The sequence below is a fragment of the Blastococcus saxobsidens DD2 genome, assembly GCF_000284015.1.
In the GTDB taxonomy this organism is placed as follows: Bacteria; Actinomycetota; Actinomycetes; order Mycobacteriales; family Geodermatophilaceae; genus Blastococcus; species Blastococcus saxobsidens_A.
Genome location: NC_016943.1, coordinates 2684405 through 2741145, shown reverse-complemented (window position 1 = coordinate 2741145; position 56741 = coordinate 2684405). Strand labels below are relative to the sequence as shown.

Here is a 56741-nt window from a genome sequence, read left to right as displayed (position 1 = left end):
CCCTCGGCGTCGACCAGCTCACCGAGCAGCAGAGCGCGCCCGTCGCCCAGGCGGGGGGCGAACCCGCCGAACTGGTGACCGGCGTAGGCCTGCGCCACCGGGGTGGCGCCGTCGGGGACCCCGGTGCCGACCAGCAGCCGCAGCCCCTCGGGGGTGCGCAGCGCGGCCGGGTCGAGGCCGAGCCCGGTGGCCAGCGGCTCGTTGAGCGCGAGCAGCCGGGGCTCGGGCGCTTCCTCGGCCTGCCAGGGGAGCGCCATCTCGCCGAGTTCGCGGGCGAAGCGGTCGGAGAGGGACACGGTCGGCGGCGGTGCGACGCTCACCGGCTCGAGGGTACGTGGATTTCCGCGACGACCACGGGCGGCGGGTCCGGCGTGCGCCGGGGGTTCAGCGGGGGCGCCGGCGGACCATGCCCTCCTGCACCACGGTGGCGACCAGCCGGCCCGACCGGTCGAAGATCCGGCCCCGGCAGAGGGTGCGGCCGCCGCCGGCCCAGCTGCTCTCCTGGTCGTAGAAGAGCCACTGGTCCACCCGGGCCGGCTCGTGGAACCAGACGGCGTGGTCCAGGCTCGCCGCGGCCACGCCCGGCGCCCCGACCACCGTCGCGTGCGGTGCCAGCGCGGTGCTGAGCAGCAGCATGTCCGACGCGTAGGTCACCGCGCAGCTGTGTGCCAGCGGCTCGTCCGCCAGGGGCTCGCGGCTGCGCAACCAGAAGCGCTGGCGCGGGTGCGCGCGCTCGTCTCGCGCCGCGGCGACGCGTGGCAGTTCGCCGGCGAAGCGGAACTCGAAGCCGTGCCGCTCGGCGAGCCGGCTGAGCCACTGTCGTACCGGGCCGTCGGTCGCGTCCGCCGCCTCCTCCAGCGGCGGCAGGTCCTCGGGGGCCGGCGCGTCGAGCTCGGGCAGCTGGTGCCGCCATCCCTCCTCGGGCGCCTGGAACGACGCGGTGAGCGCGAACACGGCGGCCCCGTGCTGCTCGGCGACGACGGAGCGGAGCGTGTAGCTCCCGCCGTCCCGGACGGGCGTGACGCGGAAGTCGGTGGGCGCGGTGATGTCGCCCGGCCGCAGGAAGTGACCGTGGATGGAGTGCACCGCCCGCTCGGCCGGCACCGTGTGCCCGGCGGCCAGCAGGGCCTGGGCGGCGACCGCGCCGCCGAAGGCGTGCCCCGTGACGGTGCTGCGGGGACCGGCGCGGAAGACGCCCTCCTCGACCGGTGTCAGGCGCAGCAGACCGGTCAGCCCCGCGGGCGCCACGCCGGGCCGGCGCGGCGGTGCCGGCGGGTCGTCGCCGCGGTGCAGGTCCATGTCGCGCCTCTCCCGTCCGAGCCTCTTGACGTGTGAATTGAATCACCCTTCAATTCCGGCCATGGGCCGCACCGCCGGGGCTACCGCCGCCGGAACACGTGCGCGGTTGCTGCGGGCGGCCGCCGACGTCTTCGCCGGCCGCGGCTACGAGGGCACCCGCGTCTCCGACATCGCCGACGCGGCCGGTGTGAGCAACGGCGCGCTCTACGCCTACTTCACCTCGAAGGCCGAGCTCCTCGTCGGCGCGCTGCGGGCCCACGGCCGCCGGCAGCTCGCGGACCTGGTCGCCGCGGAACCGGCCCGGTCGATCCCCGACCTGCTGCTGGAGACCGGCCGGTCGCTGCGCGGGCGGCCGGAGGCCGACGCCTTCCTGGTGATCGAGGCGCTGGTCGCCGCCCGGAGGGACGAGGACGTCGCCGGACCGATGCGCGACTACGTGCGCGAGCGGGCCGGCTGGCTCGCCGCGCTCGTCGGCGAGGCGCAGTCCCGCGGCGAGCTCGACCCGGCCCTGCCGCGCCGGGCGGTGGCACACCTGTGCCTGTCCCTCGCCGTCGGTGCGGCGCTGGTCAGCCCCGACGTGCACGACGTCGACGACGACGAGTGGACGGACGTCCTGGTCCGGCTGGTCGCCGCCTTCACCCCCGCCCACACCGGAGAACAGATGGGAACCGACGCATGAGAGTGCAGATCGACGCGGGACTGTGCCAGGGGCACGGCCGCTGCTACGACCTCAGCCCCGACCTGTTCGGTGAGGACGAGGACGGCTACGGCACGGTGCCCGGCGACGGGCAGGTACCGCCCGGGCGCGAGGACGGTGCCCGGCTGGCCGCCGCCAACTGCCCCGAGTCGGCCGTCGCCGTTCTGGAAGAGGCCGTGCGATGACCGTCGACGACCGGTTCGCCGCCGACTACCGGGACCTGCGCCGGGATGTGCAGGAGGGCCGCAGCAACGAGGCCGTCACCGGGCCGGTCACCGACTGGACGACCGACTTCTCCCACCTTGAGCCGGAGTACGCCGACGGTGCGATCGGGGTCTGGGACGACCTGCGGCAGCGCTGCCCGATCGCGCACACCGACCGCTTCGGCGGGGCCTGGCTGCCCACCCGCTACGAGGACGTCGCCGCCATCGCCTACGACACCGACCGGTTCTCCTCGCGCGCGATCATCGTGACCAACTTCCGGCCGCCGGTGACCCTCGCGCCGGTCGGGGGTGCGCCGCCGATCTCGTCGGACCCGCCGTTCCACCACGACGCGCGCAAGCTCCTCCTGCCCGCGTTCACCAGGACGGCCGTGGCGAAGCAGGAGGAGTCCACCCGGGCGTTCTGCCATTCGCTGATCGACGCATTCGAGGGGCGGCCGGTGGTCGACGCCGCCGCCGAGTACGCCATGCACATCCCGATGCGGGTCATCGCGGACATGCTGGGCTTCCCACCTGAGGACGGGCCGCAGTTCCGGGTGTTCGTGGAGGACGCCCTGGAGTCGGCCAACCAGCCGCCCGAGGAACGGATCGAGCGCAGCGCCGCCCTGTTCGACTACCTGCTGGCGCAGATCCGCGACCACGTCGCCTCCCCGCGTGACGACCTGACCCAGCACCTGATCGACGCCGAGTTGTACGGCAGCAAGCTCGAGCCGATGCACGTCGCCGGCGCGATGGCCCTGCTGCTCATCGCCGGGATCGACACCACGTGGAGCGCCATCGGCGCCTCGCTGTGGCACCTGGCGAGCCACCCGGCGGACCGGGAGCGGTTGGTCGCCGAGCCGGAGCTGGTACCGACGGCGATGGAGGAGTTCCTGCGCGCCTACGCTCCGGTCACCATGGCCCGGCTGGTCAAGGAGGACATGCACTGGCAGGGGGTGGACATGAAGGCCGACGACTGGGTGCTGCTGCCCTTCCCGGCCGCGAACCGCGACCCCGAGCACGTCGACCGCGCCGACGAGGTGGTCATCGACCGGCAGGTGAACCGGCACGCGGCCTTCGGCCTGGGCATCCACCGCTGCGTCGGCTCGCACCTGGCGCGGATGGAGCTGCGCGTCGCGCTCGAGGTGTGGCTGGAGCGGGTGCCGGAGTTCTCGCTGGCCGACCCCGCGGGAGTCGTGTGGTCGGCGGGGCAGATTCGCGGGCCCCGTGCGCTGCCGCTGGCCATCGGCTGATGCGCGGCGACGCCGTCTCCTGACCGGGAGGCGGCGTCGTCAGGCGGTGTCCACGGGCCCGACTCCGCGCCTCGGTCCGCTCCTCGCTCGTCCCTCGCTGGAATGCTCCCTCGGCTGTCGTCAGGCGCTGATCGAGCTGCGGCGCTGCAGGCGCACCCGGCGCCGCTCCCGCTCCGACAGCCCGCCCCAGATGCCGAACCGCTCGTCACTGGCCAGGGCGTACTCCAGGCACTCGGCCCGCACCGGGCAGCCGGCGCAGACCCGCTTGGCGTCCCGGGTCGAGCCGCCCTTGTCCGGGAAGAACGCCTCCGGGTCGGTCTCGGCGCACAGCGCGTCCAGCCGCCACTCGTCGTCGGCGCCGGTGGCCGACCACTCCTGGCCGTCGAACGGCCGGCTCCACTCCTGCGCGGCGAACGGCTCGGGCGTCTCCATGGCGGCGGGGACGCCGGGGAGCAGGGTCAGGGACGGGCGGGAGAAGGAAGGCATGGGAAGCTCCTCGGAGGCGGGGTGCACGCCGGATGACGATCTGACAGGGCGCGCTTGCTGTCAGTGACGTTACGGGCACGCGGACCACCCGGCACGGGCACAAAAATCCGAAACGGCCGCGTCCGTTTGGAAAGTCCTGCCCTGGCGCAGCGCCCCGGTGGCGCCCGGACCGACGCAGCCGAGCCGTCAGCCGCGCCGGGCCCGGCCCCGCGGCCCGCCCTGGCGCCCACCGAGCGCCCGGCCGGCCGCGCGGCCCGCAGTACGCCGGCCCCCGGCGGCGGGACGGCGATCGCGGCTCCCACCGGGGCGTCCGGCGGGGCCGCCGCTGCAGGGCCGGCAGGTGGTGAACCACGGCGCGATCGCGTTTCCGCACGCCACGCACTTCCCCGACCGGCCGAGCGAGATCGCGTCGGGGAGCAGCTCGCTGATCATCTCCGCGCACTCCTCCTCGACCCACGCGGCGTCGTCGCTGGTCAGCCCGGCGACACCGGGGAACTGGCGAAGGAGCGTCTGAGCGTCGCGGGCGGCGGCGGCCGCCTGCTCGAACTCCTCGACGCCGCCGCCGCGCGGGACGTCGGGCAGCACGGTCTCCGGCTGTACCGGCAGCCCGGCCGCGTGGCGCAGCGCGGCCTGGGCGAGGACCAGCCACCGGGTGCGCCGCGGCGGGTTGTAGTCGATGGCCAGGTTGACCAGCCGCCAGACCGTGTCGAGGTCGCCGGCCGCGCCGAGCGGGCCGCGCAGCAGCGGCAGCAGCGCGTGGACGCGGACGATCAGGCTGGTGACGTCGTCCGGGGTCATCGCGTGGTCGCGGGTGGCGGCCCGGGCCCAGGCCATCCACCGGGTCAGCGCCTCGGGCAGGTCCACGGCCTCGAAGGCGCCGAGGTCGGCGAGCTCGGGCCGCAGCCGGGGGGCGCGCTTGGGGAGGTCGCTCATCGCGTCTCCGCGCGCCACGGCCGCGCCGGCGGTCAGTACGCCCTGGTCGGCCCGCAGCCCGGTCACCCCGGTCAGCACGCCCACCTGGCCGTGGCCGGTGAGGCCGTAGCGGCCCGCCCGCCCGGCGATCTGGGCGGTCTCCCAGCTGCGCAGCGGGCGGACCTTGGTGCCGTCGAACTTGGTGGTCTCGGCGAACAGCACCGTGGTGGCCGGCACGTTGATGCCGTGGCCGATCACGTCGGTGGTGACCAGCACCTCGACCTCGCCGCTGGTGAACCGCTCGATCACCTCGCGGCGAGTGGCCGGCGGCAGGGCCCCGTAGAGGACCCCGACCTTGCCCGGCCGGTGCTGGTCGAGCTCCGCGGCGGCGGCGTAGACGGTCTTGCGGGAGAAGGCGACCACGAGCGTCTGCGGGCGCACGTCGGCGGGCCGGACCGGTGCCCGGAGCACGTCGAGCCGGGACAGCCGCTTGTGGTTGACGACCGTCACGTGCTCGGCGTCGGACACCAGCGGCTTGAGCAGCAGGTAGGCCTCGGCCGCGGAGATCAGGTGCATCTCGCGGTACTCGCCGGTGAGCAGCAGCCGGGCCCAGTGGTGGCCGCGGTCGGGGTCGGCGATCCAGTGCGACTCGTCGAGGACGAGCAGCTCGCCGCGCAGCGGCGCCTTTTCGACCGTGCAGCAGACGATCGGCGCGTAGGGGTCGATCTCCTCCTCGCCGGTGGACAGGCCCACCGTGCCGGGCGGGAGCTGGGCCGACAGCTTGGCGTAGGCCTCGTGGGCGAGCTGGCGCAGCGGTGCGGCGTAGACCCCGGAGCCGGTGGCGGCCAGCGCCTGCAGCGACTCGTAGGTCTTGCCGGAGTTCGTCGGGCCGAGGTGGAACACGACCTCGGTGGGTCGCACCGTCCGCATGGGCAGCGCGGGTGCCGCCCCCTCCACCCAGCTCGCCTGGGCGAGCCGCTCCTGGCGGGCGGCGGCGCGGTCGGTGTCGAGCGCCGCGGACTGGCGGCCGGTGGAGCGTTCCCGGCGTCGCGACGTGGCGGCGGACCGGGCGGGGGTGTCAGGCAAGCGGAATCCTTCGGACGAGCAGCATGGGGGGTCGACGCCGCGCGGGCGGCGGACCGTTCCCCCAGCCAACACCGGGAGTAGTCGATCCATGCCCGCGGGGGGCCGGCCCGGCCGGGGAGGCCGGGCCGGCCGATGCGGGATCCGGCGTCAGGACGGGGCGCCGACCGGCTCCCGGTGCCGCCCGTGCGCGGGCGCCGCCTTCTCCAGCGCGGCGCCCTCGACGTCGAGCGCGGGCAGCCAGCTCAGCCAGCGCGGCAGCCACCACGCCTTGTCACCGAGCAGCGCGAGGGCGGCGGGCACCAGCACCATCCGGACGACGAACGCGTCGAAGACGATGCCGGTCGCCAAGGCGAAGGCGATCGACTTGATGGTCGCCTCACCCGCGGGCACGAAGCCGGCGAACACCGAGAACATGATCAGCGCGGCCGCGACGACGACCGGGGCGGCCTGCCGGAAGCCGGTGCGGATGGCGTCCATCGGGTTGGCGCCGGAGCTGTGCGCCTCGTGCATCCGCGACACCAGGAAGATCTGGTAGTCCATCGCCAGCCCGAACAGGATGCCGATCACCAGGATCGGCGTGAGGCTGATCAGCGGGCCGGTGGTGTCGAGGTTCACCGCGTCGGCCAGCCAGCCCCACTGGAAGACCGCGACGGTGGCCCCGAGCGACGCCCCGATGGTGAGGAGGAAGCCCAGCACGCCGACCAGCGGCACCAGCAGGGAGCGGAAGACGAGCACCAGCAGCACCAGTGCCAGACCGACGACGAGGGCGAGGTAGACCGGCAGCGCCTCGTCCAGGCTGCGGGCGACGTCGACGCTCACCGCGGTCTGGCCGGTCACCGACGCCTGGACCCCGGCCAGGTCGGCCAGCTGGGTCCGCAGGTCGGCGACCAGCTGCTCGGTTCCGGGGTCGGTCGGGCCGGACTGCGGGATGACGGTGAGCAGCGCGGCGCTGCCGTCGGCGTTCGGGACCGGCGGGGGAACCAGTTCGACGTCATCCAGCTCGGTGATCGACGTGCTCGCCGCGGCGGCCGCCCCGGCGGCGTCGTCGCCGTCGAACAGGATGGTGATCGGGCCGTTGAAGCCCGCGCCGAAGCCCTCGGCCAGCAGCTCCTGCGCCCGGGCCTGGGTGGAGTCCTCCCCGGGGGTCTGGACCAGCGTGGTCTGCATCGAGAAGAACGGGATCGAGATGACCCCCAGCGCCGCGATGGTGAGCAGCAGCGACAGCACGCGCTGGTGGGTGACGGTGCGCGCCCAGCCGGCCAGGAAGCCCCGGCCCCCGGTGGGCACGCCGTCGCCGACGGTCGCCGCCTTCGCCGCGTCGCGCTGCCGGCGGGGGAGTGCCCGGTGGCCGAGGTAGCTCAGCACGGCCGGGACCAGGGTGAGGGCGACCAGGACGGCGATGACGACGGTCAGTGCCGCGGCGACACCCATCTGGGTCAGAAACGGGATGCCGACGACGAACAGCCCGGCGAGCGCGATGACCACGGTCAGGCCCGCGGTGACCACCGCCGAACCCGCCGTGCCGACGGCCGTGGCGATCGCGGTGCCGACGTCGGACCCGGCGCGCAGCTCCTGCCGGTACCGGGTCACGATGAACAGCGCGTAGTCGATGCCGACGGCCAGGCCCAGCATCGCGGCCAGCGTCGGGGTGGTCGAGGACAGGTCGATGAAGCCGGTGGCGATCGTGACGCCCAGGACGCCGATGCCGACGCCGACGATCGCGGTGAGCAGGTTCATGCCGGCCACCGCGAGCGAGCCGTAGGTGACCGCCAGGACCACCAGCGCCACGACGACGCCGATCACCTCGGTCGGCCCGCCGACGTGCGGCGCCTGCTGGGTGGCCTCGCCGGAGGCCTCGACGGTGAACCCGGTGTCGCGGGCATCGTCCAGGGCCGCGAGCAGCGCGTCCTGCTGCTCGGGGGTCACCTCGCCGGGGGCGGCGGCGTAGGTGACCGTGCTGTAGGCGGTGTCCTGCTGCTGGTTGACCGACGGGGCGGCCGGGTCCAGCGGGTTGGTGGCGCTGACGACGCCGGGCAGCCCGCCCAGCTCGGCGACCAGCGCGGAGACCGCGCCGGCGTTCTCCGGCGTGGTCAGCGTCTCGCCGTCCGGTGCCGCCACGACCACCCGGGCGGTGGCGCCCTCGCCGCGCGCGCCGAACTCCTCGCCGATCCGCTCGAGCGCGGTGGTCGACTCCTGTCCGGGGATGGAGAAGCTGCTCGACGTCTCCCCGGCCAGGGTGGCCGCGCCGGCCCCTCCGCCGACGAGCAGGACCAGCCAGACGACGATCACCGGGAGGCGGTGCCGGTGCGCGAACGCGCCGAGTCGGGACAGCGCAACAGCCATGGGGGATCAGGCCTCCACCTGGTCGGGACGGGGAAGAGCAGCGCCGGCAGCGGAGTGGCCGAGCGCGTCGAAGCAGGTGGCGACGATGAAGGGACGCCAGGTGGTGGCGGCGTCCTGCTGGCCCGCGGCCAGGGTGAGGACGGCGAGAGCGCTGAGCGCGCCGACCACCCGGACGGCGCGCTCGGACACCGGATCACCGGCCGTGACACCGAAGGCCAGCAGCGCGGTCGCCGCGGCGGCGTCGACCTCCGGCGCCGGGTTGCCCTGCATCACCGGGGCGAGCAGGAGGGCCACGAGACCGGGGTGTGCCAGCGCGATGTCGACCAGCACGTCGAGCGCGTACCGGTCGCGCGCCGGTCCGAGCGGCAGGCCGGCGACCTGGTCGAGCACCCGCTGCCCGAGGCGGCCCGCCTGAGCGAGCACCGCCCCGTGCAGCGCCTCCTTGCTGGGGAAGTGGTGCAGCAACCCGGCCTTGGACAACCCGACCGCGTCGGCGACGTCCTGCAGGGAGGTCTTGGCGAAGCCTCGCCGGGCGAAGAGGGCGGCCGCGCGGTCGAGGATGCCCTCGTCCATCTGCTGCCGGAACGGTCGTGCCACGCGCCCAGGGTACGGGCGACCGACCGGATTGGTAGGTCTACCGACCGATGTGGTCGGTAACCTTCGTCACCCCGGTGCGGCTCAGGAGACGACGACCACCACGAGGGTGCGGGGACCGTGCACGCCCTCCACCCGCTGCAGCTCGATGTCAGGCGCCCAGCCGGCGGGCGGACTCGTTCCGCACGAAGCCGAGTTCGGCGATGGCGTCCAGGACGCGGGTGCGGGTGCCGGCCGTGACCGTCTCGGGGCGGTTGAGAACGTTGCTCACCGTGCCGACGGACACGCCGGCCCGGTGGGCGACGTCGCGGATGCCCGCGGTCAGCGGTCTTCCCGGCAGTGCTGGCGGCACCGGTGGTCCCGCGTCCGGGTCAGCGTGAGCCGCGTGGTGAAACGTGTCAAACAGCGCAGCCGGATGGCGCGCCCCCGGCTGGGAGGGCGGTGCGGACCGGCATCGGCTCCTCCGGCCGGGGGCGGACGCGCGTGCGATGACCGGGGCTCTCGTCCGGACGAGGAAGCAGCGCCCGGGCTGCTCGGCCTCACCGGTGGTCCTCCGGCGCGATGGCCGGCGCGCAGACAGCCGTGCCGGCGTCGGCACGGGGTACGCCGGGCAGATCATGTCCCATCCGGTCGCGTTTCGTGCGCAGGTACCGCACGTTGTGCGCCGTCTCGTTCACGGGAAGGGCGATCCGGTCGGTGATGACCAGCCCGTGGCCGTCCAGCCCGCCGTACTTGGCCGGGTTGTTGGTGATCAGGCGTAGCCGCCGCACCCCCAGGTCGGCCAGGATCTGGGCCCCGACCCCGTAGCTGCGGGAGTCCACCGGCAGTCCCTGCGCGATGTTGGCGTCGACCGTGTCCAGCCCGCGCTCCTGGAGGGCGTAGGCGCGGATCTTGTGCCCCAACCCGATACCGCGGCCCTCGTGACCCCGCAGGTACACCACGACACCGCAGCGCTCGGCGGCCACCGCCCGCAGGGCCTGCTCCAGCTGGGCCCCGCAGTCGCAGCGGAGCGAGCCGAGGATGTCGCCGGTGAGACACTCGCTGTGCACCCGCACCAGTACGCCGGAGCGGTCCGAGGCGGCCGAGGCGACGTCCCCCATCACCAGGGCCAGGTGCTCGGTCCCGTCCAGGACGCTTCGGTAGGCCACTGCCCGGAAGTCTCCGAACGCGGTGGGCATCGTCGACGTGGCCACCGGTTCCACGAGGCGCTCGGTGGCCCGGCGGTGACGGACGAGATCGGCGATGGCCAGCAGGGGCAGGTCGTGGGCGGCGGCGAAGCGACGCAGGTCCGGGCCGCGGCGCATGGACCCGTCGTCGGCCACGATCTCGCTGATCACGCCCGCGCCGGACAGCCCGGCTGCGGTGAGCAGGTCGACGGCGGCCTCGGTGTGACCCGCGCGGACCAGCACCCCGCCGTCCCGCGCACGCAGAGGAAAGACATGCCCGGGACGCCGCAGCCGTTCGGGAGCGGTCGAGGGGTCGGCCAGGGCGCGCATCGTTGCGGCGCGGGAGCCGGCCGAGACGCCCGTCCCGGTGCCTGCGAGGTCCACGCTGACGGTGAACGCGGTGCCGTGCTCGTCGGTGTTGTGGGCCACCATCGGCCCGAGCCGCAGGTCGTCGGCCCGGGAGGCGGGCAGGGGCGCACACACGATGCCGGTGCTGTGCCGGACGATGAACGCCATCTGCGCCTCGGTGACCAGCTCGGCCGCACCGACGAGGTCGCCCTCGTCCTCGCGGTCGGCATCGTCGACCACCACGACCAGCCGCCCCGCGGCCAGCGCGGCGACCGCGCGCTGGACCGACACGGCCGTGGTGCCGCGGCTCATCGGGTCACGCCTTCGAGGGCGAAGTGGGTGCCGAAGACGCGGCCGTGGTAGGTCAGCGGCGCATCGGCGACGGTCTCGGCGGCGACGACGTCACCCAGCACGATGACGTGGTCCCCACCGGGAACCAGACCGGCGACCGTGCAGCCGAGGAAGCCCGCCGCCCCAGCGATCCGTGGCACGCCGGCGTGCAGCTCCCAAGCGACGTCGGTGAACTTGTCCGCCCCCTTGCGCGCGCATTGCGTGGCGAGCTCCGACTGCCCGCTGCCGAGGACGTTGACCCCGAGCAGCCCGGTCCTGCGGACCAGTGCGAGCAGGTCGGAGCCCCGGTCGAGGGACACCAGGACCATGGGCGGGGCCATCGACAGCGACGCGAAAGCGCTGACCGTCGTCCCGTGCGGAACGCCGTCATCGAGCCCGGTGATCACCGAAACGGGGGTGCAGACGGCGGCCATGACCTCACGGAAGGCCGGGGCCACGGGGTGGTTCTCCTCAGTGCTCACGGTGGGCTCCTCGTATCCCGGACGGATCAGGGCGTGCAGGTTCCGGGCGGCGGACCGGTCGGCGCGCCGCGTGCGGTGGGGGGGCGGGAGGCCGCCGGGGGCTCCGGCGGCCTCCCCCCTGCTCAGGCCTGCCCGGCGTCGGCCGGTTGCTGGGCGGCCTTCTCCTGGGCGTACCTGTCGGTCGCGGCCTGGATCGCCGCGCCGTTCTTGGCGTCGAGCTCGCTGTGCTTGCTGCGCGCCCAGGCCTCGGCAGCCAGCAGTCGCTTCTGGGACGGCTGGAACACCGGCATGACGTGGCGGGCGAAGAGCTCGAAACTCCGCTGGGTCGCCTGCCAGTTCGCCCAGTCGTGCTGGAGCAGGATGTAACAGCCGAATCCGCCGTCGGACTGGTCGACCAGCCGCTGGATCTGCGCGATCGCGTCGTCGGGTGTGCCCACGATCCCCCAGCCGCTCTCGTCGATCCACGCCAGCCGCTCCTCGAAGGTGTCCCCGGGGATGCGGACCGGCGGCAGGGCCAGCGTCTTCTGCGTGTAATCGACGAAGGCGTCGAAGCCGTAGCGGATGTCCTCGACGGCCTGCTCCCGCGTCTCTGCGATGTGCATGGGGCCCATCAGTCGCCACCGGGAGCGGTCGGTGGTTCGCCCCGCGGCGGCGGCCTCGGCCTCGAGCACGTCCCAGTGCAGCGCCAGGGCGTCGAAGCCCATCTGCGTGGTCGCACCCACCGAGAGCATGCCAAGCCCGTACTTCCCCGCCAGCCGCGGGCCGGTGGGCGAGGCCGTGGCGGCCACCGCCATCTCGAAGCACGGGTCCTGGTACGGCGCCAGCTGGCAGCGGGCCTCGACCAGCTCGTACCGGTCGGTCTTTACCGACACCGGCTCGTCGGTGGTCAGCAGCCGGATCAGGACGTCGAGGTCTTGGGCCAGGGCCGGGCGCAGCTGGTCCGGCTCGAGCCCGATCATCGCGGCATCCGTGGGCAGCGACCCCGGACCGACACCGAGCATGAGCCGGCCGCGGGTCAGGTGGTCCACCAGGATCGCGCGGTCGGCGATCCACAGCGGGTTGTGGTATGGGATCGACACGACGCCCGTGCCGAGCTTGATGTCCCTGGTCAACGGGCCGACGTGGGCGATGAAGGTCAGCGGGTCGGCGATGATCTCCGTGGCGGCCGAGTGGTGCTCGCCGACCCAGACCTCGTCGTAGCCGAGCCGGTCGAGCAGCTGGATGGTCTCGACGTTGCGCTGCAGAGAGGTCGTCGGGTTCTGGGTGGGCGGGCTGTTGAAGGGCGGCATGAACAGGCCGAAACGCATCTTGGACACGCGAGGACTCCTCAGGGCATCGGTGGGTCATGGCACGCAGCTGTGGTCGGCTGCGGGATCGGGGGCTCTACGCGGTGAGCGGGCGGTAGCGCCGCAGTTTTTGGTAGAGGGTGCCGCGCGAGATGCCCAGCCGGACCGCGGCCGCGGACTTGTTGCCGCCACACTCGGCGAGGGTGGCGGCGATGGCGGCGGACTCCGCCTGCTCCAGCCGGGTGAGCCGGCGCGCGGTGGGACGCTGCTGCGGGGCGGTCGTGCTCGACAGGTCGATCGGCGCGGTGCTGCGCAGCGTCAGGACGGCACCGTCCCGGTCGTCGCCGACCGGGCAGACGTCGGCGACCAGGCCTCCGCCCAGGGCGACGACGGAGCCCCCCGCCCCGGCGGCCACGACGCGGGCCCACGTGTCGGCGTGGTCGAGTCCGAGCTCGGCTGCGGCGGCATCGGCCAGCAGAACTTCCTCGGTGACGGCGAGGACCGGCGCCGTCGTGCTCCGGCGGGCGTGCAGGAACGCCTGGAGCAGGCGGTGCTCGCGCGCGGTCGCGGCCGCTGACAACGCCGAACGCACCTCGTCGGCCAGCGACCGCGCGGCGACCTGCAGGAAGTGGTTGGCGTCGGCGGCCCGGCACGTCACGTTGACGGCTCCCACCGTGCGCCCGGTGATCGGGTGGGCCACGGCGGCGGCCACGCACGACCACCGCTGGAAGGACTCCACGAAGTGCTCGGGACCGTGCACCGTGACCAGCCGCCCGGTCTCCAGGGCGGCGCCGATCCCGCAGGTACCCACGCGCTGCTCGTCGAAGACCGAGGCGAACTGCATGCCCGACCGGTCGCACTCGTCGCTCAAGGCCCTGTCGGAGACCCACCTCCACACGACGTGACCGTTTGGGTCGGCCAGCGACAGGCAGGTCCGGCTCTCCGCGAGCAGGTCTGCCATGCCGAGCAGGATCGGTGCCGCCACGCGGACGAAGGGCGAGTCGTCGTCGGCGTCGCCGACAGGGGGGACGTCGAGCCGGGGGTCGACGCCGCTCCACCGGGACCGGCGCCACGACGTGAGCACCTCGTCGCGGACACCGACGGCGTCCTCGCCGCGCTGAAAGGCCTCCCAGGCGTCGACGGTGGACATGCGCCCCTCCCCGGCTCGAGCGGTCCGGCGTGCTGCCGTGCCGCCGAGTATGGCGCGGGTCACATGACGCTGGACTGTTCGATTTCTGCACAGTCCGCGGTCCGAAATTTGGGCGGTGCAGGCGGCGGATGACGGCCGGGCGGCTCGTGCACCCGCGGAGGCGTCCCTTTCCTGAGGCGCAGATTGCCCTCGCCACCCAGGTGAAACGTCTCATCACGGCTCCGCTAGACGTTTGGAACCCTGATGCGGCATTTCGTAGGGTGCGTCACGTTTGCTGCATGAATCGATTCAGACGCCGCCCGCCGGAGTGGAGCAGTCAGTGGACGACGACCTGCGGGCCCGCACGCTCGCCGCTGCTTGTCCTGGACCGTCTCGCCGTTGACCCGCGTCTGCACGCGCAGGCCGTCGCGCAGGTCACCGACCTCGGCCGCGGGAACCAGAGGCCCGGACCGGAGCTGTCGCCGTTCTTGCTGGCTGGTGAGCTTCTGCGCCCGGCGGGAGGTGAGGTCGTTGAACGTCGAGTAGCCGACGACGGTAGCCAGCACCTCGTTGGGGGAGGCGTCGACCAGCGTCGAGCCCAGGTAGCCACGACCTCGCCCTCCCAGTCCAGGCCGTCCTCGTCGGCGGGGACCAGCACCTCCGCGCCGCCCACGGTGAGCGAGGCCGTCCAGCGGGCGAACAGCGTGGGGTGCGGCGGGATCTCCTGGTCGCGGAAGGAGCCCTCGGCGACGTGCTCGAGGTAGTTCAGCCCGATGCAGATCACCCGCGCGCCGGGCACCACTGGCGGGACGAACTCCAACGTCCGCCGCCGGCACGGTCGGCCCGGCCGGCGGGCGGCCGAGGTGGCCGGCGGCGTCGGCCCAGAACTCCTCGAGGCCGGCGACGAGGGTGATCTGCGTGCCGCCCTCGGACAGCGACGCCACCTCGACCGCGCCGCCGTCCCGGCGGATGCCGACGATCCTCATGACTGGTGTCCTCCATGGAAGAACCGCGCGGGCGGCGGTGACGCCGGCGCACGCGCTCAGGTCTCGAACTGGATCCGCACGATCTCCTCGCTGATCGGGGCGAACAGCTCCCGCCGGACCCGGTTGTGCTCGGCCTCGGCGTCGTAGGCCCGGTAGGCGTCCGCGTCGGCGAAGTCGGCAGTGATCGAGAAGCTCCAGTTGCCGGGACGCAGGCCGGCGTCGATCCCGGCCCGCATGTCGAGGCAACCCGGCGGGTCGAGGGCGACGATCGCCGCCAGAGCTCCTTCGACCTGCTCCCGCGGAACTCCGGCGCGCACCCGGCCGACGACGACGTTGCGGATCACCGACCCACTCCAGCACAGCAGCCGAGACCGCGCCCGCCGGCCGCGGCCGGCGGGCAGGAGGATGCCGCGGCCCGGGGGCGGGGCTGCCGACGGCGAGTCACTGGCCGTGCTCGGGCGCGACCATCCCCCGACTGGGTTAGCGTGACCACCTGGCCGGGACGGCGCCCCGCTTCGCTGTGGTGGGCTCGAGGCCGCGGGGGCGTCGCCGTCCCCGGTCGGAACAGTCCGTGCCGCCGGCCGGCACCGTCGCCGGAACGAGGGTCATGACCGAGGCGCTGTGGGCATGCCTGCCCCGGCCGGAGCACGGACCGCCCGCACGGGCGGTCGTCGACGGCCGGCCCACCACGCTCGCCGAGCTCCGCTCGCTGCGGCTGCGCCTGCGCGCCTCCCTCGACGACGGCGGTCTGCCGCCGGGCGCCGCGGAGGACGACCTCGAACGGCTGCTCCTGGTGTTCGAGGAGCTGGTGAGCAACGGCCTGCGGCACGGTGGAGCGCCGGTGCAGGTGGTCGTCACCGACACCGGCACCGGCTGGCTGATCGAGGTCGGCGACGCCACCGGCGACGTCCCGCCGGTCCCGGCGGTCGGCCGGGACGCCGCGCTCGGGGGACTGGGGCTGTACCTGGTCGCGCAGATCGCCGGTGCGCACGGGTGGACGGCGGACGGGGACGGGCGCAAGGTCGTGTGGGCGCGGGCGGACTTCACCGGCGAGACCGGCTCCGCGGCGGCCCCCGTGGCGACGTCGCCGGCACCTGTGACAGCGGCGCCGGTCGGCGCCGCCGCACCGGTATCCCCGTCCGGCGCCGGCCCCCGGGTGACCCGCGGAGCCGGCACGGCACCGGACCGGCGCCGCCGATCCCGGAGCCTGCCACGGCGGCTGAGCGTCGCCGTCGCGGTCGTGGTGCTGTTGCTGACCTTGGGCCTGGCCTGGGTGACCTCGGCCGTCAACGCCAGCAACAACGAGCGGCTGCTCGAGCAGCAGATCGCCGAGATCGCCACCCTGCTGTCGGCGCAGGTAGCGGTCCTCCAGACCCAGATGGCCGACGCCGGGCAGGTCGCCGCCGCCACCGCCGGCGAACCCGGCCCGTTCACGCGCTTCGCGGCCGCAACGGTCTCTCCGCCGGAACTGTCCTTGTCGCTGTGGCGGGTCAGCGGGAACCAGGTCGAGCAGGTCGCCGTGCACGGCCCCGCTCCGTTGCTGGCGGGCGACGAGGCGACGTCCTTCTTCACCGGCCTGGAGCCGGCCGGTCAGCTGAGCGTCGCCGGGATCCTCGACGGGCCGGAGCCGCGGCTGGCCTACGCGCTGAGGCCGGGCAACACCGGGGGGCTGGTCGTCCACGCCGAGGTGCCGCTGAACCGCCGGGTGTCGGTGCCAGCGGGCGATGCGTACAGCGGTCTGGACCTCGCCGTGTTCCTGGGGCGGACGACGTCGCCGGAGCAGTTGGTGCAGACCACCGCACCGCTGCCGATCGAGGGAGACACGGCCACCCGGCGGGTGCCCTTCGGGGACGGCGAACTCACCGTCGTCGCGGCGTCGCGCTCCTCGCTCACCGGACCGCTGTCGGCGGCGCTGCCGTGGATCGTGCTCGGCGTCGGCGGGGCGCTCGCCGTCGGGGGCGGGACGATCGTGGAGATCCTGTCCCGGCGCCGGGCGGTCGCCGAACGGCTGGCCGCCGACAACGCGGAGCTCTACCGGCGCCAGCGGGGCATCGCCGGCACCCTGCAGCACGCGCTGCTGCCCGAGGTGCCCCGCGTGGAGGGTCTGGAGCTCGCGGCCCGCTACGTCGCCGGTGCCGACGAGCTGGAGGTCGGGGGCGACTGGTACGACGTGATCCCCGGCCCCGCAGGGCGGTGGGTCTTCGTCGTGGGGGACATCTCCGGCCAGGGGCTGCCGGCCGCGACCACCATGGCCTCCCTGCGGTTCGCGGTGCGCGCCTACGTGGCCCAGGGGGACGACATCGCGACGGTCATGCACAAGCTCGGCGGGCTCCTCGACGTCCACGTCGACCACCAGTTCGCCACGGTCCTGCTCGGGGAGCTCGACCCGGCCGAGGGCGTCGTCCGGATCGCCTCCGCCGGGCACTTCCCCCCGCTGCTGATCAGCGGTTCCCGAGCGGAGTACCTGGACTGCCGGGTCGGTCCGCCCGTCGGGGTGGCGACCGATGTGCCGGCGGTGACCGAGACGCGGGTCGCGGGCCCCGCGACGCTCCTCGCCTTCACCGACGGTGCGGTGGAACGCCGTGGGGAGGACGTCGACACCGGGCTGGAACGCCTGCGGACCGCTGCGGTGGCGGCGGTCGGGCGGCCGCTGCCCGCCGTCCTCGACCGGCTCATGCAGCTGCCGATCGACGACGGCGGGCGCGACGACACGGTCATCCTCGCCCTGCGGTGGGGAAGCTGACGGGCGGTCGCCGCGCCGCGGTCGTCAGGGCTTGACGGCGAGGACCGGCCGGTCGGCGGCCAGCAGGATGCGCTGCGCGCTGCTGCCCATCAGCAGCTTGCCGACGGGGGAGCGCTTCCGCAGCCCGATCACGATCACCGACGCGTCGACCTCGCGGGCCACCCGCAGCACCTCGTCGGCCGCGTCGCCCTCGTGCATGTTCTGCCGGACGTCGACCTCGACCCCGTCGGCCTTCGCGCGGGCGGTCACGCGCTCGATGGCCTCCTCGGGCGCGACGTCCATGTTGACCGGGGCGCCGCCGCGCGCCGAGTTGAGCACCACGAGCGGCTCGGCCCGTCGCTTGGCCTCCTGCAGTGCGGCGGTGAAGGCGGCCTCACCCTCGGACGTGGGGACGTAGCCGACCAGGACGGTCATACGGGCTCCTCGGTGTCGCTGCGGCCCCCGGCGGGGTGCCGGTGGGCGAGGGCGGTGCGGACCACGGGGACCACGACCCCCAGCAGGAAGACTACGAGCCGGGAGCCGGACGCGAGCGGTGTGCGCCGGCCGGGGACGAACTGCCTGGCCGCGGCGCCCGTGGCAGGCTCGGGGCCGTGACTCGGGTGGGGCTGGTGCTCGGCGGCGGCGGCGTCGTCGGGCAGGCGTACCACTCGGGCGTGCTGGCCGTCCTCCAGCACGACTTCGCCTTCGACGCGCGCACGGCGGACGTGATCGTCGGCACCTCGGCCGGCTCCATCACCGGCGCGCTGCTGCGGCTGGGCGTCTCCGCGGAGAACCTGGCCGCCTGGACGGTGAAGGCACCCCTGTCCGGGACCGAGGACGTGCTCCGCCAGATGGCGGAGGCTCCCGTGCCCGAGCTCGCGCCGTTCCGGCCGTGGGAGCTGGTGCGCCGCCCGCTGCGGCTGCCCGGACGTCACATGGTGCAGCGGGCGCTGACCCGGCCGCTGCAGTTCCGGCCGATGGCCGCCGGCATGGCCCTCATGGCGCCCGGGCGGCACGACATCGTCGAGCAGCTGGCGGCCCTCCGGGAGCTGGAGGGGCCGGGCTGGCCCGAACCGGATCTGTGGATCTGCGCCGTGCGCCGCCGGGACGGCCGCCGGGTCGTGTTCGGCCGTCCCGGTACGAAGGAGGCGCCGCTGCACCTGGCGATCGGGGCCTCGTGCGCGGTGCCGGGCTACTTCGCCCCGGTGCGCATCGGGCGGCACAGCTACCTCGACGGCGGTGTGCACTCGCCCACCAACGCCGCCGTCCTCCGCGGGCAGGGTCTGGACGTCGTCATCGTCATCGCGCCGATGAGCGGCCCCGCGGGCTGGCGGCCAGGGGTCCTGCCGGCGGCCCGGCGGTACTCCGACCGGCTCCTGCAGCGGGAGGTCCGGGCGCTCGAGGCGGAGGGGATCCGGACGGTCGTCTTCGCCCCCGGACCCGGCGAGCAGCAGGTCATGGGCACCGACATGATGTCGCGCAGCCGGCTGGACGAGGTGGTCCAGCAGTCGTTCCTGAGGGCGGGGGCCCACGCGGCCACGCCGGGGGCCGCGGAGCTGCTCCGGGCCGCGGCGGACCACGGCGCCTAGTCCGAGCGCGGCGAGCCGGCCGCTCAGCGGCGGAGCGGGTCCAGCGAGGGCAGCCGACGGAGCCAGAGGGACAGCAGCCCGCTGACGGCGAGCAGCGCACAGGCAAGAACCACGACACCGGGCCAGGCGGCCACCGTCCAGGCCCGGCCGGTGAGGCTGCCGAACGCCGACGCGCCCAGGTAGTACGCGAAGAGGTACAGCGACGCGGCCTGCCCGGCGGCTGCGCCACCGGCGTGCGCACGGGTGGGCACCCAGCCGCTCGCGACCCCGTGGACGGCGAAGAAGCCGCCGGTCATCACCGCCAGGCCCAGCACGACGACCGGCAGCGAGCCGGCCAGGGTGAGCAGGATCCCGGCGACGGTGATCAGGCAGCCGACCGGGACCACGGCACGCCGGGAGAAGCGGTCGGCCAGGCGCCCGGCGACCATCGACCCCAGGGTGCCGAGCGGATACACCAGGAAGACCAGCCCGGCGGCGCCCAGGCCCAGGTCGAGCGGCGGTGAGGTGAGCCGGAAACCGACGGCGTTGTAGACGCCGATGAAGGCACCGACCGAGCAGGCCCCGATGCCGTACAGCGCGAGCAGAGCCGGATCACCGAGTGCCCGCCGGGTCATGGTCACCAGGTGGCCCAGGCGCGCCGGTGCCGGCACGAAATGGCGCGAAGCCGGGAGCAGCAGACGGACGACGACCGCGCACACCAGGGCGATCGCGGCCACGGCGCCCAGCGCCCATCGCCACCCCGCCACCTCGGCGATCGGCGCGGTGACCAGCCGGCCGGTCATCCCGCCGAGCGCCGTGGCGCCGATGTAGACCCCGGCCGCCCGGGCGTGGGTCCCGGGGTGCAGCTCCTCGCGCAGATAGGCGGTGGCGACGGCGGGCAGCCCGGCCAGTGCCACGCCCTGGAGCAGGCGGAGGCCGAGGAGGACCTCCCACGTCGGCGCGACGGCGCACCCGATCCCCACCACCGCGGACGCCGCCAGGGAGAGGTGGATCAGCCGGGTCCGACCCACCACCTCCGACAGCGGGCCGGCCACCAGGAGGGCGACCCCCAGGCCGACCGTGTTGAGCGAGACCGTCAGCGTGCTCTCGGCGGCGGACACGGAGAACACCCGCGAGAACTCCGGCAGCAGCGCCTGGGTGCTGTAGATGAGGGCGAACGTCGCCAGCCCCGCGGCGAACAGCGCGACGCTGATCCACCGGTAGCCGGGCTCGCCGACGCGGTGGCCGGCGACGTCCGCCGGCCGGGTCGGTGGTGCTGGCCGCATTCCGTCCCCGTGCCCCTTCCTCGTCGACGCCGCCGCGCCAGCGCCTCCGGCGCCCCGCCGACCCGGCGTGGCCCGCGGGCATTGTCGCCCGTGGCCGACGGGGCCGACCGGCCGGCCGACCGTCAGCTGCGGAGCTGCTCCCGGACCACCCCGGTGACCATCCGGTGGTCGTCGAGCTGGGGGAGCCCGGACACCGCGACGACGCCGACCGGGCCGACGCCGCGCACGAGGAGCGGGAACGCGCCACCGTGGGCGGCGTACCGCTGCGGGTCCAGCCCGAACTCCGCCTCGAACGTGGTGTCCCGCTCGACGCTCGCCTGGCGCACGTACAGGGAGCTGTGCCCGAAGCGGTGGACCACCCGCGACTTGCGCTCGATCCAGCTCCAGTTGTCGGGGGTCGCGCCGGTCAGGGCGACGGAGAACAGCCGGTGCCCGTTGCGGGCGATCTCCACCGCGACCGGTGCGGCCTCCCGGCGGGCGGCGGCGACCAGCGCGGACCCGAGCTCCCACGCGTCCTCGTTGGTGAACGAGGAGAACTGCAGCTCCTCCTCGTCGGCGGCGAGCTGGGCGAGCGGCGGGAACGGTTCGGTCATCGGTCCTTCCTACTGCGTCGGCACCCGGCCCGCCTCGGCGAGCCGCGACACCCGCTCGACGTGCCGGCGGACGCCCCGTCCGTGACGTGAACGACGCCCTGATCGGCGCAGGTCGGCGCGGGGAGCCCTGGTGCGAAGGCAACCAAAGTGTTATCCCGGCATGAACCGCTGATGTCCTACTGTCGGCCGCATGCGCGGTTCGCCGGAGGACGCTGCGCCGCGGCCCCGGGCCGTGGGCACGGCGTCGGCCGCGTGCCCGGACGGCGATGCCACCACCCTGGTGGGCCCCCGCATCGCGGAGCTGCCGCCGGTCGGCCGCGACGGCACGCTGAGCACGCTGACGGAGCTCACCGAGCGCCTCGCCGCCGGGTGGAGCGGGGTCTGCGTGCTCACGGGGGAGCCGGGCGTCGGCAAGACGCGGGTGCTGCGCGAGCTGCTCGGCCGGGTCCGGGCGCAGGGGCACCACGTCCTCCACGGCCGGGCCCAGGAGTACGACAGCTCCATCGCCTACGCCGTCCTCAAGGATGCCCTGGCCTCGACGCCGCGGGCCGACGTCGGCGCGCGGGTGCGCGTCGAGCTCGACGGCCTCCTGGAGGCGATGGACCGGTCGGTGACCGCGCCGCAGGGCGACGAGGTCAGCCGGCGCCAGTCGCCGTACGTCATGACGACCCGGCTGCTGCGTTCGCTGACCGACGAGCGGCCCTGCGTCATCGCCGTGGACGACGCCCACCTCGCCGACGAGGAGAGCCTCGCGGCGCTCTGCCTGGCCGCACGCCACCTGCGCGACCGGCCCCTGCTGCTGGTGTTCGCCCTCCGCAGCGGCCAGCCGGTCCCGGGCACCGCCTTCGCGGCGACGGTCGGCCGGCTGGTGGAGGAGGGGGCCGGGCCGGTCGTCCACCTCGCGCCGCTGAGCGAGGAGGACACCCGGACGCTCATCTCCACGGCCCTCGACGGCTCGCCGGACCCACGCCTGGTCCAGCACGTGTTCGCGCAGAGCCGCGGCAACCCGCTCTTCGCGTGGGAGACCCTGCTGGCGCTCACCGCCCAGCGGGCCATCCGGAGCGCACACGGCCGGCTGTACCTGTCGGGTGAGCCCGGGCGCGGCCTGGTGTCCCGGCGCGGCGCGCTGCTGCACCGCATCTTCCAGCAGGACGAGGACGCCCGGCGCCTCGCGCGGGTCATGTCCGCGTTCGGCCGGGTGCACCTGGACCAGCTCTCGCTGATCGCCGAGCTGACCGGGCTGGACGAACCCAGGATCCAGCGGGCGTTCGACGCGCTGACCGAGTCGGCGGTGCTCTCCCGGGTCGGCTCGGGCGGCTTCGAGTTCGCGCACCCGCTCATGGCCGAGGTGCTCTACGACGACCTGGGGCCGGTGGAACGGCGCCGCGTGCACGCTGCCATCAGCGCGCACACGGTCACCCATCCCGACCCGCGGATCGGACTCCTGGAACGCGCGACGCACGCGGTCGAGGCGGCCAGCCCGGGCGATCCGGTCGCGATCGAGACGGCGATGGAGGCCGCCCGCGCCACCCGGGACACCGCGCCCCTGTCGGCGGCCCGCTGGCTGAACCGCGCGCTGGAGCTCGTCCCCCCGGGCTCGGCGCAGGCGTCGGAGATCCTCGCCCTGCAGACCCAGGCGTACTGGAAGGGCTCCCGCCCCGATCTCGCCATCGCCGCCGGTGTCCGGGCCGCGGAGCTGCTGCCGGCGCGCCGCCGCCGCACCTCCACGGCGCTCACCGTCGTCAACGCCGCGTACGCCACCGGCCGGCCGAGCCAGGCGCTCGAGCTCTCGGAGCGGCTGGTGCCCGGCGAGGACGCGCCCGCCGCGGTGGTCGCCCAGCGCAGCCTCCTGCTCACCTACCTCGGCCGCACCGAGGAGGCGGCCGAGCTGGCGCGACTGGCCTGGACCCGGCTGCGCTGCGGCGACCCGGAGGCCCGGGCGGTCACCTACAGCTCGTTGGCGTTCGTCGAGAACATGGTGGGCAGCCGGGTGCGCGCCGAGCAGGCGCTGGACGGGCTCTGGCACCTGGCGATCGACGACGCGGACGCGCTCCCGGTCGGGGCGCGGTTGAGCGCCCTGGAGTCCTGGACGTTCGTCAGCCGGCTGACCGACAGCACCGAGGAGACGCCGGCCGCCCGGGAGCTGATCGAGTCGCTGTCCACCCGGGCCGGCTGGCAGGACCTGGGCGGGCAGGCCGTCTCGGCCCTCGCGCGGGTGCAGTGGCTGCGCGGGGAGTGGGACGCCGCCCTGGACACCATCCACAGCGGGGTGATCGCGCTCGAGTTCGCCGGTCTGGCGACCAACCTCGCGTGGCTGCGGATGCACGAGGCCCGGATCCTGCTCGCCCAGGGACTCCCCGTCGCCGCCCAGGAGGTGGTGGACAGCATCCGGCTGGAGGAGCAGTCGGCCTATTGGTGCGCCCAGCGAGAGCTGATGCGGGCGCGCATCGACCTGGCCCGGGACCCCGGCGGCGACGGCGCGGAGCGGCTGGCCGAGTGCCTGCACTCCGGTGCCCGCACCGGCTGGCACGACGTGGTCGCCGAGAGCCTGAACGCGCTGGTCGACGCGGCCCTGGACCGGGACGATCCCGGCGCTCTGGCGTCCGCTGCCCCGCTGGTCCGGCGCCTGGCGCAGCGCGCGGAGTCGATCCCGGTCCGGCTGCTGCGCGCGGTCGACACCGCGGAAGCGCTGCTGGACCGCGACCCGGCGCGCGCGGTGGAGGCGCTCCGGCGCGGGCAGGACGCCGGCATCCCGCTGGCGACGGCGCGCGGGCACTTCCTCCTCGCCCTGCTGGACCACGACGCGCCCACCCACCTGGGCGCGGCGGCCGGCGGGTTCGAGGCCCTCGGCGCACGCGCGTGGGTGCAGCGGGCGCAGGCGCTGGCGCGCAGCCGGGGGATCCTGCTGGGGCGCGGCCGCCCCGTCCCCGCCGGCTCCACCCCGCGGCTCGCCGACATCGATCTCCAGCTGCTGCAGCTGGTGCGCGACGGGCTGAACAACCGGGAGATCGCCGAGGCGATGCACTACAGCCGCAAGACCGTCGAGGCCTACCTGTCCCGACTCTACCGCAAGACCGGATCGACCTCCCGGATCAGCCTCGTCCTCACCGCGGAGCGGGAGGGCTGGCTCGGCGCGACCGCGGGCAGCTCCAGGTCGTAGGGACCCTGGCGGGTGACCGTAGGGACCCACCCCCTCGTCTGTAATCCAGGTCACACCTAGCGTCACCTCCGTACCGACCCGGCCGCCACCGACGGCGGATGGGTCCACGGGTCATCGGAGGTCCGGCATGGTCCACGTCCTCGTGTCGCTCACCGCGGCAGATGCCGTCGATGGCTCCGCTCGTCAGGTGGAGGGCGTGCTCCGCTGCCTGCCCGAGACCGGTCAGGGCCCGGGCGAGGGTGCTCCCGGGCATCCCGCCGACGCCGGCCTGCCCTTCAGCGGGTGGCTGGAACTGCTCGGCCACCTGGAGCGGCTGATCGCGCCGGGCGCGCAGGTCGCCGACCCGATCGAGACCGGTGGGGGGAACCCGGTGCTGCCGTCCGCAGCTGCCGGCCCAGTGCCGGCGCCCGCACGTCCAGGAGAGAGCTGACATGCGCATTCCACGACGGACCGCCATCCCGGTGGTCGCTCATGACCGGTCCCGCCGCGCCTCGCGGTCGAACAGCAGGGAGAGCTACATGACCTCCATTCCCGGAGCGCGGCCGAACAGGTCCGCACGCCGCCTCGCCGTCGGGCTCACCGCCCTGGCGCTGGCGGCCACCGCGGCGTGCGGCGGCAGCGGTGGTGACGACGAGGAGGAAGCCGGCGGCGCCGCGACCCTCGCGACCGACAACCCGGAGCCCACGGGCGAGCCCCAGGAGGGCGGCAGCATCACGGTCGCCCTGGAGGGCGAGTCCAACGGCTGGCTGCCGGGCACCAGCGCGGCCGCAGCCCCGGGGTACAACGTCCTGTACTCCATCTACGACCCGCTGATCATGCAGACCGCCGAGGGCACCTACGAGCCGTACCTCGCCGAGTCCATCGAGCCGAACGAGGACTTCACGTCCTGGACCATGAAGCTGCGCGAGGGAGTCACCTTCCACGACGGCAGCCCGCTGACCGCCGAGGTGATCGCGCAGAACCTGGCGATCCTCAAGGAGCCGACGTCCAACGTCGCCGGCGCCCTGGCCGAGGTCACCGGCGCCACCGCCGTCGACCCGCTCACCGTGCGCTACGACCTGGCCGCGCCGAACGCCGCCTTCCCCGCCCTGCTGACCACCACGCCCGGCATGCCGTTCTCGATGGAGAACTACAACGCGCTCGGGAAGGACGGCGCCAACGCCGAGCCGGTCGGCACCGGACCCTTCGTCTTCGAGGAGTGGCGGCGCGACGACCAGCTGACCGTCACGGCCAACGAGTCGTACTGGGGCTCGGACCTGGGCCTCGGCCCCTACCTGGACGAGATCACCTTCCGTCCCATCCCGGACGAGGACAGCCGCCTGCAGAGCCTGCTCTCCGGTGACGTCGACGCCTTCCAGACGTTGCGGCAGAGCGTCATCCGCCAAGCGCAGGAGGAGGCCGCGGACGGCGGCATGGCCCTGCACACCTTCCTCGGCAACAACGCCGGCAACTCGATCTTCAACACCCTGGTGCCGCCGCTGGACGACCCACGGGTGCGGCAGGCGCTCACCCACGCCGTCGACCAGGAGCAGCTCATCGAGGTGCTCGGCGGCACCGGGATCAGCCCCCCGCAGACCCAGTTCTTCAGCGAGGAGAGCCCGTACTACTCCGAGGCCGTCGCCGAGGCGTACCCCGACTACGACCCGGAGAAGGCCGAGCAACTGCTGCAGGAGTACATCGACGACCCGCAGCGCTCGGACGGCTTGCCGGTCGGCTCGCCGATCGCGATCGAGTACAACTGCCAGCCCGACCCGAGCCTCGTCGAGCTGTCCCAGGCCTACCAGGCCTTCTGGAGCAACGTCGGGGTCGACGTCTCCCTGAACGCGGTCGACCAGGCCTCGCACATCCAGAACGCCATCGGGTCCCCGGCGACGGACCCGCCGTTCAAGGGCGACTTCACGGCCAACTGCTGGCGGTCGGGCAGCCAGAACGACCCGTACATCGTGCTGAGGAACGAGTTCGGCCCGGTGGCCAAGCAGCCGCTGAACTTCACCAACTACACCAGCGACGTGATCGACGAGCAGCTCCAGGTCCTCGCCACCACCCAGGACCTCGAGACCCGCAAGGAGGCGGTGGAGAAGATCGGCCTGGACCTCGCCGAGAACGTGCCGCAGCTGTGGACCGGTGCGACCGCCACGCTCATCGGCACCCGTCCGGAGCTGCAGAACGTGTCCGGCTGGGAGCTGCCCAGCGGTGCGGAAGGGATCGGGACCGGGCTCTTCACGGGCGGCACCGCCCTGTGGGGCCAGACCTGGCTCGCCGACGCCGAGTGAGCGACTGATCCGATGACGCCGACCCCGGGGCAGGAGGAGCGAGGACCGTGGCACGACTGATCGGCCAGAAACTGCTGACGCTGATACCCGTGCTGCTCGCGGTCTCGCTGCTGACCTACCTGCTGCTGAACCTCCTCCCCGGGGACCCGGCGCTGCTCGTGCTCGGCCCGCAGTCGGTGTCGGCGGAGTCCATCGCCGCCGTGCGGGCCGAGCTCGGGCTCGACCGCCCACTCCCGGTGCGCTACCTGGCGTGGCTGGGCGACGCGCTCACCGGCGACCTCGGGCAGTCCTACATCACCCGCCAGGAGGTGACCGGGGCCATCCTCGACCGGCTGCCGGTGACGCTGGAGCTGATGGTGGTGTCGCTGGTGCTGGCGCTGGCGCTGGCGATCCCGCTCGGGGTCTTCAGCGCCTACCGCGCCGGCAGCCGGTTCGACAAGGCGGTGACCGGCACGACGTTCGGCCTGCTGGCGCTGCCGAACTTCATCTTCGCCCTGCTGCTGATCTTCTTCCTGTCGGTCCGTTTCGACCTGTTCCCGGCCACCGGCTGGCAGCCGCTGTCCGAGGGACTGGGCGAGAACCTGACGTCGGCCTTCCTGCCGGCGCTGGCGCTGTCGGTGACCAACATCGCGGTGTTCACCCGGCTGCTGCGCACCGACATGATCACCACGTTGCAGGAGGACCACGTCACGCTGGCGAGGTCCAAGGGGTTGCCGACCTGGCGGATCCTGTTCCGCCACGCGCTGCGGCCCTCGTCGTTCTCGCTGCTCACCGTGGCCGGGCTGCAGGTCGGGACGCTGCTCAGCGCCACCGTGATCGTCGAGACGATCTTCGCCCTGCCGGGCGTGGGCCGGCTGCTCTTCGATGCCATCAACAGCCGCGACCTCCTGATGGTGCAGGGCGTCGTGCTGGTGCTGGCCGTGTCGTTCGTCCTGGTCAACTTCGTCGTCGACCTGCTCTACACGTTCCTCGATCCCCGCATCCGTTCAGGAGCCGCCCGTGTCCGCGCCTGACGACGCCGCCGTACCGGTGGCCCCTACCCGGACCGGCGCCCTCGTCGGCGCCGACGCCGAACGCGCCACGCCGTCCGGTACCGCTGCAGCGGAGCTCCAGGCCGGCACGCAGACCGGCGTCACCCCGCTGACGCCGGATCCACCCGCCGGACGCCGCAAGCGCGGCAAGGGAGTCGTGTACTGGTTCTGCCTGGGCTGGCTGGCCCTGGTGGTGTTGGCCGCGATCACCGCCAACTGGCTGCCGATCCCCGACCCGAACGCGATCGACATCATCAACAAGACGGCGCCGCCGCTCAGCGAGGGGCACCTGCTCGGCACCGACGGCCTGGGCCGCGACATCCTGTCGCGGCTGGCCTACGGGGCGCGGGTGTCGCTGGTGATCAGCGTGGCCGCCGTCGCCGTCGGGATCATCGTCGGCGGCACGCTGGGCATGGTCGTCGGCTACTTCCGCGGCCGCCTGGAGACCTCCGTGATGGCGGTCATCGACGTGATCCTGGCCTTCCCCGGCCTGGTGCTGCTGCTGGCGCTGGTCGCCTTCGTCGGGCAGAGCCTGCTGGCGATCACCGTGGTGATCGGCTTCCTCTCCATCCCGGTCTACACCCGGGTGGCCCGCGCGGCGACGCTCGCGGTGAGCCAGCGCGAGTACGTGCTGGCGGCCGGGCTCATGGGCGGGAAGACCACCCGGATCCTGTTCCGCGAGATCATGCCGAACGTCATCCTGCCGGTCGCCGCCTTCGGGCTCATCGCCCTCGGTGTGGTCATCGTCCTCGAGGGCTCGCTGGCCTTCCTCGGGCTGAGCGTCGAGGCCCCCGCCGCGACCTGGGGCTCGATGATCGCCGAGGGCAAGCGGCACCTCGACGACGCGATCCACATCGCGCTGATCCCCTCGGTCGTCATGTTCCTGACCGTCCTGTCGCTGAACCTGGTCGGCGACGTCCTGCGCAGCCGCTTCGACGTCCGGGAGGCCAACCTGTGAGCACCACCGCCGAGCTGCCGGTGCCGCCGGCCACGCCCGACCCCGTGGCGCCGCTGCTGGAGGTGCGGGACCTGCACACCTGGTTCGACACCCCCCGCGGCATGGTCCGCGCCGTCGACGGGGTCTCCTTCACCCTGCGGCGCGGCGCGAGCATCGGCATCGTCGGGGAGTCCGGCTCGGGGAAGACCGTGCTGTCCCGGTCGATCATGAACCTGCTCCCGAGGAAGGCAGCCGTGCCCGCCTCGGGGGAGGTCCTGTTCGAGGGCCGCGACCTGCGGCCGCTGTCGTCGAAGCAGATGCGGTCCTACTGGGGGCCGCAGATGGCGATGGTGTTCCAGGACCCGATGACCTCGCTCAACGGAGTGGTCAAGATCGGGCGGCAGATCACCGAGAGCCTGCGCCAACACCTGGACCTGAGCCGCCAGGACGCCGATGCCGAAGCCGTCCGGCTGCTCACCTCGGTCGGCATCCCCGCTCCCGAGCGGCGGCTCCGCGAGTACCCGCACCAGCTCTCCGGTGGCATGCGCCAGCGCGTGACGATCGCGATCGCGCTCGCCTGCGGTCCGAAGCTGCTCATGGCCGACGAGCCCACCACGGCGCTGGACGTGACCGTGCAGGCCCAGATCCTGGACCTGCTGGCCCGTCAGCAGGCCGAGCGGTCGATGGGCATGGTCCTGGTCACCCACGACCTCGGTGTGGTCGCCAACCGGACCGACGACATCGCCGTCATGTACGCCGGCCAGATCGTCGAGAAGGCCTCGACGAAGGCGCTGTTCCGCACCATGCGGCACCCGTACACCGAGGCGCTGATGCGCTGCATCCCGCGGGTGGAGAATCCCAGCCACACCCGGCTGGACGCCATCCCCGGCCGGCCACCGGACCTGGCCGCCCTGCCCTCGGGGTGCCGCTTCGCCCCGCGCTGCCGCTACGCGCAGCCCGAGTGCCTGACCGAGAACCCGCCGCTGTTCAGCGACGAGCCCGGCCACGAGTACCGCTGCTTCTTCCCGGTCGGCACCGCGGCCGGCGCGGAGGCGCTCGAGCGCAACGAACGTGCCGGTTCGACGGCGGCCGGCACGACCATGGACCTCCTGACGAAGGCGAGCGCCTAGATGGCGGGCAGTGGCACGGCGCACCTGCGGGACCGGGACGACATCGTCCTCACCGTCGAGGACCTGGTCGTGGAGTTCCCGCTCGGCCGCGGCCGGAAGGTGCACGCGGTGTCGGGCGTGAGCTTCGACCTGGCCGCGGGGGAGACCCTCGGCCTGGTCGGGGAGTCCGGCTGCGGCAAGTCGACCACCGGCAAGGCGATCATGCAGGTGCCGAGGCCGACCAGCGGGTCGGTGCGGCTGCGCGGCCGGGAGCTGACCGGCCTGCACGGCGACGACCTGCGGAAGACCCGCCCGCAGATGCAGATGATCTTCCAGGACCCGATCTCGTCGCTGAACCCCCGTCGGCGCGTCCGCGACATCGTGGGGGAGGGGCTCTCGATCTGGAACCGGGACCGCGACGGCGCGGCGCGCAGCCGGGTGGAGGAGCTGCTGTCGGCGGTCGGCCTGGACCCCGAGACCGCCGGCGGGCGGCGGGCGCACGAGTTCTCCGGAGGGCAGTGCCAGCGCATCTGCATCGCGCGCTCGCTGGTGCTCGACCCCGACGTGCTGATCTGCGACGAGCCGGTGTCGGCCCTCGACGTGTCGGTGCAGGCGCAGATCCTCAACCTGCTCGAGGACATGAAGGCCCGGTACGGGCTGACCATGCTGTTCATCGCGCACGACCTCGCCGTGGTGAAGAACATCAGCGACCGGGTCGCCGTCATGTACCTGGGCAAGGTGTGCGAGGTGGGCCCCGCCGAGTCGCTCTACGCCCGCCCCACGCATCCCTACACCAACGCGCTGCTGGCCGCGGTGCCCCGGCCCGACCCGGAGGCCGGCTCGACGTCGGTGCCGCTCGAGGGCGACGTCCCCTCGCCGGTCGACCCGCCGTCGGGCTGCCGATTCCGCACCCGGTGCCCCCGGGCGCAGGAGCGGTGCGCCCGCGAGGAGCCGCTGGTGCGGCCGGTGGGCGAGGACCACTTCGTCGCCTGCCACTTCCCCGTGCACGCCGCCGACGCCCCGGCCGACGCGGTGGCGGGGGTCGCGACGATGTCGTGACCGTCTCCGCACGGCCGGGGCCAGGACCGACGACGCAGGGAGCACCGATGAGCGACGCACCGACCATTCCCGGGGACCTGCGGCAGCGGGTCGCGGACTTCCTGGCCGCGCACCCGCCGGCCGCCGCCGATCGGCTGGAGTTCCTCCGGGCCCGGTACGACGCCGGGCTGGCGTGGGTGCACTTCCCACCCGGCCACGGTGGGCTCGGTCTGCCCCGGTCCCTCCAGTCGCAGGTGGAGGAGGAGTTCGCCCGGGCCGGCGCCCCCGACAACGACCCCCGGGCCAACGGGATCGGCCTGGGCATGGCGGCGCCGACGATCCTCGCGTTCGGCACGGAGGAGCAGAAGCGCCGCTTCCTCCGGCCGCTGTGGACGGGCGAGGAGCTGTGGTGCCAGCTGTTCAGCGAGCCGGGTGCCGGATCCGACCTCGCCGCCGTCAGCACCCGCGCCGTCCGGGAGGACGGTGAGTGGGTCGTCAACGGCCAGAAGGTGTGGACCTCCGGGGCGCACAAGGCCCGCTTCGCGATCCTGGTGGCCCGCACGAACCCGGACGTCGCCAAGCACGCCGGGCTGACCTACTTCCTCTGCGACATGACCGCCCCCGGCGTCGACGTGCGCCCGCTGCGCCAGATCACCGGCGAGGCGGAGTTCAACGAGGTCTTCCTCACCGACGTGCACCTCCCCGACGGCCACCGCCTCGGGGCGGAGGGCGAGGGCTGGCGGGTCGCCACCGCCACCCTCAACAGCGAGCGGGTCGCCATCGGGGGCGGCGCGCCCCGGGAGGGCGGGATGGTCGGCGTGCTGTCCCGCACCTGGCGGGAGCGCCCCGAGCTGCGCACCGCGGACGCCCACCAGCGGATGCTCCGACTGTGGGTGGAGGCCGAGGTCACCCGGCTCACCGGGAAGCGGCTGGCGCAGAAGCTGGCCGTGGGTCAGCCCGGGCCGGAGGGCGCGGGCATGAAGCTGGCGTTCGCCCGCGTCGCGCAGGAGGCCAGCGGGCTGGAGCTCGAACTGCTCGGGGAGGAGGGCCTGCGCTACTCGGACTGGACGATGGTGCGCCCCGAGCGGGTGGACTTCACCGGACGGGACGCCGGCTACCGCTACCTGCGGGCCAAGGGCAACTCCATCGAGGGCGGCACCTCCGAGATCCTGCGCAACGTCCTCGCCGAGCGGGTGCTCGGCCTGCCACCGGAGCTCCGGGTCGACAAGGACCTGCCCTGGAAGGACCTGCCCCGATGAGCGACCTGGACCTGCTGCCCACCGACGTCGAGGACGACCTGCGGGCCAGCGTCCGCGAGCTGCTCGCCGACCGGTGCCCGCCCTCGGCGGTGGTGCCGGTCTACGACGGCGACCGGTCGTCGGTCGCGCCGTTGTGGCGGGCACTGGCCGCCGACCTCGGCCTGGCCGGGCTGCTGGTCCCCGAGACGCGCGGGGGAGCCGGGGCGTCGGCCCGGGAGGCCGCCGTCGTCCTGGAGGAGCTCGGCCGGGCGGTGGCGCCGGTGCCGTTCCTGACCAGCAGCATCGTGGCCACCACGGTGCTCTCGGCCGCCGCGCCCGGAAGAGCCGGCGACGACCTCCTGGCCGCTCTGGCCGCCGGCGAGCGGACCGCGGCGCTGCTCGTGCCGCTGGGTACCGCCCTCGGCGGCGGCCTGCCCGGGTTCGCCGTCGACGGGACCGGGACGATGGCCGGGCAGGTGCGCGGGGTCGCCGGCGCCCTCGAGGCGGACGTCCTGCTCGTGCCCGTGACCGGCCCCGACGGGATCAGCGTGCACGCCGTGCCGGCCGGCGACGCGCGGATCGACCCGGTGATCTCCCTGGACATGAGCCGTCAGCTCGCCGACGTGGTCCTCGACGGACCGGCCGGCCGGGAGGTGCTCGGTGCGGAGGCGGGAGACGCCGCCGTCCGGCACGGGCTCGAGGTCGGTGCCGCGCTGCTGGCGTCGGAGCAGTTCGGGGTCGCGCAGTGGTGCCTGACCAGCACCGTCGCCTACCTCAAGGACCGCCGGCAGTTCGGTCGGGTGGTCGGGGGCTTCCAGGCGCTGAAGCACCGGCTGGCCGACCTCTTCGTCGCCGTGGAGCAGGCGGCCGCGGCGGCCCGCTACGCCGCGGTGACCGTCGCCGAGGACGATCCGGACCGCGCGGTGGCCAGCGCCGTGGCCCAGGCCTGGTGCGGCGAGGTCGCCGTGCGGGCGGCCGAGGAGGCCGTCCAGCTGCACGGCGGCATCGGGATGACCTGGGAGCACCCGGCGCACCTGTACCTCAAGCGGGCCAAGGCCGACCAGATCGCCTTCGGCACACCGGGCGCCCACCGGACCCGGCTGGCCGGCCTGCTGGACCTGCCCGCACCGGCCGCCCCGTGACGCCGGCCGCCCGCCCGGGAGGGAGGTCGTGACCAGCAGCACCGCGGTGTCGCTGACCCGCCGCGCCGAGGCGCGCCTGGAGCGGCTCGGCGACCACGACCAGCTGTGGTTCGAGGGCCGCTGGCACCGCGCCGAGGAGCTCGCCGCCCGGGCCCGCCGGACCGCCGGGGGGTTCGCCCGACTGGGCGTGCGCCCGGGGGACCGGGTGGTGCTGTTCATGGCCAACTGCCCGGAGGTGATGATCGTCTCGGCTGCCCTCTGGCGAGCCGGCGCCGTGGTCACCCCGGCCATGTTCCTGCTCAGCGACGACGAGCTCCGGCACGTCCTGCGCGACTCCGGCGCGGTGGCGGTGGTGACGACGCCCGAGTTCGCCGACACGGTGACCGGGGTGGCCGACGACCTGCCGGTGATCGTCGTCGGGGGCGGCGACGGGCGCACGCTCCCGCTCGAGGAGCTGGAGTCCGCCGCCGAGCTCGGCATCGTCCCGCGCGGTCCCGAGGACCTCGCCGTCCTGCTCTACACCGGCGGGACGACCGGGCGGAGCAAAGGGGTGGCCCTCTCCCACGGCGGCCTGGACGCCTCGGGCGCGGCGCTGGCCGCCGCCGCCCAGCCGGACGTCGTCGTCGGCCTGCTGTGCCTGCCGATGGCGCACGTCTACGGGCTGCTGATGTCCGTGGCCGGCTACCACATGCCGGAGATCCGGCGCAGCGTCGTCATGCGCTGGTTCGACCCGGCCGGGTTCCTCGCGCTGGTGGAGCAGCACCGCGTCCAGCAGACGGCGTTCGTCCCCTCGATGTTCCAGCGGCTCCTCGAGCAGCCGCTGGAACAGCACGACCTGTCCTCGCTGCTGCTGGTCAGCAGCGGAGGCGCCCCCCTGCCCCGGGAGGTGGCCCTGGAGTTCGAGCGGCGGGTGCCCTCGGCCGAGGTGCGGGAGGGCTACGGCTGTACCGAGACCAGCTCGCTGATCTCCGCACAGCCGGCCGGCGCGCGCCGGCTCGGGTCGGTGGGCAAGCCGGTCGCCGGCGCCGAGGTGGAGGTCGTGGACGAGGCGGGACGGCCGGTGCCGCCCGGCGCGCACGGGGAGATCCGGGTACGGGGACCGGTGCTGATGCAGGGCTACTGGCGGTCGCCGGAGGCCACGGCGGAGGCGGTCCGCGACGGCTGGTTCCACACCGGTGACGTCGGCACCTTCGACGAGGACGGCTACCTGTACGTCGTCGACCGGATCAAGGACGTGATCATCCGCAACGGGTTCAACGTGTACCCGCGGGACGTCGAGGACGCGCTCGTGGCCCATCCGGAGATCTCCGCGGCGGCCGTCGTCGGCCGTCCCGATCCGCGGGTGGGGGAGGAGGTCGTCGCCTACGTGACGGTCGTCCCCGGTGCCACTCTGCAGCCGGCCGACGTCGTCCAGCACGCGAGGCGGCACGTGAGCGCCGCCAAGTACCCGCGGGAGGTGCACGTGGTCGACGCCATCCCGCTGACCGCCGTCGCCAAGATCGATCGCAAGGCCCTGCGGGCGCGGCCCCGGTCCTGACGGCTCAGCGCGCGGGGCCGGCGCCCTCCGCCTCCAGGGCGGCGTTCCACTCCCGCTTGGTCGCCTGCCAGCGGTCCTCGGTGTCCCCGCGACGCCAGTAGCCGGAGACCGACGTCCACGCCGGGTCGAGCCTGCCCTCGGCCCGCAGGTGCCGGCGCAGCTCACGGACGGCGTGCGCCTCACCGTGCACGAAGACGTGCCCGGAGCCGGTCGGCAGGGCGAGGGCCCGGACGGCGCTGACCAGAGCGGTGCCGGGCTCGGCGTCCCCGCGGTGCAGCCAGCGCAGGTCGACGCCCGGCCCGACGGCGAGGTCGGTCTGCTCCTCGGCGGGACCGGCCACCTCGACGAGCACCACCGCCCGTGCGCCGAGCGGGAGGTGGTCGAGCGTGGCCGCGATCGCGGGCAGTGCGGACTCGTCACCGGCCAGCAGGTGCCAGTCGGCGTCCGGGCGGGGCGCGTAGCCGCCGCCGGGTCCCATGAACTGGATCCGGTCACCGGGCCGGGCCGCCGCCGCCCAGGGGCCGGCCACCCCTTCGTCGCCGTGGTGCACGAAGTCGACGGTCAGCTCGCCGGCTGCCGGGTCCCAGGCTCGCACGGTGTAGGTGCGGGTGACCGGCCACTGCTCCTGCGGCAGCTCGGCACGGATCTGCTCGACGTCGTAGGGCACCGAGTACGTCGCGCCGGCGGGCGGGAACAGCAGCTTGACGTAGGAGTCGGTGAACTCGCCGACCCGCAGACCGGTCAGCCCCTCGCCGCCGAGCACCACCCGGACCATGTGCGGCGTGATCCAGGCGGACCGGACCACCTCGCCGATCCGGGGGGTGCGCTTGCGGGGCGGTCGGCCGTCGCCGGTCGGTGCTGGCTGGCTCGTCACGACTGGCGACGGTACAGAGGTGATCTCCCGGCGCCCGGTTATGGTCCGGAGGTGGAGACGCTCGCTTCTGCTGCCGCCGGGGACCGATCGGCGCCCGAGCCGACGGTGCTCGACGTGCTGGCGCTGGAGGAGATCGACCGCGATCTCTACCGCAGCACCCTGCTGTTCGCCGACCCGTTCCCGCTGTACGGCGGCCAGGTCGCCGCCCAGGCGCTGTACGCCGCCGGCCGGACCGTCGGGGCCGACCGCCTGCCGCACTCCCTGCACGGCTACTTCCTGCGCAGCGGCGACGCCGCCCGGCCGACGATCTTCCGGGTCGACCGCGACCGGGACGGTGGGTCGTTCTCGGCGCGGCGGGTCGTCGCCATCCAGGGCGGCGAGGTCGTCTTCAGCATGTCGGCCTCCTTCCAGGTGCCCGGGCCCGGCCCGGACGTGCAGGTGCAGGAGACCCCCCGGGTGGACCCGCCCGGGGAACTGCCCCCGCTGGCGCTGCCGCGGCTGTTCTCCATGGAGAGCCGCCGTCCGTCGCAGCCGTACGAGGGGCGCTTCCCGAACCGGTTCTGGGCGCGGGCGACCGTGCCGCTGCCGGAGGAGGCGCTGGTGCACGCCTGCGTGCTCACCTACCTGTCCGACATCGGGACGGGGCTGTCCGCGCTGCCCGAGAACGACGCGAGCCCGGGCCCGACGCTGGATCACGCGCTGTGGTTCCACCGGCCGGCCCGGCTCGACGACTGGGTGCTCATGGACATGGTCCCGGGCACGGTCTCGGGCGGGCGAGGCTGGTACACCGGGTCGATCGCCACACCGAGCGGCGTCCTGGCGGCGAGCTTCACGCAGGAGACACTGTTCCGGCCGGGCCGGAACCCGTTCCGCCCGGGGCGCTGACAACGGCCGCGGTAGCGCGCGGCGCCCGGGTCGTCTAGACGTCATGACGTATGGTCGGTCGCGTCCCGGCCCACGACCGCGAGGAGCCAGCCGGTGCGCATCGGAGTCCTGACCGGAGGCGGCGACTGCCCCGGCCTCAACGCGGTCATCAGATCGGTGGTCCGCACTGCGGGCGTCCACTACGGCAGCGAGGTCATCGGCTTCCGCGACGGCTGGCGGGGGCTGCTGGAGAACCGGTCCACGCCCCTGGACGTCGCCGCCGTCGACGGACTGCTGACCCGCGGGGGGACGACGCTGGGCTCGGCCCGCGTCGCTCCGGAGAAGCTGCACGCCGGCATCGACGAGATGCGGGCGACCCTCGACCAGCACGGGATCGACGTGCTGATCCCGATCGGCGGGGAGGGCACCCTCACCGCGGCGCACGTGCTGTCCGAGGCCGGCGTCCCGGTGGTGGGCATCCCGAAGACCATCGACAACGACATCGACGGCACCGACCTGACCTTCGGGTTCGACACCGCGGTCAGCATCGCCACCGAGCTCATCGACCGGCTGCACACCACTGCGGAGTCCCACCAGCGGGTGCTGCTGGTGGAGGTGATGGGCCGGCACGCCGGGTGGATCGCGCTGCACGCCGGTCTCGCCGCCGGCGCGCACCTGACCCTGGTGCCCGAGGAGCCGTTCGACGTCGACGAGGTGGTCCGGCTGGTCTGCGAGCGGTTCGCGCGCGGCGACTCGCACGTCATCGGCGTCGTCGCCGAGGGCGCGATGCCGCTGCCGGGGACGATGGCGTTCCGGGAGGGCGGCATCGACGAGTTCGGCCACCGCCGGTTCTCCGGCGTGGCCCAGCAGCTGGGCGAGGAGCTGGAGCGGCGCACCGGCAAGGAGGTGCGGGCGACGGTGCTCGGGCACGTCCAGCGCGGCGGGACGCCGACCTCGTTCGACCGGGTCCTGGCCACCCGCTTCGGCCTGCACGCCACCACCGCCGCGCACGAGGGGCACCACGGCCAGATGGTCGCCCTGCGCGGCACGGAGATCGAGCTGGTCCCGCTGGCCCGCGCCGTCGCCCGGCTCAAGACCGTGACTCCCGCCCGGCTCGCGGAGACCCGCGCCTTCACCGGCTGAGCCGGCCGCGGGCGGGGCTGCTCAGGCGTCGAAGTCGACCCGGACGGTGTCGGACAGCGGCAGGCTCTGGCAGGTGAGCACGTACCCCGCCGCCAGCTCCTCGGCCTCCAGGGCGTAGTTCCGCCGCATCTCCACCCGGCCCTCGGTGACCCGCGCCCGGCAGGTGCCGCACACCCCGCCCTTGCAGGCGAAGGGCAGGTCGCCGCGGATCCGCTGCGCCGAGTCGAGCACCGGCACGTCGCGGGGGAGGGCCAGCGTCGTCGTGCGCCCGTCCAGGACGACCGTCACCTCGCTGCTGGGCCCCGAGACCACTTCCTGGTCCCCGCGCACCGGCTGCGGCGGGACGTCGTCGACGTAGAACAGTTCCTGGTGCACGCACTCCGTGGGAACGTGCAGCCCGGCGAGCAGCTCCCGGGCGTCGCCGACCATGCCGTGCGGTCCGCAGAGCCACCAGTGCCCGACGTGCTCGACGTCGACCAGGTTCTCGACCAGGGCGCGCAGCCGGGCGCCGTCGAGCCGCCCGCTGGTGATCTCCGCATCCCGGGGCTCCCGGGAGAGCACGTGCACCAGCTGGAACCGTGGCCCGTAGGCGTCCTTCAGGTCGGCCAGCTCGTCGGCGAACATGACCGTGTTGGCCCGCCGGTTGCCGTAGAAGACGGTGACGGTCGACCGTCCGTCGCGCAGCACGCTCGCGGCCAGCGACAGCGCCGGGGTGATCCCCGAGCCGGCGACGACGAAGACGTGGTCGGCGGGCACGGACAGGTCCGCGGTGAAGGTGCCCGACGGCGGCAGCACCTCGATCCGGTCCCCGGTCCGCACCTCGTGCACCAGGTAGGAGGAGAAGAAGCCGCCCGGCACCTCGCGGACCCCCACCCGCGGCGGGGCGCCGACCGGTGCGCAGATCGAGTACGAGCGGCGCTCGTCGCGGTCGCCGTCGACCCGGCGCAGGGTCAGGGCCTGCCCGGGGCGGAACGCGTAGTCCGCGGCCAGCTCCTCGGGGACGGCGAAGGTGATCGCCACCGCGTCGTCGGTCAGCCGCTCGACGCGGGCGACGGTCAAAGCGTGGAACTGCGGCCGTCTGCGCGCGCTCGGCGGGGCAGATGTCGATGCCACTCAGATCTCCTTGACGTGCTCGAACGGCTCCCGGCAGCTCCGGCACCGGCGCAGCGCCTTGCAGGCGGTCGCGCTGAACTCGCTCAGCTCCTCGGTGTCGGGCGAGCCGCACAGCGGGCAGGCGGCGGTGCGTCGGGACGGTCCCAGCTGCAGCGGCACCGGGCCGTCCGTGCGGGCCGGTGCGGCGCCCGGTGGGGCGATCCCGCCGGCGGCCAGCTTCCGGCGGCCCGCGTCGGAGATCCAATCCGTGGTCCAGGCGGGGGAGAGGACGGTCCGGACGTCCACGTCGGGGAAGCCAGCGGAGTGCAGGGCGTGCACCAGGTCGGCGCGCATCACGCCCATCGCGGGGCAGCCGCTGTAGGTCGGGGTGATCTCGACGACCACCGTGCCGTCGCCCTCGGTGCGCACGTCCCGCAGCACGCCGAGGTCGGCGAGCGTGACCAGGGGCAGCTCGGGGTCGGTCACCGCCTCGGCGACGGCGCGGGGGTCCGTCCGCCCGGCGGTCACCACGTGGCCGCCGGGTGCGCCCGGGCCAGGCCCTGCAGCGTGGCCAGCAGGTCGGGAAGCTCGGGGCCGTGCCGGCCGGCGCGGCCCTGCGGGGCTGCGTCCGCCGGCCAGGCCGGCACCGGCAGCGTGGCCCGGTCGAGCACCTCGCCGAGCACCGATCGCACCTCCGCGCGGACGTCCGCCGGGTCGACGGCGACACCGGCGGTGCTGAGCCGCTGCTCGACGTCGGTCGCGGTGAAGAGGTCGGCCAGCAGCGGCCACACGGCATCGACCCCGTCCCGCGCCCGGCGGTGGGACTCCGCCGTGCCGTCGCCCAGTCGGATCACCCAGCGGGCGGCGTGGTCCCGGTGGTAGGCGAGCTCGTTGACGCCCTTGGCGGCGATCGCGGCCAGGACCGGATCGCGGGACCCGCGGAGCCGGGCGAACACCGCCAGCCGCACCGTGGCGGCGACCAGGAGCCGGACCATCGTCTGCGCGAAGTCGCCGTTGGGCGCATCGACCAGGCCGGTGCTGCGGAACTCGTCGGGGTCGCGGAAGTAGGCCAGTGCGTCCTCGTCGGCGATGCTCGCGGTGGCGTGGTCGCGGCTGCGCCCCAGCACGCCGACCGAACCGGCGCGGGCGAGCAGCAGCCGGGCCTGACCGAGCAGGTCGAGCGCGACGTTGGCGACCGCGACCTCCTCCTCGAGCTCGGGGGAGGAGGTCACCCACTGCATCAGGCGCTGGGCCAGCACCAGGGCGTCGTCACCCAGCATCAGGCAGTACGCGCCGAGATCGGCCGGGTCGATGCCCTCGGGAACGGTGGTGTCCACCCCCGCCAGCGGCTCGTCGAACCCGGTACCGAACGCCCAGTGCCCGTCGCCGTCGTGGGCGGAGTCCAGCGCGTCGTAGACGGTCTCCTCGTGACCCATCGCAGGGTTCCTCTCCATGCTCCGCGTGATCAGCCGTCGGCTCCCTCTCGGGGCCCCTTCCCCGCGGACCGAGGGGGTGGGGGGAGAGGGGGTCCTCTCACATGTGGGGAACGCCCTCGGGGATCTCGTAGAACGTGGGGTGCCGGTAGACCTTGTCGCCGCTCGGCGCGAACATGGGGTCCTTCTCGTCCGGGCTGGAGGCGGTGATGTCGGCGGACTTGACCACCCAGATGCTCACGCCCTCGTTGCGGCGGGTGTAGACGTCGCGGGCGGCGTGCACGGCCATCTCGTCGTCCGGGGCGTGCAGCGAGCCGACGTGCACGTGGTTGAGCCCGCGCTTGCCGCGGACGAACACCTCGTACAGCGGCCAGTCCCGGCGGCTCAGCGCCGGCCTGGGCTCGACCGGTACCCCGGCCCCGGTGGGGACGGCGCCGTGGCCGCCTTCCGCCGTCACGTCGGTCATGCCGCCGCCTCCGCCTGCTTCTGCGCGTAGGAAGTGGCCGCCTCGACCACCCAGGCGTTGTCGTCGCGGGCGGCCCGCCGGCGGGCGATCCGCTCCGCGTTGGCCGGGCCGTCGCCGCTGATCACCCGTTTGAACTCGGCCCAGTCGATCCGGCCGAACCGGTAGTGCCCGGTCTCGGCGTCCCAGGCGATCTCCGGGTCGGGCAGCGTGACGCCCAGGAACGCGGCCTGCGGCACCGACATGTCCACGTAGCGCTGGCGCAACTCGTCGTTGCCGTGCCGCTTGATGCCCCAGGCCATGGACTGCGCGGAGTTGGGGCTGTCCTCGTCGGGCGGGCCGAACATCATCAGCGAGGGCCACCACCACCGGTCGACGGCGTCCTGCACCATCGCCCGCTGCTCGGGGGTGCCGCGCATCATCGTCATCAGCAGCTCGTAGCCCTGCCGCTGGTGGAAGGACTCCTCCTTGCAGATGCGGATCATCGCCCGGGCGTAGGGGCCGTAGGAGGAGCGGCACAGCGGCACCTGGTTGCAGATCGCCGCGCCGTCGACGAGCCAGCCGATGACCCCGACGTCGGCGTAGTTGAGCGTCGGGTAGTTGAAGATCGAGCTGTACTTCTGCCGGCCCTCGATCAGCTTGTCGGTCAGGTCGGCCCGATCCGCGCCGAGGGTCTCGGCCGCCGCATACAGGTACATGCCGTGCCCGGCCTCGTCCTGCACCTTGGCCAGCAGGATCGCCTTGCGGCGGAGGCTGGGTGCGGCCAGCAGCCAGTCACCCTCGGGTTGCATGCCGATGATCTCGGAGTGGGCGTGCTGGGCGATCTGGCGGATCAGCGTCTTCCGGTAGCCCCCGGGCATCCAGTCGCGCGGCTCGATCCGCTGGCCGGCCGCGATGGTGGCGTCGAACCGCTCCTGAAGGGCGGCGGGATCCGGGGGGCCGTCGGCACGGGGCCGTTCCAGGGCGGGTGCGGACATCGGGCTCCTCCAGTGGGCGGCATTTACCGACCGATCGGTCGGTAATAGTGTGACCCGTGACACGGAACCGCACAAGCGGTCCGGCCGACCGGTCCGGGCCGACGTCCGAGGGGACGGCCGATGATGACGACGACCGACAGCACGCGCCGGCTCGGGGCCGCACCCGACCCCGCCCTCCTCGATCCCGCCGAGCGGATGCCGGTCGACGAGCTCCGCGCCCGGCAGCTCGAACGGCTGCGGTGGACCCTGCGGCACGCCTACGACAACGTGCCGCACCACCGGCGGGCGTTCGACGCGGCCGGGGTGCACCCCGACGACTGCCGGGAGCTGCCCGACCTCGCCGCATTCCCCACGACCGGCAAGGCCGACCTCCGCGAGAACTACCCGTTCGGCATGTTCGCCGTTCCGCAGGACCAGGTCCGCCGCGTGCACGCCTCGTCCGGTACCACCGGCCGGCCCACGGTGGTCGGGTACACCGAGGGGGACCTGGACACCTGGGCGGCGCTGATGGCGCGCTCCATCCGGGCCGCGGGCGGCCGCGCCGGCGACCGGCTGCACAACGCCTACGGATACGGCCTGTTCACCGGCGGCCTCGGCGCCCACTACGGCGGGGAGAAGCTCGGCTGCACGGTCGTCCCCGTCTCCGGGGGCATGACCCCGCGCCAGGTCCAGCTGATCACCGACTTCGCGCCGCGGATCATCATGGTGACGCCGTCCTACCTGCTCACCGTGATCGACGAGTTCGAGCGGCAGGGGCTGGACCCACGGGCATCCGGCCTGGAGATCGGCATCCTCGGCGCGGAGCCCTGGACCGAGCAGATGCGCCGGGAGATCGAGGACCGCATGGACATCCATGCCGTCGACATCTACGGCCTGTCCGAGGTCATGGGGCCGGGGGTCTCCCAGGAGTGCGTGGAGACCAAGGACGGCCTGCACATCTGGGAGGACCACTTCTACCCGGAGGTCATCGACCCGGTCACCGGCGAGGTGCTGCCCGACGGGGAGCAGGGGGAGCTCGTGCTCACCTCGCTGACCAAGGAGGCGATGCCGGTCGTCCGCTACCGCACCCGCGACCTGACCCGGCTGCTGCCGGGCACCGCCCGCCCCGGCATGCGCCGGATGGAGAAGATCACCGGCCGCACCGACGACATGATCATCCTGCGCGGGGTGAACCTCTTCCCGACCCAGATCGAGGAGGTGGTGCTGCGCACCCCCGGTCTCTCGCCGCACTTCGCCCTGGAGCTGAGCACCCGTGGCCGGATGGACCACCTCACGGTCCGGGTGGAGGCGCGGCCCGACTGCCCGGCCCCGCGCCGTCCGGCCGCCGCCGCCGAGGTCGCGCAGGCGGTCAAGGACGGCGTCGGGACCAGCGTGGAGGTGGTCGTGGTCGATCCGGAGACGCTGGAGCGTTCGCTGGGCAAGCTCAAGCGGCTGACCGACCTGCGCGAGCGCGCATGACGCGTCCCGGGAACGCCGGTCCGGCCCGGCGGGGTCGTCCGGGCCACTCGCTGGACTCGCTGCTCGGGGTCGCCGTCGCGGTGTTCAACGAGCGCGGCTACGACGCCACGACCATGGAGGAGCTCGCCACCCGGGCCGGCGTCAGCAAGTCCGCGATCTACCACCACGTGCCGGGCAAGGGAGAGCTGCTGCGGCTGGCCCTCGACCGGGCCCTGGACGCGCTGTTCGCGGTCACCCGCGAACCGGGCGCCACCGGCGGGCCGGCGATCGAACGGCTGGAGCACGTCGTCCGCGGATCGGTCCGGGTGCTCACCCGGGAACTGCCGTTCGTGACCCTGCTGCTGCGGGTGCGCGGCAACTCGCCGGTCGAGCAGGAGGCGCTGGCGCGGCGGCGCGAGTTCGATCGGCTGGTCACCGGGCTGGTGCGCGCCGCGGAGGAGGAGGGCGACGTCCGGCCCGACGTCGATCCCGCCGTCACCAGCCGGTTGCTGTTCGGCGCGGTCAACTCCCTCACCGAGTGGTACCGCCCCGACGGCGGGCTCGACGCGACGGCCGTGGCCGACGCGCTGGTCGCCACCATGTTCGACGGGCTGCGCACCTCCGCGCGCCCCGGCCCGGCCGGCCGTACGAACCGCAGGGGACCGGTCAGCCGACCGGGACCTTGGCCGGCACTCGGATGAGGTTGTCGTAGCGGTCGGTCCGTGACTGCTTGTCGGCGTACATCCGCTCGTCGGCGCGCCGGACCAGGTCCTCCACCGAGCACGGACGCTCGGGGTCCCACGGCTCGGCGCCGATGGAGAAGCGGAGCTCGAAGGCGGCGCTCGATCCGGCGTTGAAGTCGTCGAGGGCCTCGTGCACCCGCCGGCGCGCCACCGCCGCGTCCGCGCCGTCGCCCAGCAGGACGACGAACTCGTCCCCGCCGAGACGGCCGAGGACGTCACCCGACCGGCACGCCGCCCGCAGGACGGCTGCGGCCGACGCGATGGCTCGGTCGCCCTCCTCGTGACCCAGGACGTCGTTGACCTGCTTGAGCCCGTCCAGGTCGAGAAAGACGGCGAGCCGCGTCTCACCGGCCCGGGCGGCGCGGGCGAGCTCCTGTTCCGCCAGCTCGAACCAGCCACGCCGGTTGTGGATCCTCGTGAGCTCGTCGGTCGAGGCGATGACGGCCATGGCCCGCTCGCGGCGGCGGCTCAGCACGACCAGCGCCGTACCGGTCGTCAGCAGCATGCCGAGCACGAGCAGCTCCGTGCGCAGGCTCGCGCGTTCCAGGTGGCCCTGGAAGGCGTCCCGCGTCTGCACGTTCAGGACCGTCCAGGTGGTGCCGTCGATGTCCTGCCAGGCGCTGACGTGGTCGGTCCCGCCGTCGTCGGTGTCCACGATGCCGTGGTCCCCGCCGGACCGAGCGGCCTGCAACGCCGCGGGATAGGGCAGCGATGTGCCGATCAGCGCAGGGTCCGGCGCGCCGACGACCAGCCCCTCCGCGTCGACGATCCAGCCCTCGCCCTCCCCGGCGGTGAAGAACTCCGTCGTGGTGCTGCGGGCCGACCAGAAGCAGACGAACAGGCCCGACGTGCCGTCGGACAGCGTCGCCGGCGCGCCCAGCGCGAGAGCCGGCTCGTCGTCGATGGTCACGATCCCGGAGATCGGGATCCGGCCGGCGCCCGGATCTGTGGCCGCCGTGACCAGCGGCCGGAACCCTGGATCGGTGGGCGAGGCGGACGCGCCGGTCGGGGAGTAGGAGGCGACGACCTGGCCGCGGGTGTTGAAGACCGCCGCGCCGAGTTCCATCGCGCCGGCCGACATCTCGACGATCCTCCGCACCCGCGCCGTGTCCCGGTCCGCCGCCGGTCCGTTCCCCGGTTCGGCGCTGAAGGGTGGGACGCCGTCCTCGTCCTGGAGCGCCAGGACAGCGGCCAGCTGGTGGAAGGCGTTCCGCACCGTCTGGGCGGTCAGCTGGCCGAGCACACGGGTCTGGTCGACCCGGTCCTCCCGGTGCTGGTCGATCGCGAGCGCCCCGGCGCTGTGCGTGGACACGAGGCCCAGCACGCCCATGACCCCGACCAGCAGGCCGGACAGCACCAGCGCGCCCGTGGTGCGTCCCTTCGTGGGCTTGCTCCCGGTACCTCTCGACACCGCATGCCTCCTCTGGCCGTTGCCATGGCATCGGTTCAGGCCGGAGAAGCTTGAGCGTTCCCGCTGGACTTTCTGCGGAATCCTTCCCTTGCCGGGGGCCCTCGTGACCGGTTCGCCGGCGCGGCGTCCGGTCAGCCGTCGAGCAGGTCCGGAGGCCGCTCGCCCGCGCGTCGGCGGCTGGCTCGGCACCGCACCGCCCACGTGGAGCCCAGCATGCGGCCCCTCGCGTGCTCACGGCGCGGCCGGGTGGGGCCGTCCCCGGAGGTTCGCCCGGAGCCCCGGTGGGCGGATGCGCCAGGGACCGGGAACTGGGTTACGGTCGCGAGCGTGCGGCTCCCGGACGGCCTCGTGGCCGTGGTCAAACACGACTGCCCCACGTGCGTCCTCGTCGAGCCGGTCCTGCGGCAGCTGGGTGCGGCCGTGTGGTGCCAGGACGACGCCGGGTGGTTCGACGGCGACGACACCGAGCTGGAGCTGTCCTACCGCCTGGGTGTCGAGACCGTTCCCACGCTCCTGCGCGTGGAGGGCGGCGCGGAGACGGCGCGCGTGGTCGGGTGGAGCCGGGAGCAGTGGGCGGAGCTCACCGGGGTGCCCGACCTGGGGGAGGGGCTGCCCGAGCACCGGCCCGGCTGCGGATCGCTGTCGGTGGACCCCTTCCGGATCGACGCCCTGGAGGCCCGGTACGGCGGCAGCGGCCTGGCCAGCCGCCGGGTGGAGCTGGCCGACCTGGAGGACGAGCACGAGGCGCTGTTCGACCGCGGCTGGACCGACGGGCTGCCGGTGGTGCCGCCCACGCCGGAACGGGTGCTGCGGATGCTGCGGGGGACGACCCGCGACCCGGGCGAGGTGGTCGCCGTCGTGCCGCCCGACCTCGTCGAGTGCACCGTGGAGAAGGTGGCGGTCAACGCGGTGATGGCCGGGTGCCTGCCGGAGCACCTGCCGGTCGTGCTGGCCGCGCTGGAGGCGGCGTCCGCGGAGGAGTTCGCGCTGCACGGGCTGCTGGCGACCACGTACTTCTCCGGGCCCGTCGTGGTGGTGAACGGGCCGGTGGCCGAGCGGATCGGCATGAACGGCGGGGTCAACGCGCTCGGGCAGGGCAACCGCGCCAACGCCACGATCGGCCGGGCGCTCCAGCTGGTGGTGCGCAACGTCGGGGGCGGGCGCCCCGGTGAGGTGGACCGGGCCACGCTGGGCAACCCCGGCAAGTTCACCTTCTGCTTCGCCGAGCGGGAGCAGGACAGCCCGTTCGCCCCGCTCGCCGCCGACCGGGGTGTGCCGGGGAACGCGGTGACCGTCTTCGCCGGGTCGGGCGTGCAGCCGGTGGTGGACCAGCTCAGCCGCGAGCCCGGGTCGCTCGCCCGCACGTTCGCGGCCTGCCTGCGGGTCAACGCCCACCCCAAGCTGCCGATGGGGTTCGACGCCATGCTCGTCGTCTCGCCGGAGCACGGCCGGGTGTTCCGCGAGGCCGGCTGGGACCGTGCCCGCCTGCTCGCCGAGCTCGACGACCTGCTCACCCTCCCCGCCGACGAGCTGGTGCGCGGGGCCGGGGGCATGGCCGAGGGGGTGCCGGCCGCCCTGGCCGGCAGCGAGCTGCCCAAGTTCCGCCCCGGCGGCCTGCTGGTGGCGCACGCCGGCGGCGACGCGGGGCTGTTCAGTGCGATCGTCGGCGGCTGGGTGTCCGGGAAGACCGGGAGCGCCCCGGTGACCAGAGAGGTGCACGCATGAGGACCGTCCTGGATCCCACCGGCGAGCGGCGGACGTCGGCCCGGGAGCTGCTGCCCCGCCCGACATCGCTCCGGGGCCGCAGCGTCGGCCTGCTCGACATCAGCAAGGCTCGCGGCGACGTCGTCCTCGACCGGCTCGAGGAGCTGCTGACCGCGGACGGCGCGCGGGTGCGCCGGTACCGCAAGCCGACCTTCGCCCGGACCGCCCCGGTGGACCTGCGGCACGAGATCGCCGAGCAGTGCGAGGTGGTCATCGAGGCGCTGGCCGATTAGGGCTCGTGCACGTCGTGCAGTGTGCACGACATCGCTGATCTCGAGCGCCGCGGCGTGGTCGGAGTCTTCCTCGCCAGCGAGGCATTCGCCGAGGCGGCCCGGCTGCAGGGCGCGGCGCTCGGCTTCCCGGCGCCGTGCGTGCTGGTCCCGCACCCGGTCCAGGACCGCACCGACGCCGAGCTCCGGGCCGCGGCGGAGCAGGCCTACCCCGCGGTGTTGGCTACCCTCACGACGGGCGGGTAGCCGCCGACGAGGGAGGGTGCCTGCATGCCGGTCGTGGCACGGCTGGATGCGTTCCAGGCCAGGCATCCCGCAGCGGCCTTCCCGCTGGCCGTGGTCTACAAGTTCGTCGACGACCGCGGGCCGCACCTGGCCGCGCTGATCACCTACTACGGGTTCGTCTCGCTGTTCCCGCTGCTGCTCATCCTGACCTCCACGCTCGGCTTCCTGCTGGAGGACGATCCCGGCCTCCAGCAGCGGATCCTCGAGTCCGCGCTGTCGGACTTCCCGCTCCTCGGCCCGGCGCTGGTCGAGAACATCGGCGGTTTCCGGGGGAGCGGAGCCGCCTTGGTGATCGGCATCGTGGGCAGCCTCTACGGTGGGCTGGGCGTCATGCAGGCGGCCCAGGCGGCGCTCAACCGGATCTACGCCGTGCCCCGCTTCGCCCAGCCCAACCCCGTGCTGTCCCGGCTGCGCAGCCTGCTCCTCGTCGTGGCCCTGGGCCTGGCCGCGGTGGCATCGACGGGGCTGACCGCATTCGTGTCGACGTTCTCCGGCGCCCTGCCGGTGCCGGAGCCGGTGGTCACGGCCACGGTCACGCTGGCCAGCCTGGCGATCAACGTCGGCATCTTCCTGGTGGTCTACCAGGTGCTCACCGCGCGCCGGCTGGGCTGGCGCAACGTCGCCGTCGGCGCCGTCATCGCCGCGGTGCTCTGGGAGCTGCTGCACCTGCTCGGCACCTACTACTTCGGCACCTACGTGATGCGGTCGAGCGACGTCTACGGGGTCTTCGGCGTGATCCTCGGCCTGATCGTCTGGATCTACCTGCAGGCGCTCGTCGTCGTGCTCGCCGCGGAGATCAACGTCGTCCGGCACCGGCGGCTGTACCCCCGTTCGCTGCTGACCCCGTTCACCGACGACGTCGAGCTGACCACGGCGGACGTGCGCGCCTACACCGGTTACGCCCGGAGCGAGCGGTACAAGGGGTTCCAGCGGGTCGAGGCCTCGTTCCGCAAGGACGAGGAGCAGCGCCCCGCCGACGCCGAGGGCTTCCCCGGGGACGTCGCGCAGGACGACGCGGACGACGCCCACCCGCCGGCGAGCGGTCATCGGTAGACGACGTCCACGCTGCTGAATGCGCCAAGCGCATGGTCGGCGACGAAGTGCTGGTGATCCCGGCGCACCCGGGCAGCCGCCTCCTCGGCGAACCGCAGGACGTCGTCGACGAACAGCTCCCGGCTGCCGATCGCATCGAGGATCGCGGGCTCCACGTCGTAGTCGACGTTGCCGGTGTCGTCGGACATGGCATGGGTGTGCGCCAGCACCCGGCCGCAGATCTCGGCGTAGTCCTTCCACTCGCTGCCCGACAGCGAGCCCAGGCTGATCGAGTCCCGGAACGGCGCGCGCTCGCGCACCATGAAGCTGCGGCCGTCGATGTCCACGCTGCCGTAGAAGACGTCGCCGTCGACCAGGTGCACCCGTTGGGCGTGGCGGACCCGGTCGGCCAGGCCGTCCTGCTGGTACTCCGTGGGCGGGACCAGGCCGGACAGCGCGGACCGACGGGCCTGCTTGAACTCCAGGAGGAGGTCGTCGGTCCCGTCGGCGCTCCTGCCCTCGACGAGCACGAAGAAGCGGGTGAGACCGAGCGAGGCGGTGCCCGCGCCCTTGCGCTCGGCGACGTCCTTCACCCGCATCCGGCCGGCCCGCTCGGGCACCGGCACCTCGTTCTGGGCGACGAACCGGTCGACGATCTCCTGGAACTCGGCGCGGCGGCTGCTCACCGGGACGACCTCCTCGTCGGGGCGGAAGCCGCTGCGGGAGTCGTCCAGCAGGCCGGCCAGCCAGTCGGCCCGGGCAAGCTCGAGCGCGCCGGCGATGAGGTCGGCGACCAGCGGCGGTGCGTTGTCCAGGCGCAGCTGCTCGCCGCCCTCGGTGCCCTCGGCGGCGTAGGCGGCCATCGCGGCGGCGTAGCCGTGGAGGAAGTGGCCGGCGATGGCCCGCTGCTTCTTCCGGCCGTGGCCGCCCTTCTCCTCCGCGGCGAGCAGGAAGCCGACGGCGCCGCGCTTGAGGTCCCAGGTGAAGGGGGCGTAGTAGGCGTCGTCGAAGTCGTTCACCCCGAAGACCGGCACGTTGTCCGCGCTGGGCATCACCCCGAAGTTGCCCGGGTGGACGTCGCCGAGGGCGAGCACCGTGGGCATCCGGGCATCCTCACCGGCCAGGTCCCGGTAGAAGAGGAGGGCGGTGCCGCGGAAGAAGTGGAAGACCGACCGGGCCAGCTTGTCGAACTTCTGCTGCGCCTCCACGTCGTGGCTGGCGATGCGCGTCTCGTGGTCCTCGCGCACCGTCTCCCGGACGTGGATTCGGCGGTCGTTCCCGGCCAGCAGGCGCGGTATCGGCACCATGTGCCCCGCTGCCCGCCCCTCGGCGAGCGAGCGGAACGCCTCCACCCGTGAGCTGATCCGCTGCCGGCCCTCGGCGGGGGTGGTGGTCGCGAGCTGGGGCACATCCATGGTCCACGGGCTACCCGCCGCCGGGCCGGCCAGGCACGACGGTTGTGTGACAGCTCGGTCAGCGGGCGCGCAGCGCCCGGCTTCCCGCCCGGAGCCGACGCGGGGCGGCCGCGGGCCGTTCGGCGACCGGCGCCGCGACCTGCTCCGTCAGCAGCGCGACCTCGGCCTGCAGGGCCGCTCGCCGCTGTTCCAGGGCCCCGATCTCCGAGCGGAGGGCCGTGGCCCGCCGGTCCAGGCGCTCCCGGTCGGCCTCGGCCTCGGCGTCGGCCCGGCGCCGCTCCTCCCGGCCGGCGGTGAGCATGCGCACGATCTCCTCGCGCGCCTGCAGCCGGGCGGCGGTGACGTCGTCCTCGGCCTGCCGGCGGATCCGCCCGGCCTCCGCGGCGGCCCGGCGCTCGAGGAGACGGGTCTCCTCCAGCCGCGCCGCGGCTTCGGCGGAGGCCGCCGTCCGGATCGCCTCGGCCGCCTCGACGATCCGGTCGGCGCGGCTGGTCCGCTCCTGTGCCTCGCTGGTCGCCACGGCGACCAGCCGGCCACCCTCGGTCTCGGCGTCGGCCAGGACGCGTTCGGCCATCCGGAGCGTCCCCTCGGCCTCCGCGGCGGCGGCGGAGCGGTGGGCGTCGGCCTCGGCCCGGATGCCGTCGGCCTCGTCGGCGGCCACGGCGAGCATGGCGCCCATCCGCCGGGACAACGAGACGAACTCGGCGCCACCCGAGGAGTGGGAGAGCAGTTCGCGCGCCTCGTCGAGCTCGGCGAGCGCATGCAGATGGCGGCTCTCCAGGTGTTCCCGCTCCTGCTCGGCGGTGGTCAGCTGGTGCTCTGCCCACTGGACGTAGGTGTCGACCTGGAAGCGGTCGTAGCCCAACAGCACCCGCCGGAACATCGGCGCCAGCTCGAAGATCGTCGGCAGGTCACCGGAGACGTTGGGCCGCGTGCGGTCCAGCGGCTCGTCGTCCGCCACTGCCTCGAGCCCGCCCGGCCCGGTGGCCGGCCGGTCCTCGGTGTGCAGGTCGGTGGTCATGTCCAGCTGCCTCCTTCCGCAGTCGGTCGAGTACGGAACGCTACGGCGACCGCTCCGGGAGCGCGCCTGCTGCCGGGCCCGGTGTCACCCGTCCGGGGCGGGGGCCTGGCTGCGCCCGGGGCCGGGCGCCGGTCGCGGTCTCCCTGCGGAACCTCCCTCGTGCGGGTGACGGAGCCTCCGGAGGGCGTTTCGGGATCCGTGGCTGAGCGCACCCTGCCTCCATGGCGCCCGCTCCGACCCCGCAGATGCCGGGGAACCTGACTGTCCCCGTGCTGTTCGGCTGGGAGAACCTGGTGACCGTCGTGGTCCTCGCGCTGGTCACCGCGCTGCTCTTCGTCGTGGTCCTCGCCGCCGCCGCGGCAGGCAGCCGGCGGTCGGAGTGGCGCGACTGGCTGGACTCCCGGCCGTCCGGGGCGGCGGGATCCGCCTCGGACCCGGCCGACCGGGACCGCCCGGTGCACCGGGGGCCCCGGTCGCGCTCGCAGCCGGTCTGAGGTCCTCAGCCCTCTGCTGCGCGGAGGAGCTGGGTGAGGTGCGCGAGTGCGGTCGCCACCTCCGTGAAGCTGGTGCTCAGCGGTGACAGGCCCATGCGCAGGCCGCGCGGCGGCCGGAAGTCGGGGAGGACGCCGCGACCCCACAGCTCGCCGACGGCCGTCCGCATCCCCTCGTGCTCGAGCGTGACGTGCCCTCCCCGGCGGTCCGGGTCGCGGGGGGAGGCGACCCCGACGCCGAGCGGGGCGAGCACCTCGTCCGCGAACGCGATGACGAACTCCGTGAGCGCCACGGACTTCTGCCGGACGGCCGGCATGCCGGCCCGCTGGATGAGCCGGAGCATGTCCTCGAGCGGGATCATCCCGAGGATCGGGGGCGTGCCGCTGAGGAAACGGCGGATGCCGGTGGCCGGCACGTACTCCGGGCCCATCGCGAACGGCTCGGCGTGCCCCATCCAGCCGGTGATCGGCTGGATGAGCGCGTCCTGCAGCCGCCGGGCGACGTAGCCGTACGCCGGCGCGCCGGGCCCGCCGTTCAGGAACTTGTAGCCGCAGCCGACGGCGAGATCGACCTCCGCCGCGTCCAGGCCGACCTCCACCACGCCGGCGGAGTGGCACAGGTCCCACAGCACGAGGGCGCCCGCCCGGTGCGCCGCTGCGGTGATCGCCGGCAGGTCGGCGAGGTAGGCCGACTTGTAGGCGACATGGCTGAGGAGCACCAGTGCCGTCCGGTCCGACAGCAGCGCCGCCACCTCGGCGAGCTGCACGCCGGTGGCCGGGTCCGGCTCGATCCACCGGATCGTCCGGCCGGTCTCCGCGGCGATCGTGGCGAGCAGGAACCGGTCGGTGGGGAAGTTCTCGGTGTCGGCGACGATCTCCGAGCGGTCCGGACGGGCGTCCACCGCAGCCCGGATGAGCTTGTAGAGCAGCACGGTCGTCGAGTCGCCGACGACGGTCTGCCCGGGCGCCGCCCCGAGGACCGCGCTCCCGATGAGGTCGCCCACGGCCGTCGGGCGGTCCAGCCACTGCTCGTCCCAGGCGCGGATCAGCCGCTCGCCCCAGTCGGACTCGACGAACGCGGACAGGCGCTCCCGCGTGACCTGCAGCGGCCGGCCGAGCGAGTTGCCGTCGAGGTAGGCGACGACCCCGGGAGGAAGGACGAACTCGGTCCGGCAGGCCGCGAGCGGGTCCCGCTCGTCCAGGTCGGCCGCCAGCCGGAGGAACTCCGGGGAGAGCACCTCCAGCGGGTCGGACGGGAACATGGGGATCCTCGGGTCGGCGGCGGTCAGCGGGCGGCTGGGCCCACCGGCACGGTAGCGCCGTCCGGCGGTCCCGCCGGGACCGGCTGGACCCCGGCGCAGGCGCCGTCGATGATCGAGGCCGTGGGATCCGAGGACCGGTCGGTGCTCTCCCGGCCCGCCTCCGCTCCGGACGCGGAGTTCGGCTACGCCTCTGGTCCGGACCAGGTGGCCGACGTCCGGTTTCCCCCGGCCGGAGCGGCCGACCGGCCGGTGCTGGTGGTCGTGCACGGGGGCTTCTGGCGGCCGGAGTACGACCGGGCGCACCTGGGGCCGATGGCCGAGGCGCTGGCCGCGGCCGGCTGGCCGACGGTGACGCCGGAGTACCGGCGCGTCACCGGCCGGCCCGACCTGGCCGTCGCGGACGTCCACGCCGCGGTGCGCAGTGTCGGCATGCGGCCCGAGCTGGGCCGGGGCGACCCGCGGGTGCTGCTCGTCGGGCACTCCGCCGGCGGTCACCTGGCACTGCAGGCGGCCGCGACCGCGGACCCGCTGCATGCGCCCGCCGGGGTGCTGGCCCTGGCGCCGGTGGCCGATCTCCGGGAGGGACAGCGGCTCGGGCTCGGGGACGACGCCGTCGTGGCCTTTCTCGGGCAGGACGCCGCCGCCCGCCCCGACCTGGACCCGGCCCGGCTGCCGGCCCCGGCGGGCCCGGTCCGGATCGTGCACGGGACGGAGGACGGGACCGTCCCGATCGAGGTGAGCGAGTCCTACGTCCGGCGCCGTCCCGGAGCGGTGCTGCTGCCCGTCCCCGCCGGCCACTTCGGCCTGATCGACCCGCGCAGCGCCGTCTGGCCCACAGTGCTCGCGGTGCTCGAGGAGCTCGGCTCCGGCTGAGCGGGGCAGCACCCGCGATTGGGACCGCCATGGGGACGTCTGCACCATGTGCCGCCCCGGGGGACGCGGACAGCATCGACGGCACCCGATCGACGCCGACCCGAGGACGCCCCATGAGCACGGTCAACGCCATCCCCGTCCCGTCGCCGGGAACGGCGACCTCCCCACCCTTCTCCCGGTCGCTGCGGATGGCCGCCGGGTGCTGCCTGATCGCCGGGGCGCTCCTCAACGGCCTGCCCCAGCTGATCGGGCACGCGCTCACCGGGGACCTGTCGTTCAGCGAGCAGATCGTCTGGGCGACCGAGCACCCGCTCGCGCACCGGGCCGAGCAGACCGCCCTGCTGGTCAGCTCGCTGTTCCTGGTCCCCGGGTTGCTCGGCGTGGCGCACGTCTGCCGGTTCCGGGCCCCGGTGCTGACGGCGTTCGCCACACCGCTGGTGGTCTGGGGGATGTGGGGCTTCACCAACGTCCTGGCGACGGGGTACGTGGCCGGAACCGTCGCTCCCACGGTGCTGCCGGTCGATCAGGCGGTGGCGCTCAGCGACGCGCTCAGCGGACACCCGGGCACCGTCGCCGCCGCGCTCGTGCCGCACCTGCTCGGCAGTTTCCCGGGACTGGTCCTGCTCGGCGTCGCCGTCTGGCGGTCGGGGGCCTTTCCGCGCCCGGCGGCGGTCCTGCTCGTGGGCTTCCTGGTCTGGGACTTCCTCCTGCCGCCGCTGGGTCCGGTCGGTCCGCACCTGCTGCTGGTGATCTCCTGGATCTGGCTCGGCAGCTCCCTGATCCGGATGCCCACGGCTCGCTGGCGAGGCGTCATGGACGGCGCTCGCTGAGGGCCGACGAGCCACTCCGGCGCCCCATACTTCGGGCGTGGAGCTGACCGCCCGGGGAACCGCGGTGGTGGCCTCGACCGCCACCGCGGTCGCCCTGGCCTGCGCGGGCACGGCGGCGTGGCCGGGTCTGCTCGACGCCGAGGCCGGCAGCGTCGCCGGCTGGGCGAAGCCGGTGCTGCTGGCCGCGATCATGGCCGGCGTCGGCGCGGTCCTCACCACCGCCCGGCCGCGGAACCCGCTCGGCTGGCTGGCCCTGGCCGATGCCCTGCTGTTCGGGGCGGCGGCACTGGGGGCCCAGTGGACCAGGCATGCGCCGGACGGCGACCGGGGGAGCGCCGTGGCCTGGGCGGCCTGGACCGCCGACCGCTTCTCCGCGTTCCTGGTGGTGGGCGTCCTGCTGCTGCTGCTCCTGCTGCCGGACGGACGGCTGCCGTCGCGCCGATGGCGGCCCGTCGTCGGTGCCGTGGTGACGCTGCAATGCGTGGCGGTGGGGGCGTTCGCGACCGTGCGGGGCCCGGCCGCCGCGCCGGACACCTCCCTGCCCGGGTACACGCTGCAGCTGCCCAACCCGGTGGGTGTGCTGCCCCCGGGGCTGGCCGGCCGGCTGGACGGGCTGGACACGGTGCTGCTGCAGCTCCCGCTGCTGCTCGGCCTGGTCGCCACCGTCGTACGGCTACGGCGCGCGGCCGCCGAGGAGCGGGTGCGCGTCGTCGGTGTCCTGCTGGCCGCGTCCACCTTCGTGCTCCTGGTGGTCATCGGGCACGCCTGGTGGCCCCAGCTGGCCGACGCCTTCGACGTGCTGGCCGGCGCGTTGCTGGCGCTGCAGCTGACGGCCACGGTGCTCGGCCGGCGGCCGCGGCTGGTCGCCGTGCTGGTGCGGCAGGCGTTCGTCCACACCGTGCTGACGGTGGTCGTCGGCGGCGTCGCCATCGGGATCGGCATCCTGCTCACCCGCCGCGGCGCCGATCTCCCCGCGTTCGGTACCGCGGTGATCGCCGGCGGCACGGCTCTGGCGCTCTCTCCCTTCCGGGCGCGGCTGGCCCGGCTGGTGCACCGGCTGCTCTACGGGGACCTGGCCGATCCGTACCGGGCGTTGCAGCGGCTTGCCGAGCAGACGCACCGGGAACCGTCGATCGACATGGTCCTCGGTGGGCTGGCGGCGAGCGCGGCGGCGTCCCTGCGGGCGCCCTGGAGCGCGGCGTCGGCCGGTGGGTGCGTCGGGACCTGGGGGCACCGACCCGCGGACGGCACCGAGGCCGGTGCGGACCTGCTCCACGGGTCGATCCGGCTCGGCGCCCTCAGCGTCGGTCTGGGGCCCGGCCGGCGGCTGGGCACCGACGAGCGACGGCTGCTGGCGGAGCTGGGTCGCCACGGCGGGGTGGCGGTGCAGGCGGCGCTGCTGGCCGAGGACGTGCGGGCCGGCCGCCAGCGGTTGGTGGTGGCCCGCGAGGAGGAACGCCGTCGGCTGCGCCGGGACCTGCACGACGAGGTGGGTCCGACGCTCGCCGGGCTCGCGATGCAGCTGGGCGCCCTCCGTCCGCTGCTGCATGCCGATCCGGCAGCGGCCGCCGACCGGCTGCTGCGGCTGCAGGACGCGGCCGCCTCGGCGCTGGAGACGGTGCGCCGGGTGTCCCACGGCCTGCGGCCGCCCGCGCTGGACGAGCTGGGGCTGGCCGGTGCGCTCCGGCAGCTGGCCGAGTCCCTGGGGCTCCGGGTGTCCGTGGTGGCCCCCGACGCGCCCCGGCCGCCCGCGGCCGTCGAGGTGGCCGGCTACCTCATCGCCGCCGAGGCGCTGCACAACGTCGCCCGCCATGCGGGCAGCCCCGACGTCGAGGTGTCCGTGCGCCGGACCGGGGGAGACGTCGAGCTCCGCATCCGGGACGCCGGCACCGGTGTGGAGCCCGGCCGGCCGGCCGGCGTCGGGCTGCAGGCGATGCGCGAGCGGGCCGACGAGCTGGGCGGGAACGTGGTGGTGGAGTCCGTTCCCGGCCGGGGGACGACCGTCACGGCGCGGCTGCCAATCGGGGCGGGCCACGAGGTGCCGGCATGACCGCGGCGGTCACCGTCCTGCTGGCCGACGACCACGCGATGTTCCGCGAGGGCCTGCGGTTCGTGCTCGGACAGGAGCCGGGGCTGACGGTCGTCGGTGAGGCGGCCACCGGTGAGCAGGCGCTGAGCCTGGCCGCTGAGCTCGACCCGGACCAGGTTCCCGACCGCCGCCAGGCCATGCTCCGGTCCCGGGCCGCCGGGGGACGGGCGACTGGTCCGACGCGCTGAGGCGCGCCACTGCTCGCCGCACCGGCCCGACCCGTGCGGAACCGTGATCAGAACGCGGCGTCCAGCTGGGCGAGCAGCGTGGGTCCGTCCCAGGTCGGCGGCGGCATGATCCGGCGGATGGTCAGCAACGGGTACGCCGGGTCCTGCGGGTCGGAGAGCTGGAACGCCGCCCGGTAGCCCGCCGCCTCGACCCGGGGCAGCGCCTCGGGCGACCAGACGCCGTGCGGATAGGCCAGCAGGTCCACCGGATGGCCGAGGATCGCGGCCAGCTCGGCCCGCGGCCGGTCCAGCTGGACGGCCCACTGGTCGCCGGTGAGCCGATCGACCCGCTGGTGGTCCCAGCTGTGCGCACCGATGGTCATGCCGGCCCGGTCGAGGTCGCGCAGTTGGTCCGCGCTCAGCCAGTCCGGCTTGCCCAGGACGACGGTCATCGGGAAGAACGCCGCCGGGAAAGCCAACTCGGTGAGCACCGGCAGCGCGACGGAATGGTGGGTCACCGATCCGTCGTCGAAGGTGAGGAGCACCGGCCGGTCAGGGAGGGGCGTGCCGAACTGCAGGTGGTCCAGGAGCTGCCCGGTGCTGATCGGCGTGCG

At 74.2% G+C, this 56741-nt stretch carries 52 protein-coding genes and 2 pseudogenes (2 of these 54 running past the window's edge); 27 read left to right on the top strand and 27 right to left on the bottom strand.

Going from position 1 to position 56741, the window contains the following annotated elements:
- Both BLASA_RS12975 and BLASA_RS12970 read right to left on the bottom strand, forming a co-directional pair.
- Positions 1-320 carry the 5' portion of a protein adenylyltransferase SelO gene (locus BLASA_RS12975; RefSeq protein ID WP_014376615.1) on the bottom strand. Its footprint begins 1159 nt before the window's first position, so only the first 320 of its 1479 coding nucleotides appear in the window; the start codon lies at positions 318-320; the stop codon falls past the left edge of the window.
- Between the two features lie 64 nt (positions 321-384).
- Positions 385-1299 (bottom strand): acyl-CoA thioesterase, encoded by a 915-nt coding sequence (locus tag BLASA_RS12970; RefSeq protein WP_014376614.1) that lies wholly within the window; start codon positions 1297-1299, stop codon positions 385-387.
- Positions 1300-1360: 61 nt separating this feature from the next.
- On the opposite strand from BLASA_RS12970, the gene BLASA_RS25965 reads away from it, so the two are divergent.
- Genes BLASA_RS25965 through BLASA_RS12955 form a run of 3 tightly spaced genes read left to right on the top strand, consistent with a single transcriptional unit; the run spans position 1361 to position 3449 of the window.
- Positions 1361-1978 carry a TetR/AcrR family transcriptional regulator gene (locus BLASA_RS25965; protein ID WP_051004984.1) on the top strand — a complete coding sequence of 206 codons (618 nt, stop codon included), beginning with the start codon at positions 1361-1363 and terminating at the stop codon, positions 1976-1978.
- Positions 1975-2181 carry a ferredoxin gene (locus BLASA_RS12960; RefSeq protein WP_014376612.1) on the top strand — a complete coding sequence of 69 codons (207 nt, stop codon included), beginning with the start codon at positions 1975-1977 and terminating at the stop codon, positions 2179-2181. Before BLASA_RS25965 ends, BLASA_RS12960 begins: the two co-directional genes overlap by 4 nt.
- On the top strand, positions 2178-3449 hold the full coding sequence (locus tag BLASA_RS12955; protein WP_014376611.1) for a cytochrome P450: 1272 nt from the start codon (positions 2178-2180) through the stop codon (positions 3447-3449). Before BLASA_RS12960 ends, BLASA_RS12955 begins: the two co-directional genes overlap by 4 nt.
- Positions 3450-3569: 120 nt before the next feature.
- On the opposite strand, the gene BLASA_RS26445 is transcribed toward BLASA_RS12955, so the two are convergent.
- The 11 genes and pseudogenes from BLASA_RS26445 to BLASA_RS12905 form a co-directional block, all read right to left on the bottom strand.
- Positions 3570-3788 carry a WhiB family transcriptional regulator gene (locus BLASA_RS26445; protein WP_231839643.1) on the bottom strand — a complete coding sequence of 73 codons (219 nt, stop codon included), beginning with the start codon at positions 3786-3788 and terminating at the stop codon, positions 3570-3572.
- 333 nt (positions 3789-4121) lie between these two features.
- On the bottom strand, positions 4122-5933 hold the full coding sequence (locus BLASA_RS12945) for a helicase-related protein (protein WP_014376609.1): 1812 nt from the start codon (positions 5931-5933) through the stop codon (positions 4122-4124).
- 147 nt (positions 5934-6080) lie between these two features.
- Positions 6081-8276: an MMPL family transporter gene (locus tag BLASA_RS12940; RefSeq protein ID WP_014376608.1), complete on the bottom strand. Its 2196-nt coding sequence runs from the start codon at positions 8274-8276 to the stop codon at positions 6081-6083.
- Between the two features lie 6 nt (positions 8277-8282).
- Complete coding sequence (locus tag BLASA_RS12935) at positions 8283-8873, bottom strand: TetR/AcrR family transcriptional regulator (RefSeq protein ID WP_014376607.1); 591 nt, start codon at positions 8871-8873, stop codon at positions 8283-8285.
- A 148-nt stretch (positions 8874-9021) separates the two neighbouring features.
- Positions 9022-9222, bottom strand: a complete 201-nt coding sequence (locus BLASA_RS25070) for a LacI family DNA-binding transcriptional regulator (RefSeq protein ID WP_014376606.1) — start codon at positions 9220-9222, stop codon at positions 9022-9024.
- Positions 9223-9409: 187 nt separating this feature from the next.
- Positions 9410-10696: a bifunctional 3,4-dihydroxy-2-butanone-4-phosphate synthase/GTP cyclohydrolase II gene (locus BLASA_RS12925; RefSeq protein ID WP_014376604.1), complete on the bottom strand. Its 1287-nt coding sequence runs from the start codon at positions 10694-10696 to the stop codon at positions 9410-9412.
- Positions 10693-11196 carry a flavin reductase family protein gene (locus tag BLASA_RS12920; protein WP_014376603.1) on the bottom strand — a complete coding sequence of 168 codons (504 nt, stop codon included), beginning with the start codon at positions 11194-11196 and terminating at the stop codon, positions 10693-10695. The genes BLASA_RS12925 and BLASA_RS12920 overlap by 4 nt, the downstream gene beginning before the upstream one ends.
- 122 nt (positions 11197-11318) lie before the next feature.
- Positions 11319-12503 (bottom strand): LLM class flavin-dependent oxidoreductase, encoded by a 1185-nt coding sequence (locus BLASA_RS12915; protein WP_231839642.1) that lies wholly within the window; start codon positions 12501-12503, stop codon positions 11319-11321.
- Between the two features lie 76 nt (positions 12504-12579).
- Positions 12580-13632, bottom strand: a complete 1053-nt coding sequence (locus BLASA_RS12910; protein WP_014376601.1) for a helix-turn-helix domain-containing protein — start codon at positions 13630-13632, stop codon at positions 12580-12582.
- A 224-nt stretch (positions 13633-13856) separates the two neighbouring features.
- Positions 13857-14395, bottom strand: a pseudogene (locus BLASA_RS24275) (fumarylacetoacetate hydrolase family protein).
- A gap of 258 nt (positions 14396-14653) precedes the next feature.
- Entirely contained in the window at positions 14654-14941 is a 288-nt protein-coding gene (locus tag BLASA_RS12905) for a Dabb family protein (RefSeq protein ID WP_014376599.1), read from the bottom strand.
- 263 nt (positions 14942-15204) lie between these two features.
- Between BLASA_RS12905 and BLASA_RS24270 the strand changes: the two genes are divergently transcribed.
- Positions 15205-17340 (top strand): ATP-binding SpoIIE family protein phosphatase, encoded by a 2136-nt coding sequence (locus BLASA_RS24270; RefSeq protein ID WP_014376598.1) that lies wholly within the window; start codon positions 15205-15207, stop codon positions 17338-17340.
- Between the two features lie 24 nt (positions 17341-17364).
- Here the strand turns inward: BLASA_RS24270 and BLASA_RS12890 are convergent, their stop codons facing one another.
- A complete protein-coding gene (locus BLASA_RS12890) occupies positions 17365-17754 on the bottom strand; it encodes a universal stress protein (protein WP_014376597.1) in 390 nt (129 codons plus the stop codon).
- Positions 17755-17930: 176 nt separating this feature from the next.
- Here BLASA_RS12890 and BLASA_RS12885 point away from each other — a divergent pair, with 176 nt between their 5' ends.
- Complete coding sequence (locus BLASA_RS12885) at positions 17931-18908, top strand: patatin-like phospholipase family protein (RefSeq protein WP_014376595.1); 978 nt, start codon at positions 17931-17933, stop codon at positions 18906-18908.
- Positions 18909-18931: 23 nt separating this feature from the next.
- Here the strand turns inward: BLASA_RS12885 and BLASA_RS12880 are convergent, their stop codons facing one another.
- Both BLASA_RS12880 and BLASA_RS12875 read right to left on the bottom strand, forming a co-directional pair.
- Positions 18932-20173: an MFS transporter gene (locus BLASA_RS12880; RefSeq protein WP_041775753.1), complete on the bottom strand. Its 1242-nt coding sequence runs from the start codon at positions 20171-20173 to the stop codon at positions 18932-18934.
- A 122-nt stretch (positions 20174-20295) separates the two neighbouring features.
- Entirely contained in the window at positions 20296-20766 is a 471-nt protein-coding gene (locus BLASA_RS12875) for a heme-degrading domain-containing protein (protein WP_014376594.1), read from the bottom strand.
- Positions 20767-20956: 190 nt separating this feature from the next.
- On the opposite strand from BLASA_RS12875, the gene BLASA_RS12870 reads away from it, so the two are divergent.
- The 10 genes from BLASA_RS12870 (at position 20957) to BLASA_RS12820 (ending at position 34231) form a co-directional block, all read left to right on the top strand.
- Positions 20957-23926 (top strand): helix-turn-helix transcriptional regulator, encoded by a 2970-nt coding sequence (locus BLASA_RS12870; RefSeq protein ID WP_014376593.1) that lies wholly within the window; start codon positions 20957-20959, stop codon positions 23924-23926.
- 127 nt (positions 23927-24053) lie between these two features.
- Positions 24054-24356: a hypothetical protein gene (locus tag BLASA_RS12865; protein WP_041775751.1), complete on the top strand. Its 303-nt coding sequence runs from the start codon at positions 24054-24056 to the stop codon at positions 24354-24356.
- 88 nt (positions 24357-24444) lie between these two features.
- Entirely contained in the window at positions 24445-26199 is a 1755-nt protein-coding gene (locus BLASA_RS12855; protein ID WP_014376591.1) for an ABC transporter substrate-binding protein, read from the top strand.
- A 47-nt stretch (positions 26200-26246) separates the two neighbouring features.
- On the top strand, positions 26247-27212 hold the full coding sequence (locus BLASA_RS12850) for an ABC transporter permease (protein ID WP_014376590.1): 966 nt from the start codon (positions 26247-26249) through the stop codon (positions 27210-27212).
- Positions 27199-28188 (top strand): ABC transporter permease, encoded by a 990-nt coding sequence (locus BLASA_RS12845; RefSeq protein ID WP_014376589.1) that lies wholly within the window; start codon positions 27199-27201, stop codon positions 28186-28188. The genes BLASA_RS12850 and BLASA_RS12845 overlap by 14 nt, the downstream gene beginning before the upstream one ends.
- Positions 28185-29297, top strand: a complete 1113-nt coding sequence (locus BLASA_RS12840; protein WP_014376588.1) for an ABC transporter ATP-binding protein — start codon at positions 28185-28187, stop codon at positions 29295-29297. Before BLASA_RS12845 ends, BLASA_RS12840 begins: the two co-directional genes overlap by 4 nt.
- Positions 29298-30335, top strand: coding sequence for an ABC transporter ATP-binding protein (locus BLASA_RS12835; RefSeq protein WP_014376587.1), 1038 nt, complete (start codon positions 29298-29300; stop codon positions 30333-30335).
- Between the two features lie 47 nt (positions 30336-30382).
- Positions 30383-31573: an acyl-CoA dehydrogenase family protein gene (locus BLASA_RS12830; protein ID WP_014376586.1), complete on the top strand. Its 1191-nt coding sequence runs from the start codon at positions 30383-30385 to the stop codon at positions 31571-31573.
- Positions 31570-32694, top strand: a complete 1125-nt coding sequence (locus BLASA_RS12825) for an acyl-CoA dehydrogenase family protein (protein ID WP_014376585.1) — start codon at positions 31570-31572, stop codon at positions 32692-32694. Before BLASA_RS12830 ends, BLASA_RS12825 begins: the two co-directional genes overlap by 4 nt.
- A gap of 28 nt (positions 32695-32722) precedes the next feature.
- Positions 32723-34231, top strand: coding sequence for an AMP-binding protein (locus BLASA_RS12820; RefSeq protein ID WP_014376584.1), 1509 nt, complete (start codon positions 32723-32725; stop codon positions 34229-34231).
- Positions 34232-34235: 4 nt separating this feature from the next.
- Here the strand turns inward: BLASA_RS12820 and BLASA_RS12815 are convergent, their stop codons facing one another.
- Positions 34236-35105 carry a siderophore-interacting protein gene (locus BLASA_RS12815; protein ID WP_014376583.1) on the bottom strand — a complete coding sequence of 290 codons (870 nt, stop codon included), beginning with the start codon at positions 35103-35105 and terminating at the stop codon, positions 34236-34238.
- Between the two features lie 51 nt (positions 35106-35156).
- On the opposite strand from BLASA_RS12815, the gene BLASA_RS12810 reads away from it, so the two are divergent.
- Together BLASA_RS12810 and BLASA_RS12805 are read left to right on the top strand one after the other, a co-directional pair.
- Positions 35157-35990 carry an acyl-CoA thioesterase gene (locus BLASA_RS12810; RefSeq protein ID WP_041775748.1) on the top strand — a complete coding sequence of 278 codons (834 nt, stop codon included), beginning with the start codon at positions 35157-35159 and terminating at the stop codon, positions 35988-35990.
- A 93-nt stretch (positions 35991-36083) separates the two neighbouring features.
- Entirely contained in the window at positions 36084-37112 is a 1029-nt protein-coding gene (locus BLASA_RS12805) for an ATP-dependent 6-phosphofructokinase (protein ID WP_014376581.1), read from the top strand.
- Between the two features lie 21 nt (positions 37113-37133).
- Here BLASA_RS12805 and paaE read toward each other — a convergent pair whose 3' ends face one another.
- From paaE to paaA, 5 genes are all read right to left on the bottom strand, one after another.
- Positions 37134-38225, bottom strand: coding sequence for a 1,2-phenylacetyl-CoA epoxidase subunit PaaE (gene paaE / locus BLASA_RS12800; protein ID WP_041775747.1), 1092 nt, complete (start codon positions 38223-38225; stop codon positions 37134-37136).
- Positions 38226-38732 carry a 1,2-phenylacetyl-CoA epoxidase subunit PaaD gene (paaD, locus tag BLASA_RS12795; RefSeq protein ID WP_014376579.1) on the bottom strand — a complete coding sequence of 169 codons (507 nt, stop codon included), beginning with the start codon at positions 38730-38732 and terminating at the stop codon, positions 38226-38228.
- Positions 38729-39640 (bottom strand): 1,2-phenylacetyl-CoA epoxidase subunit PaaC, encoded by a 912-nt coding sequence (gene paaC / locus BLASA_RS12790; RefSeq protein WP_014376578.1) that lies wholly within the window; start codon positions 39638-39640, stop codon positions 38729-38731. The genes paaD and paaC overlap by 4 nt, the downstream gene beginning before the upstream one ends.
- A 97-nt stretch (positions 39641-39737) precedes the next feature.
- The gene (paaB, locus tag BLASA_RS12785; RefSeq protein ID WP_231839641.1) at positions 39738-40025 is read right to left on the bottom strand and encodes a 1,2-phenylacetyl-CoA epoxidase subunit PaaB; all 288 of its coding nucleotides are present in this window, start codon (positions 40023-40025) and stop codon (positions 39738-39740) included.
- A gap of 74 nt (positions 40026-40099) precedes the next feature.
- The gene (gene paaA, locus BLASA_RS12780; protein WP_014376576.1) at positions 40100-41077 is read right to left on the bottom strand and encodes a 1,2-phenylacetyl-CoA epoxidase subunit PaaA; all 978 of its coding nucleotides are present in this window, start codon (positions 41075-41077) and stop codon (positions 40100-40102) included.
- A gap of 120 nt (positions 41078-41197) precedes the next feature.
- Between paaA and paaK the strand changes: the two genes are divergently transcribed.
- Positions 41198-42535 carry a phenylacetate--CoA ligase PaaK gene (gene paaK, locus BLASA_RS12775; protein WP_014376575.1) on the top strand — a complete coding sequence of 446 codons (1338 nt, stop codon included), beginning with the start codon at positions 41198-41200 and terminating at the stop codon, positions 42533-42535.
- Positions 42532-43215: a TetR/AcrR family transcriptional regulator gene (locus BLASA_RS12770; RefSeq protein WP_014376574.1), complete on the top strand. Its 684-nt coding sequence runs from the start codon at positions 42532-42534 to the stop codon at positions 43213-43215. The genes paaK and BLASA_RS12770 overlap by 4 nt, the downstream gene beginning before the upstream one ends.
- Here BLASA_RS12770 and BLASA_RS23495 read toward each other — a convergent pair.
- Positions 43181-44668, bottom strand: a complete 1488-nt coding sequence (locus BLASA_RS23495) for a sensor domain-containing diguanylate cyclase (protein WP_014376573.1) — start codon at positions 44666-44668, stop codon at positions 43181-43183. The two genes, BLASA_RS12770 and BLASA_RS23495, sit on opposite strands and share 35 nt — an antisense overlap.
- Before the next feature lie 327 nt (positions 44669-44995).
- Between BLASA_RS23495 and BLASA_RS12760 the strand changes: the two genes are divergently transcribed.
- From BLASA_RS12760 to BLASA_RS12745, 3 genes and pseudogenes are all read left to right on the top strand, one after another.
- Positions 44996-46393, top strand: a complete 1398-nt coding sequence (locus tag BLASA_RS12760) for a thioredoxin family protein (protein WP_014376572.1) — start codon at positions 44996-44998, stop codon at positions 46391-46393.
- Positions 46390-46908: pseudogene (locus BLASA_RS26440) on the top strand (UGSC family (seleno)protein). Before BLASA_RS12760 ends, BLASA_RS26440 begins: the two are co-directional and overlap by 4 nt.
- Positions 46909-46932: 24 nt before the next feature.
- Positions 46933-48000 (top strand): YihY/virulence factor BrkB family protein, encoded by a 1068-nt coding sequence (locus BLASA_RS12745; protein ID WP_014376569.1) that lies wholly within the window; start codon positions 46933-46935, stop codon positions 47998-48000.
- On the opposite strand, the gene BLASA_RS12740 is transcribed toward BLASA_RS12745, so the two are convergent.
- Together BLASA_RS12740 and BLASA_RS12735 are read right to left on the bottom strand one after the other, a co-directional pair.
- A complete protein-coding gene (locus tag BLASA_RS12740) occupies positions 47991-49394 on the bottom strand; it encodes a DUF2252 domain-containing protein (RefSeq protein ID WP_014376568.1) in 1404 nt (467 codons plus the stop codon). The two genes, BLASA_RS12745 and BLASA_RS12740, sit on opposite strands and share 10 nt — an antisense overlap.
- A gap of 58 nt (positions 49395-49452) precedes the next feature.
- Complete coding sequence (locus tag BLASA_RS12735; RefSeq protein ID WP_014376567.1) at positions 49453-50415, bottom strand: hypothetical protein; 963 nt, start codon at positions 50413-50415, stop codon at positions 49453-49455.
- 221 nt (positions 50416-50636) lie between these two features.
- Here BLASA_RS12735 and BLASA_RS12725 point away from each other — a divergent pair, with 221 nt between their 5' ends.
- A complete protein-coding gene (locus tag BLASA_RS12725) occupies positions 50637-50909 on the top strand; it encodes a hypothetical protein (protein ID WP_041775744.1) in 273 nt (90 codons plus the stop codon).
- Between the two features lie 5 nt (positions 50910-50914).
- Here the strand turns inward: BLASA_RS12725 and BLASA_RS12720 are convergent, their stop codons facing one another.
- Entirely contained in the window at positions 50915-52168 is a 1254-nt protein-coding gene (locus BLASA_RS12720) for a kynureninase (protein WP_014376565.1), read from the bottom strand.
- A 120-nt stretch (positions 52169-52288) separates the two neighbouring features.
- On the opposite strand from BLASA_RS12720, the gene BLASA_RS12715 reads away from it, so the two are divergent.
- The 4 genes from BLASA_RS12715 to BLASA_RS12700 all read left to right on the top strand — a co-directional run bounded on the left by BLASA_RS12715 (position 52289) and on the right by BLASA_RS12700 (position 56148).
- On the top strand, positions 52289-53041 hold the full coding sequence (locus BLASA_RS12715) for an alpha/beta hydrolase family protein (protein WP_041776470.1): 753 nt from the start codon (positions 52289-52291) through the stop codon (positions 53039-53041).
- Positions 53042-53154: 113 nt separating this feature from the next.
- Positions 53155-53871, top strand: coding sequence for a hypothetical protein (locus BLASA_RS12710; RefSeq protein WP_014376563.1), 717 nt, complete (start codon positions 53155-53157; stop codon positions 53869-53871).
- A gap of 37 nt (positions 53872-53908) precedes the next feature.
- Positions 53909-55921 carry a sensor histidine kinase gene (locus BLASA_RS12705; RefSeq protein WP_014376562.1) on the top strand — a complete coding sequence of 671 codons (2013 nt, stop codon included), beginning with the start codon at positions 53909-53911 and terminating at the stop codon, positions 55919-55921.
- Positions 55918-56148 (top strand): response regulator, encoded by a 231-nt coding sequence (locus BLASA_RS12700; protein WP_014376561.1) that lies wholly within the window; start codon positions 55918-55920, stop codon positions 56146-56148. Before BLASA_RS12705 ends, BLASA_RS12700 begins: the two co-directional genes overlap by 4 nt.
- 47 nt (positions 56149-56195) lie before the next feature.
- Here BLASA_RS12700 and BLASA_RS12695 read toward each other — a convergent pair whose 3' ends face one another.
- Positions 56196-56741, bottom strand: the 3' portion of a protein-coding gene (locus tag BLASA_RS12695; protein ID WP_014376560.1) for a polysaccharide deacetylase family protein. The gene runs 327 nt beyond the window's last position; the window shows 546 of its 873 coding nt (coding positions 328-873); its start codon lies off the right edge, out of view; it ends in the stop codon at positions 56196-56198.

Excerpts from the sequence above, each read along its gene's own strand:
- BLASA_RS12970 (WP_014376614.1), bottom strand. The coding sequence starts at position 1,299 with ATGGACCTGCACCGCGGCGACGACCCGCCGGCACCGCCGCGCCGGCCC.
- BLASA_RS25965 (WP_051004984.1), top strand. The coding sequence starts at position 1,361 with ATGGGCCGCACCGCCGGGGCTACCGCCGCCGGAACACGTGCGCGGTTG.
- BLASA_RS12960 (WP_014376612.1), top strand. The coding sequence starts at position 1,975 with ATGAGAGTGCAGATCGACGCGGGACTGTGCCAGGGGCACGGCCGCTGC.
- BLASA_RS12955 (WP_014376611.1), top strand. The coding sequence starts at position 2,178 with ATGACCGTCGACGACCGGTTCGCCGCCGACTACCGGGACCTGCGCCGG.
- BLASA_RS12940 (WP_014376608.1), bottom strand. The coding sequence starts at position 8,276 with ATGGCTGTTGCGCTGTCCCGACTCGGCGCGTTCGCGCACCGGCACCGC.
- BLASA_RS12925 (WP_014376604.1), bottom strand. The coding sequence starts at position 10,696 with ATGAGCCGCGGCACCACGGCCGTGTCGGTCCAGCGCGCGGTCGCCGCG.
- BLASA_RS12915 (WP_231839642.1), bottom strand. The coding sequence starts at position 12,503 with ATGCGTTTCGGCCTGTTCATGCCGCCCTTCAACAGCCCGCCCACCCAG.
- BLASA_RS12910 (WP_014376601.1), bottom strand. The coding sequence starts at position 13,632 with ATGTCCACCGTCGACGCCTGGGAGGCCTTTCAGCGCGGCGAGGACGCC.
- BLASA_RS24270 (WP_014376598.1), top strand. The coding sequence starts at position 15,205 with ATGACCGAGGCGCTGTGGGCATGCCTGCCCCGGCCGGAGCACGGACCG.
- BLASA_RS12890 (WP_014376597.1), bottom strand. The coding sequence starts at position 17,754 with ATGACCGTCCTGGTCGGCTACGTCCCCACGTCCGAGGGTGAGGCCGCC.
- BLASA_RS12880 (WP_041775753.1), bottom strand. The coding sequence starts at position 20,173 with ATGCGGCCAGCACCACCGACCCGGCCGGCGGACGTCGCCGGCCACCGC.
- BLASA_RS12875 (WP_014376594.1), bottom strand. The coding sequence starts at position 20,766 with ATGACCGAACCGTTCCCGCCGCTCGCCCAGCTCGCCGCCGACGAGGAG.
- BLASA_RS12870 (WP_014376593.1), top strand. The coding sequence starts at position 20,957 with ATGCGCGGTTCGCCGGAGGACGCTGCGCCGCGGCCCCGGGCCGTGGGC.
- BLASA_RS12865 (WP_041775751.1), top strand. The coding sequence starts at position 24,054 with ATGGTCCACGTCCTCGTGTCGCTCACCGCGGCAGATGCCGTCGATGGC.
- BLASA_RS12855 (WP_014376591.1), top strand. The coding sequence starts at position 24,445 with ATGACCTCCATTCCCGGAGCGCGGCCGAACAGGTCCGCACGCCGCCTC.
- BLASA_RS12835 (WP_014376587.1), top strand. The coding sequence starts at position 29,298 with ATGGCGGGCAGTGGCACGGCGCACCTGCGGGACCGGGACGACATCGTC.
- BLASA_RS12830 (WP_014376586.1), top strand. The coding sequence starts at position 30,383 with ATGAGCGACGCACCGACCATTCCCGGGGACCTGCGGCAGCGGGTCGCG.
- BLASA_RS12825 (WP_014376585.1), top strand. The coding sequence starts at position 31,570 with ATGAGCGACCTGGACCTGCTGCCCACCGACGTCGAGGACGACCTGCGG.
- paaC (WP_014376578.1), bottom strand. The coding sequence starts at position 39,640 with ATGGGTCACGAGGAGACCGTCTACGACGCGCTGGACTCCGCCCACGAC.
- paaA (WP_014376576.1), bottom strand. The coding sequence starts at position 41,077 with ATGTCCGCACCCGCCCTGGAACGGCCCCGTGCCGACGGCCCCCCGGAT.
- paaK (WP_014376575.1), top strand. The coding sequence starts at position 41,198 with ATGATGACGACGACCGACAGCACGCGCCGGCTCGGGGCCGCACCCGAC.
- BLASA_RS12770 (WP_014376574.1), top strand. The coding sequence starts at position 42,532 with ATGACGCGTCCCGGGAACGCCGGTCCGGCCCGGCGGGGTCGTCCGGGC.
- BLASA_RS12745 (WP_014376569.1), top strand. The coding sequence starts at position 46,933 with ATGCCGGTCGTGGCACGGCTGGATGCGTTCCAGGCCAGGCATCCCGCA.
- BLASA_RS12740 (WP_014376568.1), bottom strand. The coding sequence starts at position 49,394 with ATGGATGTGCCCCAGCTCGCGACCACCACCCCCGCCGAGGGCCGGCAG.
- BLASA_RS12735 (WP_014376567.1), bottom strand. The coding sequence starts at position 50,415 with ATGACCACCGACCTGCACACCGAGGACCGGCCGGCCACCGGGCCGGGC.
- BLASA_RS12725 (WP_041775744.1), top strand. The coding sequence starts at position 50,637 with ATGGCGCCCGCTCCGACCCCGCAGATGCCGGGGAACCTGACTGTCCCC.
- BLASA_RS12720 (WP_014376565.1), bottom strand. The coding sequence starts at position 52,168 with ATGTTCCCGTCCGACCCGCTGGAGGTGCTCTCCCCGGAGTTCCTCCGG.
- BLASA_RS12710 (WP_014376563.1), top strand. The coding sequence starts at position 53,155 with ATGAGCACGGTCAACGCCATCCCCGTCCCGTCGCCGGGAACGGCGACC.
- BLASA_RS12700 (WP_014376561.1), top strand. The coding sequence starts at position 55,918 with ATGACCGCGGCGGTCACCGTCCTGCTGGCCGACGACCACGCGATGTTC.